The sequence below is a fragment of the Paenibacillus lentimorbus NRRL B-30488 genome (assembly GCF_000411595.1).
GTDB classification, from domain to species: domain Bacteria; phylum Bacillota; class Bacilli; order Bacillales; family Bacillaceae; genus Bacillus; species Bacillus velezensis.
In genome coordinates this window covers 1-57,671 of record NZ_ANAT01000032.1, presented here as the reverse complement: position 1 = coordinate 57,671, position 57,671 = coordinate 1, and the positions used below count along the sequence as shown (strand labels likewise).

General features: G+C 46.0%; 44 protein-coding genes, 20 pseudogenes and 1 riboswitch (1 of these 65 running past the window's edge). Of the genes and pseudogenes, 50 read left to right on the top strand and 14 right to left on the bottom strand.

Annotated elements, in window-relative coordinates; all coding sequences use genetic code 11:
- Both D368_RS16220 and D368_RS16215 read right to left on the bottom strand, forming a co-directional pair.
- A pseudogene (locus D368_RS16220) lies at positions 1 to 39 on the bottom strand (copper resistance CopC/CopD family protein); it reaches 1,589 nt to the left of the window's first position.
- Between the two features lie 32 nt (positions 40 to 71).
- Entirely contained in the window at positions 72 to 644 is a 573-nt protein-coding gene (locus tag D368_RS16215; RefSeq protein WP_128574978.1) for a DeoR family transcriptional regulator, read from the bottom strand.
- Positions 645 to 820: 176 nt separating this feature from the next.
- Here D368_RS16215 and D368_RS16210 point away from each other — a divergent pair, with 176 nt between their 5' ends.
- The 5 genes from D368_RS16210 (at position 821) to D368_RS16190 (ending at position 4,822) form a co-directional block, all read left to right on the top strand.
- The gene (locus tag D368_RS16210) at positions 821 to 1,162 is read left to right on the top strand and encodes a hypothetical protein (protein ID WP_003156306.1); all 342 of its coding nucleotides are present in this window, start codon (positions 821 to 823) and stop codon (positions 1,160 to 1,162) included.
- Between the two features lie 175 nt (positions 1,163 to 1,337).
- Positions 1,338 to 2,777 (top strand): PTS mannitol transporter subunit IIBC, encoded by a 1,440-nt coding sequence (locus tag D368_RS16205; RefSeq protein ID WP_014720723.1) that lies wholly within the window; start codon positions 1,338 to 1,340, stop codon positions 2,775 to 2,777.
- Between the two features lie 25 nt (positions 2,778 to 2,802).
- A complete protein-coding gene (locus tag D368_RS16200) occupies positions 2,803 to 3,234 on the top strand; it encodes a PTS mannitol transporter subunit IIA (RefSeq protein ID WP_012116817.1) in 432 nt (143 codons plus the stop codon).
- A 1-nt stretch (position 3,235) separates the two neighbouring features.
- The gene (locus D368_RS16195; protein WP_101562710.1) at positions 3,236 to 4,357 is read left to right on the top strand and encodes a mannitol-1-phosphate 5-dehydrogenase; all 1,122 of its coding nucleotides are present in this window, start codon (positions 3,236 to 3,238) and stop codon (positions 4,355 to 4,357) included.
- Positions 4,358 to 4,426: 69 nt separating this feature from the next.
- Positions 4,427 to 4,822, top strand: coding sequence for a 3-hydroxyacyl-ACP dehydratase FabZ family protein (locus tag D368_RS16190; RefSeq protein ID WP_063636984.1), 396 nt, complete (start codon positions 4,427 to 4,429; stop codon positions 4,820 to 4,822).
- A gap of 37 nt (positions 4,823 to 4,859) precedes the next feature.
- On the opposite strand, the gene D368_RS16185 is transcribed toward D368_RS16190, so the two are convergent.
- Entirely contained in the window at positions 4,860 to 5,024 is a 165-nt protein-coding gene (locus D368_RS16185) for a hypothetical protein (RefSeq protein ID WP_003156294.1), read from the bottom strand.
- Positions 5,025 to 5,151: 127 nt separating this feature from the next.
- On the opposite strand from D368_RS16185, the gene D368_RS16180 reads away from it, so the two are divergent.
- The 9 genes and pseudogenes from D368_RS16180 to D368_RS16140 all read left to right on the top strand — a co-directional run bounded on the left by D368_RS16180 (position 5,152) and on the right by D368_RS16140 (position 12,559).
- Positions 5,152 to 5,901, top strand: coding sequence for a Cof-type HAD-IIB family hydrolase (locus tag D368_RS16180; RefSeq protein ID WP_003156292.1), 750 nt, complete (start codon positions 5,152 to 5,154; stop codon positions 5,899 to 5,901).
- Between the two features lie 204 nt (positions 5,902 to 6,105).
- On the top strand, positions 6,106 to 6,870 hold the full coding sequence (locus D368_RS16175; RefSeq protein ID WP_128574977.1) for a 5-oxoprolinase subunit PxpA: 765 nt from the start codon (positions 6,106 to 6,108) through the stop codon (positions 6,868 to 6,870).
- A gap of 30 nt (positions 6,871 to 6,900) precedes the next feature.
- Positions 6,901 to 8,106: pseudogene (locus D368_RS16170) on the top strand (NRAMP family divalent metal transporter); the annotation flags it as partial.
- A gap of 4 nt (positions 8,107 to 8,110) precedes the next feature.
- Positions 8,111 to 8,905 (top strand): putative hydro-lyase, encoded by a 795-nt coding sequence (locus tag D368_RS16165; protein ID WP_101562712.1) that lies wholly within the window; start codon positions 8,111 to 8,113, stop codon positions 8,903 to 8,905.
- A 29-nt stretch (positions 8,906 to 8,934) separates the two neighbouring features.
- Positions 8,935 to 9,666: a 5-oxoprolinase subunit PxpB gene (gene pxpB, locus D368_RS16160; RefSeq protein WP_012116821.1), complete on the top strand. Its 732-nt coding sequence runs from the start codon at positions 8,935 to 8,937 to the stop codon at positions 9,664 to 9,666.
- A gap of 2 nt (positions 9,667 to 9,668) precedes the next feature.
- Positions 9,669 to 10,675: pseudogene (locus tag D368_RS16155) on the top strand (5-oxoprolinase subunit C family protein).
- A gap of 17 nt (positions 10,676 to 10,692) precedes the next feature.
- Entirely contained in the window at positions 10,693 to 11,442 is a 750-nt protein-coding gene (locus tag D368_RS16150) for an IclR family transcriptional regulator (protein WP_003156285.1), read from the top strand.
- A 64-nt stretch (positions 11,443 to 11,506) separates the two neighbouring features.
- The gene (lipC, locus tag D368_RS16145) at positions 11,507 to 12,148 is read left to right on the top strand and encodes a spore germination lipase LipC (RefSeq protein WP_063174372.1); all 642 of its coding nucleotides are present in this window, start codon (positions 11,507 to 11,509) and stop codon (positions 12,146 to 12,148) included.
- Between the two features lie 196 nt (positions 12,149 to 12,344).
- Positions 12,345 to 12,559: pseudogene (locus D368_RS16140) on the top strand (YczI family protein).
- Here the strand turns inward: D368_RS16140 and D368_RS16135 are convergent.
- Positions 12,530 to 12,850: an antibiotic biosynthesis monooxygenase family protein gene (locus D368_RS16135; RefSeq protein WP_071392124.1), complete on the bottom strand. Its 321-nt coding sequence runs from the start codon at positions 12,848 to 12,850 to the stop codon at positions 12,530 to 12,532. The pseudogene D368_RS16140 and the gene D368_RS16135 overlap by 30 nt on opposite strands.
- Before the next feature lie 242 nt (positions 12,851 to 13,092).
- Here D368_RS16135 and D368_RS16130 point away from each other — a divergent pair.
- The 9 genes and pseudogenes from D368_RS16130 to amj all read left to right on the top strand — a co-directional run bounded on the left by D368_RS16130 (position 13,093) and on the right by amj (position 24,119).
- Positions 13,093 to 15,007, top strand: a pseudogene (locus D368_RS16130) (penicillin-binding transpeptidase domain-containing protein).
- A 113-nt stretch (positions 15,008 to 15,120) separates the two neighbouring features.
- Positions 15,121 to 16,023: an aldo/keto reductase gene (locus D368_RS16125; RefSeq protein ID WP_031378668.1), complete on the top strand. Its 903-nt coding sequence runs from the start codon at positions 15,121 to 15,123 to the stop codon at positions 16,021 to 16,023.
- Positions 16,024 to 16,318: 295 nt separating this feature from the next.
- Positions 16,319 to 18,401 (top strand): annotated as a pseudogene (locus D368_RS16120) (BglG family transcription antiterminator).
- A gap of 220 nt (positions 18,402 to 18,621) precedes the next feature.
- The gene (locus tag D368_RS16115) at positions 18,622 to 20,136 is read left to right on the top strand and encodes a class I adenylate-forming enzyme family protein (RefSeq protein ID WP_128574976.1); all 1,515 of its coding nucleotides are present in this window, start codon (positions 18,622 to 18,624) and stop codon (positions 20,134 to 20,136) included.
- Between the two features lie 158 nt (positions 20,137 to 20,294).
- A complete protein-coding gene (locus tag D368_RS16110; protein WP_015388697.1) occupies positions 20,295 to 21,155 on the top strand; it encodes an SDR family oxidoreductase in 861 nt (286 codons plus the stop codon).
- 12 nt (positions 21,156 to 21,167) lie between these two features.
- Positions 21,168 to 21,671: a D-lyxose/D-mannose family sugar isomerase gene (locus D368_RS16105; protein WP_071392121.1), complete on the top strand. Its 504-nt coding sequence runs from the start codon at positions 21,168 to 21,170 to the stop codon at positions 21,669 to 21,671.
- Between the two features lie 87 nt (positions 21,672 to 21,758).
- Positions 21,759 to 22,382, top strand: coding sequence for a GNAT family N-acetyltransferase (locus tag D368_RS16100; RefSeq protein ID WP_101562716.1), 624 nt, complete (start codon positions 21,759 to 21,761; stop codon positions 22,380 to 22,382).
- A 6-nt stretch (positions 22,383 to 22,388) separates the two neighbouring features.
- On the top strand, positions 22,389 to 22,811 hold the full coding sequence (locus D368_RS16095) for a pyridoxamine 5'-phosphate oxidase family protein (protein WP_003156270.1): 423 nt from the start codon (positions 22,389 to 22,391) through the stop codon (positions 22,809 to 22,811).
- Between the two features lie 498 nt (positions 22,812 to 23,309).
- Positions 23,310 to 24,119, top strand: coding sequence for a lipid II flippase Amj (amj, locus tag D368_RS16090; RefSeq protein ID WP_063174376.1), 810 nt, complete (start codon positions 23,310 to 23,312; stop codon positions 24,117 to 24,119).
- A gap of 37 nt (positions 24,120 to 24,156) precedes the next feature.
- Here amj and D368_RS16085 read toward each other — a convergent pair whose 3' ends face one another.
- Positions 24,157 to 24,447, bottom strand: coding sequence for a DUF3817 domain-containing protein (locus tag D368_RS16085; RefSeq protein ID WP_003156265.1), 291 nt, complete (start codon positions 24,445 to 24,447; stop codon positions 24,157 to 24,159).
- Between the two features lie 176 nt (positions 24,448 to 24,623).
- Here D368_RS16085 and lrpC point away from each other — a divergent pair, with 176 nt between their 5' ends.
- The 10 genes and pseudogenes from lrpC (at position 24,624) to D368_RS16035 (ending at position 39,065) form a co-directional block, all read left to right on the top strand.
- Positions 24,624 to 25,058: a transcriptional regulator LrpC gene (gene lrpC, locus D368_RS16080; RefSeq protein ID WP_003156263.1), complete on the top strand. Its 435-nt coding sequence runs from the start codon at positions 24,624 to 24,626 to the stop codon at positions 25,056 to 25,058.
- Between the two features lie 63 nt (positions 25,059 to 25,121).
- Positions 25,122 to 27,306, top strand: a pseudogene (locus tag D368_RS16075) (DNA topoisomerase III).
- A 231-nt stretch (positions 27,307 to 27,537) separates the two neighbouring features.
- Positions 27,538 to 28,623, top strand: coding sequence for a hypothetical protein (locus D368_RS16070; protein WP_031378662.1), 1,086 nt, complete (start codon positions 27,538 to 27,540; stop codon positions 28,621 to 28,623).
- Positions 28,604 to 29,452 carry a diguanylate cyclase domain-containing protein gene (locus D368_RS16065; protein ID WP_031378661.1) on the top strand — a complete coding sequence of 283 codons (849 nt, stop codon included), beginning with the start codon at positions 28,604 to 28,606 and terminating at the stop codon, positions 29,450 to 29,452. Before D368_RS16070 ends, D368_RS16065 begins: the two co-directional genes overlap by 20 nt.
- Positions 29,442 to 31,167 (top strand): annotated as a pseudogene (locus tag D368_RS16060) (DUF2334 domain-containing protein). Before D368_RS16065 ends, D368_RS16060 begins: the two are co-directional and overlap by 11 nt.
- Positions 31,160 to 32,423, top strand: a pseudogene (locus tag D368_RS16055) (glycosyltransferase family 2 protein). The pseudogenes D368_RS16060 and D368_RS16055 overlap by 8 nt, the downstream one beginning before the upstream one ends.
- A 5-nt stretch (positions 32,424 to 32,428) precedes the next feature.
- Positions 32,429 to 34,522, top strand: a pseudogene (locus D368_RS16050) (cellulose biosynthesis cyclic di-GMP-binding regulatory protein BcsB); the annotation flags it as partial.
- 142 nt (positions 34,523 to 34,664) lie between these two features.
- Positions 34,665 to 34,811: riboswitch (cyclic di-AMP (ydaO/yuaA leader) on the top strand.
- Between the two features lie 156 nt (positions 34,812 to 34,967).
- Positions 34,968 to 36,787, top strand: a pseudogene (locus tag D368_RS16045) (APC family permease).
- Positions 36,788 to 36,840: 53 nt separating this feature from the next.
- Complete coding sequence (locus tag D368_RS16040; RefSeq protein ID WP_039252716.1) at positions 36,841 to 37,287, top strand: NUDIX hydrolase; 447 nt, start codon at positions 36,841 to 36,843, stop codon at positions 37,285 to 37,287.
- A gap of 57 nt (positions 37,288 to 37,344) precedes the next feature.
- A pseudogene (locus D368_RS16035) lies at positions 37,345 to 39,065 on the top strand (pyruvate oxidase).
- Between the two features lie 124 nt (positions 39,066 to 39,189).
- Here the strand turns inward: D368_RS16035 and D368_RS16030 are convergent.
- On the bottom strand, positions 39,190 to 39,627 hold the full coding sequence (locus D368_RS16030; protein ID WP_039252709.1) for a GNAT family N-acetyltransferase: 438 nt from the start codon (positions 39,625 to 39,627) through the stop codon (positions 39,190 to 39,192).
- Between the two features lie 466 nt (positions 39,628 to 40,093).
- Between D368_RS16030 and D368_RS16025 the strand changes: the two genes are divergently transcribed.
- The 14 genes and pseudogenes from D368_RS16025 (at position 40,094) to D368_RS20275 (ending at position 50,230) form a co-directional block, all read left to right on the top strand.
- On the top strand, positions 40,094 to 40,255 hold the full coding sequence (locus tag D368_RS16025; RefSeq protein WP_014304372.1) for a hypothetical protein: 162 nt from the start codon (positions 40,094 to 40,096) through the stop codon (positions 40,253 to 40,255).
- A gap of 263 nt (positions 40,256 to 40,518) precedes the next feature.
- A complete protein-coding gene (locus D368_RS16020; RefSeq protein WP_039252705.1) occupies positions 40,519 to 41,091 on the top strand; it encodes a hypothetical protein in 573 nt (190 codons plus the stop codon).
- A 539-nt stretch (positions 41,092 to 41,630) separates the two neighbouring features.
- Positions 41,631 to 42,458 (top strand): hypothetical protein, encoded by an 828-nt coding sequence (locus D368_RS16010; RefSeq protein ID WP_052250230.1) that lies wholly within the window; start codon positions 41,631 to 41,633, stop codon positions 42,456 to 42,458.
- A 54-nt stretch (positions 42,459 to 42,512) separates the two neighbouring features.
- A pseudogene (locus D368_RS20290) lies at positions 42,513 to 43,034 on the top strand (ParB N-terminal domain-containing protein).
- Positions 43,035 to 43,139: 105 nt separating this feature from the next.
- Positions 43,140 to 44,064 (top strand): annotated as a pseudogene (locus D368_RS15995) (DNA cytosine methyltransferase).
- A gap of 145 nt (positions 44,065 to 44,209) precedes the next feature.
- Positions 44,210 to 44,911 (top strand): DUF4145 domain-containing protein, encoded by a 702-nt coding sequence (locus D368_RS15990; RefSeq protein WP_101562718.1) that lies wholly within the window; start codon positions 44,210 to 44,212, stop codon positions 44,909 to 44,911.
- Positions 44,912 to 45,052: 141 nt separating this feature from the next.
- Positions 45,053 to 45,301 (top strand): hypothetical protein, encoded by a 249-nt coding sequence (locus tag D368_RS15985; protein ID WP_039252702.1) that lies wholly within the window; start codon positions 45,053 to 45,055, stop codon positions 45,299 to 45,301.
- A gap of 60 nt (positions 45,302 to 45,361) precedes the next feature.
- Positions 45,362 to 45,604 (top strand): annotated as a pseudogene (locus D368_RS15980) (phage terminase small subunit-related protein); the annotation flags it as partial.
- Between the two features lie 111 nt (positions 45,605 to 45,715).
- Positions 45,716 to 46,175 (top strand): annotated as a pseudogene (locus D368_RS15975) (peptidoglycan-binding protein); the annotation flags it as partial.
- Positions 46,176 to 46,591: 416 nt separating this feature from the next.
- Entirely contained in the window at positions 46,592 to 47,359 is a 768-nt protein-coding gene (locus D368_RS15970; protein ID WP_082020266.1) for a hypothetical protein, read from the top strand.
- 5 nt (positions 47,360 to 47,364) lie between these two features.
- Positions 47,365 to 47,760, top strand: a complete 396-nt coding sequence (locus D368_RS20285) for a hypothetical protein (RefSeq protein WP_486129276.1) — start codon at positions 47,365 to 47,367, stop codon at positions 47,758 to 47,760.
- 20 nt (positions 47,761 to 47,780) lie between these two features.
- Positions 47,781 to 48,506, top strand: a complete 726-nt coding sequence (locus tag D368_RS20280) for a hypothetical protein (protein ID WP_486129275.1) — start codon at positions 47,781 to 47,783, stop codon at positions 48,504 to 48,506.
- 460 nt (positions 48,507 to 48,966) lie between these two features.
- A pseudogene (locus D368_RS15955) lies at positions 48,967 to 50,096 on the top strand (response regulator aspartate phosphatase).
- A complete protein-coding gene (locus D368_RS20275; RefSeq protein WP_261977438.1) occupies positions 50,096 to 50,230 on the top strand; it encodes a hypothetical protein in 135 nt (44 codons plus the stop codon). The pseudogene D368_RS15955 and the gene D368_RS20275 overlap by 1 nt, the downstream one beginning before the upstream one ends.
- A gap of 360 nt (positions 50,231 to 50,590) precedes the next feature.
- Here D368_RS20275 and D368_RS15950 read toward each other — a convergent pair whose 3' ends face one another.
- The 5 genes from D368_RS15950 to D368_RS15925 all read right to left on the bottom strand — a co-directional run bounded on the left by D368_RS15950 (position 50,591) and on the right by D368_RS15925 (position 54,300).
- Positions 50,591 to 50,821, bottom strand: a complete 231-nt coding sequence (locus tag D368_RS15950) for a hypothetical protein (RefSeq protein ID WP_101562719.1) — start codon at positions 50,819 to 50,821, stop codon at positions 50,591 to 50,593.
- 382 nt (positions 50,822 to 51,203) lie between these two features.
- Complete coding sequence (locus tag D368_RS15940) at positions 51,204 to 51,767, bottom strand: hypothetical protein (protein ID WP_486129278.1); 564 nt, start codon at positions 51,765 to 51,767, stop codon at positions 51,204 to 51,206.
- Between the two features lie 88 nt (positions 51,768 to 51,855).
- Entirely contained in the window at positions 51,856 to 52,563 is a 708-nt protein-coding gene (locus tag D368_RS20270) for a hypothetical protein (protein ID WP_486129274.1), read from the bottom strand.
- Between the two features lie 88 nt (positions 52,564 to 52,651).
- Positions 52,652 to 52,918, bottom strand: coding sequence for a hypothetical protein (locus tag D368_RS15930; protein ID WP_128574975.1), 267 nt, complete (start codon positions 52,916 to 52,918; stop codon positions 52,652 to 52,654).
- Between the two features lie 104 nt (positions 52,919 to 53,022).
- Positions 53,023 to 54,300, bottom strand: coding sequence for an Nramp family divalent metal transporter (locus tag D368_RS15925; protein WP_088005335.1), 1,278 nt, complete (start codon positions 54,298 to 54,300; stop codon positions 53,023 to 53,025).
- A 657-nt stretch (positions 54,301 to 54,957) separates the two neighbouring features.
- Here D368_RS15925 and D368_RS15915 point away from each other — a divergent pair.
- Entirely contained in the window at positions 54,958 to 55,311 is a 354-nt protein-coding gene (locus tag D368_RS15915) for a hypothetical protein (RefSeq protein WP_039252679.1), read from the top strand.
- Positions 55,312 to 55,369: 58 nt separating this feature from the next.
- Here the strand turns inward: D368_RS15915 and D368_RS15910 are convergent.
- From D368_RS15910 to D368_RS15900, 3 genes and pseudogenes are all read right to left on the bottom strand, one after another.
- A pseudogene (locus tag D368_RS15910) lies at positions 55,370 to 55,585 on the bottom strand (DUF2188 domain-containing protein); the annotation flags it as partial.
- 13 nt (positions 55,586 to 55,598) lie between these two features.
- Positions 55,599 to 56,051 carry a DUF5360 family protein gene (locus D368_RS15905; RefSeq protein WP_128574974.1) on the bottom strand — a complete coding sequence of 151 codons (453 nt, stop codon included), beginning with the start codon at positions 56,049 to 56,051 and terminating at the stop codon, positions 55,599 to 55,601.
- A pseudogene (locus D368_RS15900) lies at positions 56,048 to 56,412 on the bottom strand (DMT family transporter). The gene D368_RS15905 and the pseudogene D368_RS15900 overlap by 4 nt, the downstream one beginning before the upstream one ends.
- Positions 56,413 to 56,578: 166 nt before the next feature.
- Here D368_RS15900 and D368_RS15895 point away from each other — a divergent pair.
- On the top strand, positions 56,579 to 57,385 hold the full coding sequence (locus tag D368_RS15895; protein WP_128574973.1) for an EcsC family protein: 807 nt from the start codon (positions 56,579 to 56,581) through the stop codon (positions 57,383 to 57,385).
- Between the two features lie 100 nt (positions 57,386 to 57,485).
- Positions 57,486 to 57,671 (top strand): annotated as a pseudogene (gene gsiB, locus D368_RS15890) (glucose starvation-inducible protein GsiB); the annotation flags it as partial.

Genomic DNA, 57,671 nt, shown 5'->3' with positions numbered 1-57,671 from the left:
GAACAGCAAAAAGATGAGCCAGCGTTTGTTCTGTCTCATGGATGATGACACCGCCTTCCGGTTGGTTGTTGTTATGTCTTGCTGCAGGTGCATCCCTTCTGCCTGTCGTGTAAGATGATGTCCGCCGCCTCGTCAAAGGTGCAAATGACCCCGCCGAATCCTTTTTGAAACCGTTCTGCGTAATCAAGCGTTGAGAAGGGAATCGCCTGAGGCCGGCAGCAGTGAAGGTCAATATCGGCATGGACTAAAAAGTATGCGGAAGCGGCCGTCAGTGTCGTCTGGAGAAGAAAATCCTTACAAATGACGTGGGACACTTCTTCCTTTTTATCCTCATACCGCAAAATCGCGCAATGAATGCAGCACATCTGCTCAACGGCTTGTGAAACGGTAATAAGCTGAACAGAATACGAATGCTGAATCGGCCGCAGGCAATAGCCGCATTGATTGGCGATTTGTTCTGAAGCGGGAGGGAGCGTAATGCCGCCGGGTGTCCGGATAATCCGGTTTGCATCCGCCAGCTGATTGACGTCTCTGTACACGGTCATCTCGGAGACGCCGAATCTCTCGCTTATGTCAGAGATTTTCAGCGCGCCCTCTTCTTTCAGCCATTCAAGCAAGGTTTGCTGTCTGTGAATCGGAAGCAATTCTGCATCCTCCTTTTTATGCGAATGAGTGATGAACCTCCCTCTAAGAGTAGATGTTTTCACAAATGCACACAAGAGCCTGATGATAAAATATGTGAAAAAATGTTGAACAATCACAAATGTAAAACACGCAGTCAGACTCTGTTATAATAGAAGAGTTGAATGGAGGAATAAACATGAAAGAAACGACCTGCCCGAACTGCGGCAAGCCGATTACAGGCGACATGGTCAGATCATCCATGATCCCGTGCCAGTTTCAGTGCGGGCATTGCCATGTGAAATTGCGTGAATATAAAGTATCAGCTCCGATTATGGCTGCGGCCATTGCGATCACGGTGCTTTTGATTTATCTTGTGCAGATGGCCAGAACCGCCGTCATGCCGATGTTTCCGGCAGCGCGGTATGTGCCGGCCGCCATTTTCGCGCTCGTATGTGCGTATCCGGTGTTTATTGTCAGTGAGCGGCTCATTGCCAAGCTCGTCGTCACAAAAGGACACATTATATACAGAAAGCGGTAAGACACCTTTGATGAGGTGTCTTTTTTTTGTTCAGGATTTGTCACAGTCTCTGTGCCAAACTCCTCTTTACTTTTCATTGAATGGGGATTGTAAGCGTTTTATGATGAAGACACAGGGGAGAGAGAAACCCCGTGTCTTATTTATTTTCATCTGAAGGCAGGCAAACAGGGAGGGAATGAACATGCAGCAAGAACAGCAAGCTGGCATGAAAGTGAAGATACAGCGGTTCGGCAGTTATTTAAGCGGTATGATCATGCCGAATATCGGCGCATTTATCGCATGGGGAATTATCACCGCGCTGTTTATTCCGGCGGGATGGTTTCCCAATCCGCAGCTGAATACATTGGTAAGCCCGATGATTACGTATCTTCTGCCGCTTTTAATCGCATATACGGGCGGAAAAATGATCTATGATCACCGCGGGGGAGTCGTCGGAGCGACGGCCGCCATCGGAGTCATTGTCGGAGCGGACATTCCGATGTTCTTAGGGGCAATGATTATGGGGCCTTTGGGCGGTTATCTCATTAAACAATTAGACCGTGTGTTTAAAGATAAAGTCAGACAGGGTTTTGAAATGCTGATCAACAACTTCACGGCGGGAATTATCGGCGCGGTGCTGACGATTATCGCGTTTTATGCGATCGGCCCGGTCGTCCTGTCTCTTAACAAATTGCTGGCGGCGGGTGTGGAAGTCATTGTCCACGCGAATTTGCTGCCGATTGCAAGCGTTTTCGTAGAACCGGCGAAAGTCCTGTTCCTGAATAACGCGATCAACCACGGCATTTTAAGTCCGATCGGAATCGAGCAGGCCGCCAAAGCGGGTAAATCCATTCTGTTCTTAGTGGAAGCGAACCCCGGGCCGGGACTCGGTATTTTACTGGCCTATATGTTCTTTGGGAAAGGTTCTTCAAGATCGACAGCTCCGGGAGCGGCGATCATTCATTTCTTCGGGGGGATTCATGAAATCTATTTCCCTTACATTTTAATGAAACCGATGCTGATCCTCGCGGCGATCGCCGGGGGAGCGAGCGGACTGCTTACATTCTCGATCTTTAACGCGGGTCTTGTCGCCGCATCATCTCCGGGAAGCATCATCGCCATTTTGGCGCTGACACCGAAAGGAAGCTATCTCGGCGTGCTGGCGGGCGTCATCGTTGCCGCGGCCGTATCGTTTATCGTCTCGGCGCTTATTCTGAAATCGTCTAAAGCGGGCGAAGAAGATTTGACAGCCGCGGCGGAAAAAATGCAGGAAATGAAAGGCAGGAAAAGTGAAGCGGCGGCCGCATTGGCAGACAAAGAGGAAGAGCCGGAAAACAGCGCCGCTGATATTTCCGCTGACCAAGTCAGCCGCATTATCTTCGCATGTGACGCGGGTATGGGATCGAGCGCAATGGGCGCCTCCATTTTAAGAAACAAAGTGAAAAAAGCAGACCTGGATATTGATGTGACAAATACGTCGATCAATAATCTTCCGAATGACGCGGATATCGTCATTACGCATAAGGACCTGACTGACCGCGCGAAAGCGAAGCTGCCGCAGGCGGTGCACATTTCGGTTGATAATTTCTTAAACAGCCCGAAATACGATGAACTGATTGAAAAGCTTAAAAACTAATCAAACAGAAAGAGGGATCTTCATCATGGAAGTATTGGCTAAAGCGAACATCAAACTGAACCAGACAGTGAACTCAAAAGAGGATGCCATCCGCCTGGCGGGACAGACGTTGATTGATAACGGTTACGTGAAGAACGGCTATGTGGAAAAAATGTTCGAACGTGAAGAAACATCATCCACGTTTATGGGGAATTTCATTGCGATCCCGCACGGAACGGAAGATGCGAAGGATGAGGTGCTTCATTCAGGCATTTCCGTCATCCAGATTCCGGACGGTGTGGAATACGGTGAAGGCAATACGGCAAAGGTCGTTTTCGGTATCGCCGGAAAAAACAATGAACACTTAGACATCCTGTCAAACATCGCCATCATCTGCTCAGAGGAAGAAAACATCGAACGGCTGATCAGTGCAAAGACGGAAGAAGAACTGGCCGCTATTTTCAGCGAGGTGAACTGACATGATTGCCCTTCATTTCGGAGCGGGAAACATCGGGCGGGGCTTTATCGGCGCCCTGCTCCATCATTCCGGCTATGACGTAGTTTTCGCTGATGTGAATGAAACGATGGTCAGCCTTCTCAATGAAAAGAAGGAATATACCGTGGAGCTTGCCGACGGCGGCAGGCAGACAGAAATCATCGGCCCCGTTTCAGCCATCAACAGCGCGGTGCAAGAACAAGAGCTGTACGGGCTGATTAATGAAGCGGCGATCATTACGACGGCGGTGGGCCCGAACGTTCTCAGACTCATCGCCCCGTCCATCGCGGAAGGTCTGAAGCGCAGAACGTCCTCTGAGCCTCTCAATATCATTGCCTGTGAAAATATGATCGGCGGCAGCAGTTTTCTGAAAAAAGAAGTTTTCGGACATTTGACGGAAGCGGAGCGGGAACTCGTGAACCGGACAGTCGGCTTCCCGGATTCTGCGGTAGATCGGATCGTGCCGATTCAGCACCATGAAGATCCGCTGAAAGTATCCGTAGAACCGTTTTTTGAATGGGTCATAGACAGAACCGGCTTTGCCGGCGATCAGCCGGTATTGGAAGGCGCGTTGTTTACGGATGATCTTACGCCTTTCATTGAGAGAAAGCTGTTTACCGTCAATACCGGGCATGCCGTCACGGCGTATGTCGGCTATCAGCGCGGATTAAAAACCGTCAAAGAGGCCATCGGCCATCCTGAAATCCGGCGTGTCGTGTACGATGCACTTTCAGAAACGGGCGAGTACTTGGTGAAAGCGTACGGCTTTAAGCAATCCGAACATGAGCAGTACATGAAAAAAATCATCGGCCGCTTTGAAAATGAATACATCACGGATGATGTGACAAGAGTCGCCAGATCACCGCTCAGAAAACTCGGCGCGAATGACAGATTAGTAGGGCCGGCCAAAAAAATAAAAGAACCGAACGCGCTGGCAGAAGGTATCGCCGCCGCCCTGCGCTTTGACTATCAGGATGATCCGGAAGCGGTTGAGCTGCAAAAGCTTATCGCGGAAAAAGGCACGAGCGGCGTTCTTCAAGACATTTGCGGTATTCAGCCGCATGAACCGCTGCATGGCATCGTGCTCAAAAAGCTCAATCAATAAAAATGAACCCGCGTCGGGGGGACGCGGGTTTTTTCTTGCGTTATAATGAGAGAGAAGGGAGGCTGCGTGATGAATCAGAAGCTATTGCCCCATCGTTTTCCGTTTCTTTTGATTGACGGCACGACGAACAGTGAAGCCGGAAAATGGGCGGGTGCTTACAAAAACATCAGTGAAAATGACTGGTTTATAACTGAATCCCAAAAAGAGATGCCATTTTCGCTCGTCGTTGAAGCAATGGCCCAAACGGCGGCTTGCGCGGGAATTACCGGCGGTGACGGCCTCGGTCTCTTATCCGCGGTGAAGAAAGCGGAAAGGTTAGGTGCCGCTTTGCCGGGAGACCGTCTGGATCTTTTTTTTGAGGTCACGCGAATCAGACGCGGTTTTGTGTTCGGCCGGGCGAAAGCGTCCGTTGCCGGGAAGCCTGTGGCGGAAGCTGAACTCAGCATATTTATCCAGCCATCGTAAAAAAGCCGCCTCCAGCGGCGGCTTTCGGACAAGCGTGTTATTTTGTATCATAATCTCTTTCACTCTGTGAATTGTCTCTTTGGTCGTGTTTGTGTTTTTCGTCATTGGCGTTTTCCTTCAGTTCTTCCAGCGGAATCGGATCGGTTAAATCATGATGTTCAGGATTTTCATTCGGTTTGTTTTTCTGTTTTCTTTCTTTCATCCTCCATCACCTCAATATTTCTTTTCCTCAACGTTCTCCCCGCCAAACGTCAGGAGCGGTTTTTTGTTCCTGTGGGTCATATGTATTAAAATAGAGACGACTACAATATAAAAAGTGAGGTACATATATGCCGATACAAAGAGAAGACGCAGATATTAAACTGATCGCGATTGATATGGACGGAACCCTGCTCAATGACGAGCAGCTCATCCCGGAGGAAAACCGTCGGGCGATCAAGGAAGCGGAGGCGAAAGGAATTCACGTCGTCATCAGCACCGGACGCACGCTGATGACCTGCCGCGAACTGGCTGAGTCTCTCGAGCTGTCATCCTTTTTAATCACGGCAAACGGCAGCGAAATCTGGGATTCCAACTTTGAGCTGGTTGAGCGCAAGCTTCTTCATACCGATCATATTCAAAAATTATGGGATCTGAGGAATAAGCACAACACGAATTTCTGGGCTTCCACCGTCGATAGAGTGTGGAGAGGGGAATTCCCGGAAACGATTACGGATCATCAGTGGCTCAAGTTCGGGTTCGAAATTGAGGATGATGAAGTGCGGAATGAGGTGCTGAAAGAGCTCAAGGAATACAAGGAGCTCGAAATCACAAACTCAAGTCCGATCAACATCGAAGTCAATGCCCTCGGTATCAACAAAGCGGCTGCGCTGGCGAAGGTATCGGAAAAACTCGGCTTCACGATGGAAAATGTGATGGCCATGGGTGACAGTCTGAATGACATTGCCATGATTGAAAAAGCGGGTGTCGGCGTCGCCATGGGGAACGCGCAGGACATCGTGAAAGAAACAGCTGACTGGGTGACTGATGTCAACACGGAAAACGGGGTCGCCAAAGCGATCCGCCACTGGGTGTTATAATAGAAAAAAGAGAGAGTCTCAGCATGAGGCTCTCTTTTTTGTTTTGTCAGATTTGTGACTAGGTCTATGGTAGGTTTTCTGACAAAAGGATGTTCAAACCTGTCAGAATTAAATATAATGAAGAGAAATTCAACAATTCGGAATAATCGTTCCGAATATCGGAATGATAATAAAATAAAACGTTTACAATACAGGAGGGAGCTTATGTTTCAGATTGACATCAATTGTGATTTAGGAGAGAGTTTCGGTGCTTATAAAATCGGACTGGATGAAGAGATTTTGGATTATGTGACATCTGCAAACATCGCCTGCGGCTTTCATGCGGGTGATCCCAGCGTGATGCGCAAAACGGTTGCGCTTGCGGCCGAAAAAGGCGTGAAAATCGGCGCTCATCCCGGGCTGTTCGATCTGCAGGGATTCGGGCGGCGGCAGATCGCGATTACGCCCGAGGAAGCGTATGATCTGACGCTGTATCAAATCGGCGCGCTGTCAGGGTTTTTAAAAGCGGAAGGTGTCGAGATGCAGCATGTGAAGCCGCACGGCGCTTTATATAATATGGCCGCCGTCAATCCCGGCCTGTCAGAAGCCATCGCTCAGGCGGTCTTTCATTTTGATCCCGGACTCGTTCTTTTCGGGCTTTCCGGAAGCGAGCTGATTAAAGCGGGAGATCGAATCGGACTGAGGACGGCAAGCGAAGTGTTTGCGGACCGCACCTATCAGGAAGACGGCACGCTGACGCCGCGTTCAGAGCCGGATGCGCTGATTCAGGATGACAAAAAAGCGGTCGGTCAAGTGATTCAAATGGTGAAAAACAGCACGGTGACATCACTTAAGGGACAAGCTGTAAACCTGAAAGCGGACACGGTCTGCATTCACGGAGACGGCGCCCACGCGCTGACATTCGCAAAAACAATCAAAAAAGAATTAAAAGCGGCAGACATTCAAATCAGCGCGCTTGCAAAAGACTGAGCAGCAGAGGGAGGAAGACAGCATGGAGCAAAAGAAAAAACAGCCGGAAAGGCTTCCGGCAAATGGTCGCTTCTTTTAGGCGCGACATTTTTGATGGCGACATCATCAATCGGGCCCGGCTTTCTGACGCAAACGGCCACGTTTACCAATACATTGGCGGCAAGCTTCGGCTTTATCATTTTAATCTCTATTATTTTGGACATCTTCGCGCAAACCAATGTATGGCGGATTATCGCGGTTTCCGGAAAGCGCGGCCAAGAGATTGCCAATATGGTGCTTCCGGGCGCCGGTTATGCCATTGCTTTTCTGGTCGTGCTCGGCGGACTTGCGTTTAATATCGGAAACATCGGCGGCGCGGGTCTCGGTCTTCAAGTATTATTCGGAATCAAACCGGAGATCGGCGCTTTAATCAGCGCTGCGATTGCGGTTCTGATTTTCGTCATAAAGGAAGCCGGAAAAGTCATGGACCGTTTTATGCAGATCGCCGGAATCGTCATGATCGTATTGACGGTGTATGTTGCCGTAACGACGGCTCCGCCGGTCGGACACGCCGTTGTGAAAACTTTTATGCCTGATCATATCAGTGTGCTGGCGATCGTGACGCTTGTCGGCGGCACGGTCGGCGGATACATTACATTTGCCGGCGGCCACCGCTTGCTTGATTCAGGCATCCAAGGGAAAGAAGTCATTCCTCAGGTCACGAAAAGCTCCATCACGGGCGTCTTGATTACATCTATTATGCGGATTGCCCTGTTTCTCGCCGTGCTCGGCGTCGTCTCAAAGGGCCTGCGCATCGATCCTGATAATCCCGCGGCTTCTGTGTTCAAGCTTGCGGCGGGAAATGTCGGCTATAAAATTTTCGGCGTCATCATGTGGTCTGCCGCTATCACGTCTGTCATCGGCGCCGCCTATACATCGGTATCATTTTTCAAATCGTTTTCGGCAAAAATCGAAAAGCACTCACATGGCGTAATTATCGGTTTTATCATTGTATCCACTCTTATTTTTGTCACGATCGGCCAGCCTGCCAAAATTCTGGTCGCGGTCGGTTCGCTTAACGGCTTAATTCTGCCGCTTGCATTAGCGATGATTCTGTTGGGCGCTTATAAGAAAAAAATCGTCGGCGATTACAAGCATCCGATCTGGCTCACGATTGCAGGGGCGATCGTAGTGGTTGTCATGGCGGTTATGGGCATCTATACATTATTCTCGCAAATGCCGCAGCTATGGAGCTGATGATATGAAAAACCATATGAGAGATACGAGTCCCGAAGAAGTCAGACAGCTTATCAGGAAAGGGCAGATGACCGGGCCGACGGCGGGGTTGGCCGCTTCTTACGCACAAGCTAATCTCGTCGTTTTGCAAAAGGATCTTGCCTTTGATTTTCTTTTATTCTGCCAGCGTAATCAAAAGCCTTGTCCGGTGCTTGATGTGACGGATGCGGGTTCGCCTGTTCCGGCAATAGCGGCGCCGGGAGCTGATATCCGGACGGACTTTCCGAAATACAGGATTTATCGGCATGGCGTGCTTACTGAAGAGGTAACGGATATTACGCCGTATTGGAAGGATGATTGTATCGGGTTTTTGATCGGCTGCAGTTTTTCATTCGAGCAGGCCCTTATCAATCAGCACATTCCAATCAGGCACATCGATGAAGGCGTGAACGTTCCCATGTATAAAACAAATATTGACTGTGTTCCGGCGGGCCCGTTTTCAGGAAAGATGGTCGTCAGCATGAGACCGATTCCGGAAAGGCTTGCAGTCCGCGCGGCGCAGGTCACGTCACGTTTTCCCGCCGTGCACGGCGCCCCCGTCCGCATCGGAAATCCGCAAAGCATCGGCATCAGCGATTTGCATCAGCCGGATTTCGGAGATGCCGTAACGGTGCGGGAAGGTGAAGTTCCCGTATTCTGGGCCTGCGGCGTTACACCCCAGGCGGTGATCATGGAAGCAAAGCCTGATATCGTAATAACACATTCACCGGGGCATATGCTGATCACCGATATACGAAATGAATCGCTTGCTGTCCTGTAAGTGAGAAAGAATACAACGAGGTGATGACAATGATGCAGTATAGCGGAAATACAGCGCTTGATATACAGCCGTACGGTGATTCCGCCGTTATCATCCGCTTTGGCGGGCACATCAGCGAAGAGGTCAACAGCCGGGTGCATGCGGCGGCAGCCTGTATGGAAGAACGGCCGTTTCCGGGCTTCGTTGAATGTATTCCGGCATTCACAAGCTTAACGATCTTTTATGACGTGTATGCCGTCTCAAACATAAAAAAAGGCGTCTCTCCTTTTGCCCTGGTCAAGAAAGAAGTGACAGAACGTCTCAGTCATATAATGACCGGCCGCAAAGAAGAGCGCCGGGTGATGGAAATCCCCGTTTGCTACGGCGGTGATTTCGGTCCCGATTTAGAAGAGGTCGCTGAGATGAACGATCTGACCCCGGAAGACGTCATCCGCATTCATACTGAAGGCGAATATCTCGTTTATATGCTCGGATTTGCGCCGGGGTTTCCGTTTTTAGGAGGAATGTCTGAGCGGATCAGAGCGCCGAGAAAGGCGTCGCCAAGGCCGTCCATCCCGGCCGGTTCAGTAGGAATCGCGGGAATGCAGACCGGTGTCTATCCGATATCCACTCCCGGCGGCTGGCAGCTGATCGGCAGCACCCCGCTCCGGCTTTTCAGGCCGGAAGAACATCCGCCGAGTCTTTTGAGAGCGGGCGATACGGTGAAATTCGTCCGGATCACAGCAGAGGAGTACAGCCGCATCAAGGAGGGAGCCGAATGAGTATGAAAGTGGTAAAACCCGGTCTCTTGACGACGGTTCAGGACACGGGACGGACGGGATATCAGAAATACGGTGTATTGGGAAGCGGCGCAATGGATACGATCTCTCTGCGCATCGCCAATCTTCTTGCCGGAAATCAAGAAAAAGAGGCGGGGCTTGAAGTTACGCTTATGGGGCCCGGGCCTTCCTTTGAGTTCTCAGAACCCGCGGTTATTGCCGTCACGGGGGCGGATTTCGCCTTTCATATTAATGGGGAGCCCGCCCCTCTGTGGAAACCGGTTTTGATAAAGGAAAACAGCGTCGTCTCATTCGGGCCGTGCAAGATGGGGAGCCGCGCATATCTCGCCGTCGCGGGGGGATTTGACGTGCCCGCCGTCATGGAAAGCAAAAGCACGTATGTCAGAGCGGGGATCGGCGGCTTTTGCGGAAGAGCGCTGCAAAAAGATGATGAGCTGCCGCTCGGCCGTATGACGCCATGTTCGGAATCAATCGCGTACCGTCTGAGCGATTCTTTCGGACAGCATGGTTTCTCAGCGCCTGATTGGTCTGTCAGCAGCAGAGGGTTTCTGCCGCTGAAAAAAATCCGGTCATACGAGTGCTTGAAGGCGCTCAATTTCACGCTTTTACAGAAGAAGCAAAATTACGTTTTTATCAAGAGTCATATACGGTCACGCCTCAATCCGACCGAATGGGCTACCGGCTGAAGGGCGCTCCGCTTGAATTGCGGGAGCCGCTGGAAATGGTATCTGAGGCCGTGACGTTCGGAACGGTGCAGGTGCCGCCGGACGGCAATCCGATTATTCTGCTGGCTGACAGACAGACGACGGGGGGCTATCCGCGGATGGCGCATATCATATCCGCCGATCTTCCTCTCGTCGCCCAAACGATGCCGGGGGAACATATTACGTTCCGGGCCGTTTCGCTGGAGGAAGCGGAAATGCTGCTTCTGGAGAAGGAACAGCAGCTGAAGGAGCTGAAAGCAAGGCTCAAAATGGAATGGGTGATCTGACAAAGGGGCTAAAGACCATGGAAAACAAAAACAAAACCGTCATCAAATCAATGGAACTGCTTCATTTGTTTCTGACTGAACCGAGCCTGAGCTTAAATGAGCTGGTTTCTCTATCGGAAATGCCGAAGACTTCGGTTCACCGGATGGCAAGCTCACTGGAAGAAACGGGATTTCTCACCCGGGCAGCGGACGGCCGTTATCAGCTTGGCCTGATCTTTTTACAATTCGGCCAGCTCGTCTCTGAACGTCTGGATATCAGGAAAATAGCCAAACCGATTATGGAAGAGCTGTGCAGCGAAGTGGATGAGGCCGTTCAGCTGATCATGAGGGACGGGGATGAAGCCATTTACGTCGAAAAAATTGAAGGCACCCAAACCGTCCGCCTGTATACGGCAATCGGCCGCCGGTCGCCGCTGTACGCGGGAGCGTGCGCCAGAAGCATTTTATCGTTTCTGCCGGAAGAGGAGATTGACACATACATTCAGAAGACAAAGCTTGCCGCAATCGCCTCAGGCACGATGACGGATCGGGCTGAACTGCTTCACTCCATTGAAAGATCCTTGCAATCAGGTTATACGATCAGCTATTCGGAATTAGAAGATTATACGGCGGCGATCGGGGCGCCGATTTTCAATCACGAAGGTAAGGTGGCTGCCGGAATCAGCATCGCCGGCTTCGAAGCCCGGTTTTCAGAGGACAGGCTGCCGTATTTAACCGAAAAGGTCAAAAACGCCGCACAGCATATTTCTGAGAAATTGGGTTATTGACCGAGCCAATTTTTCTTCACTCGCGTACATTACAATATCGATAGTAACGAGTGGAGGAAAGTAAATGGGACTTGTTTATACGGCGCTGGGGGATTCTTTGACGACAGGGAGGGGATCCGGGCCGTTTTCCGCCGGTTTTGTCCAGCGGTTCGGGCGCATGATGGCAGAAGATTTACAGACAAAAACCGACGTATCCATCTTTGCCAAATCAGGCCTTGAGACGGGAGAAATTCTCGGGCTTATGTCCTTGCCGTACATTCAGAGGCGGATTCAGGCTGCTGATATGATTACGATTACAGGCTGCGGAAACGATTTGATTGATTCGGTTCAGGCATATCAGCAAACATCGGATGCTTCGGTATTCACCAGCGTGTCCAGTCACTGCCATGAGAACTTTGAAAAGATGATAGCCAAGATCGCTGCCTTAAAAGGGCCGCACCCGTCTCCTTATGAGATCCGCGTCTTCAATTTATACAATCCTTTCCCGGGCATCTCCATTGCAGAGAAATGGATATCCTCTTATAATGCGCACCTCAGCACGCTCGCATCGGCGCCGCACGTCAAAATTGCCGACGTCCACAGCGCTTTCAAAGGAAAAATGAATGAATATCTTTCTCATGACCGCGTACACCCCAACAGCAAGGGGTATGAAGTCATGGCATGCGTCCTGCGGGGGCTCGGATACGGAAGCCTCGCCCGCTCATAAACCGCGCGCTCCTTTTCATGGGGAGCGCGCTTTTCGTGCTCCTTAAAACAAACTTAAAATTGTCCGACTTTCGTTCTATCCGCGCAAAAAGTACGCTAGAATAATGGGGGATAAAGACAGAAATAGAATTGTGTTCAAAAAATGATAATAGAAAGGATGGATTGCTTTGCTGCGCGCCTTAAAACTGTCACTCGCGATGCTGATTATTATACTTGCGGCCGCCGCATTTACGTATGCGGAACATACCTCTGTCATACAGCCGGTTATGCTCGTGTTTCTCGGTGCGGTCATGTTCATTCAGGGGCTGGAGGAAAACGGAAAGAAAACGACGGCTCCGGGAAATTCAATATCTATACCGCCGTTTTTGTATGGTCAATCTCCTTAATCGGCTTTACGCTTCACGCGATCTGAGTCTGATAGATCCTGAAAATGCTCCACAACAGGAAATGGTGAATAAAAACGGTGCAGTAAGGCTTTCCACTCCTGATATTCCGGCGATCCGCGAAAGCCTTTTGTATGATCTTCTAATGTCTCCCATTCCACAAGCAGCAAATATTTATGCGTCTTTTCCATACATTTGGACAAGGAATGGGACAGATAACCTTTCATGCCCGCGATAATCGGCTCCGCCCGGCGGAATGCCTCTTCGAATTCCCCCTCAAGGCCTTCTTTTACATACAGCATGGCTGCTTCTCTGATCATCTGAAATTCCTCCTTTTTTTAATAGATACATTGTATAAGAATATGGGCCGTGACGGCCGGAAAAACAAAAAATTTTAAACGCTCTGAGAAAAAAATCCTTGCCAGCCTGATTTGGTTTAGGAGAAAATAACAGTTGGAAGGCAGGGGAATAGACAGTGAAAAAAGGGTTATACCTATTACTTTTACTCGCAGGAATCATAGGTTTGATCGGCTGCTCGAAAACGGAATCGGCCGAAGACAGAATGAAAGATTTCGTAAAAGACTGGAATGGCGGTCACTACGATAAGATGTACCAAAGCCTCACCCAAGATGAAAAGAAAAAACGATCCAAAAAGGATTTTGTAAAACGATATGAAACCATTTATGAACAAGCAGGGGTCAAAAATCTGAAAGTCACTGCCGAAAAACAGGACGAAGACGATAAGAAAAAAGATGACCTCCAGCACATCGATTATAAAGTCAGCATGGATACAAAAGCAGGGAAGGTCGCTTTTGAAAACACGGCCGTCCTGAAAAAAGAGAAAACAGACGATGGAGAATCATGGAACATTGACTGGAATCCTTCTTTTATTTTCAAACAGCTTTCCGATGACAAAACCGTGCAGATCGCAAATGAGGAACCGAAGCGCGGACAAATTTACGACAAAGACGGAAAAGGTCTCGCCGTGAATACCGAGGTGCCGGAAATCGGCATTATCCCTGGAAAACTCGGCAAGGATAAAGACAGCGTGATCAAAAAACTGTCTGAAAAACTGGACCTTTCTGAAGACGATATCAAAAGCAAACTGAACCAGGGCTGGGTAAAAGACGACTCCTATGTCCCGATTCAAAAAATCAGACCGGATGATGAAAGCAAGGTCAAAAGCCTGCTCGCACTAGACGGCGTGACGAAAACGAAAGTCAGCTCCCGCTACTATCCGTACGGCGAAAAAGCGGCCCATCTGACCGGCTATATTAAAACCATCACAGCGGAGCAGCTGAAAAAAGCGAAAGACGGCCAATACAGCGATACTTCCAAAATCGGCATCGCCGGCCTTGAGAATGTATATGAAGACAAGCTGCGCGGCACGACCGGCTGGAAAATTTACGTCCCGCAAACAGGTGAGGTCATTGCTGAAAAGAAAGCCGAAAGCGGGCAGGATATTCATGTAACGATTGACATGAAAACGCAGACGAAGCTGTATGATTCTATGAAAGACGACAGCGGAGCGGCAGTCGCCCTCGAACCGCAAACGGGAGAGACCCTCGCGCTCGTCAGCGCACCGTCTTATGACCCGAACGGCTTTCTTTTCGGCTGGAGCGGAAAAGAGTGGAAAAAGCTGAATGAAGATAAAAACAATCCTTTTTCAGCGAAATTCAACAAACTTTATGCGCCGGGATCAACGATTAAACCGATTGCCGCGGCAGTCGGCCTGACAAACGGCACATTGAAAGCGTCGGAAAAGAAAAAATCACCGGTAAAGAGTGGCAGAAAGATTCGAGCTGGGGCGGTTACCATGTCACACGTGTATCAGAGCGCCTGAATGAAGTGGATCTCGAAAACGCGCTGATCACATCGGACAACATCTACTTTGCGCAAAATGCCATAGATGCCGGAGCGGACGAGTTTACAAAAGGATTAAAAACATTTGGCTTTGATGAAGAGATTCCGTACCAATTTCCGATTGAAAAGTCCTCAATCGCTAACGGCAAGCTTGATTCCGAGATCCTTCTCGGAGATACGGGCTACGGCCAGGGGCAGATGCTGATGTCTCCTCTGCACTTAGCGGCTGACTATACCGCATTTGTAACAGACGGAAATCTCGTCAAACCGACATTGATCAAAGACGGAGAAAAACACCGCAAATCTGGCATAAGCAAGTGGTGTCGAAAGCCAATGCCGAAGAAATCACAAAAGGGCTGAGAGGCGTCGTTGAAGATCCGCGCGGCTCTGCATATCAGCCGGCCGTAAGCGGCATTACCGTAGCCGGAAAAACCGGCACAGCCGAGCTGAAAACGTCTAAAGAAGATAAAGACGGCAAAGAAAACGGCTGGTTTGTCGGTTACGATTATAAAAAGAAAGACCTCTTGATCGCGATGATGATTCAAGACGTCAAAAAACGCGGCGGAAGCCATTACGTCGTTGAAAAAGCGAAAAAGCAGTTTCAGAATCATTAAATGACGATTTTTGCGGGCTGAAAGGAAAATCGGCCGCCGAAGCAGAATGAAACAGCATGGGCAATTCCTGAAAACAGAGATACAAGAGGCTCTAAGAAAAAGGGGGATTTCACATGCAGCGCATTCAATTGGCTGAAGACCTGGAATTTTCAAGAGTGATACACGGGCTTTGGCGTCTGAACGAATGGAATTATTCAGACGGAGAGCTGCTGAATCTGATTGAATGGTGTATCAGCCAAGGCATCACCACCTTCGACCATGCCGATATATACGGCGGTTATACGTGTGAAAAGCTGTTCGGCGGCGCTTTGTCCCTTTCGCCTTCAATAAGGGAGCGAATCGAAATCGTCACAAAATGCGGGATTGTCATTGAATCACCGGAGCGGCCCGGAAACAAGTCGCATCATTATAATACGTCGAAGTCTCACATCTTAGCGTCGGCGGAGCAGTCGCTTTTGAATCTGAATACGGATTATCTGGATGTGCTGCTCATTCACAGACCGGACCCGCTTATGGACCCGGAGGCTGTGGCTGAAGCGTTTCACGCGCTGAAAAGCTCGGGCAAGGTCAGATATTTCGGGGTATCGAACTTTAAAGCGCACCAGTACAGAATGCTCGAATCCTATTTGGATGATCCGCTCATCACAAACCAAATTGAAATCTCGGCGTACAAGCTGGAAAATATTCATGATGGCACGCTGGATTTCTGTCTGGAAAAACGCATTCCGCCGATGGCGTGGTCACCGCTTGCGGGCGGGAGCGTCTTTACAGGACAATCAGATAAGGACCTCCGAATCCGTGCCGCGCTTCGTTCCGTACAGGAAGAAATCGGCGCCGCTTCCATTGACGAAGTCATGTACGCATGGCTGTTCACCCACCCGGCAGACATCATGCCGATTGTCGGCAGCGGAAAAGAGAACCGCATTTCCGCCGCGGTGCGTGCATCCGCATACAAACTCAGCCATGATCAGTGGTTCCGGATTTATACCGGTGTCCAAGGCTGCGATATTCCATAAACAGAACAAACGCCGGAAGGTATCTCGGCGTTTGTTTATGTGGTGTGCAATGTCTAAAAACAAGTAAGGTCACTTTGAAGTATAGCCGTGCGGATCAAGAGTAACAAGCGTCATGGCATATTATCTGACACATTTTTCTTTTTCAATACTGTCACACGGCCCAGTGCCAAATTGCCATTTGAAAATGGTTGAATAATCATTGAAAGCGTTTTATATTATAATTTACACCACTTTCCCCGGCAGCATTCCCCATATGCCATACTTCTCACAACTAGAAAATCTGGAGGCGCGTTTCATGTATATGACAGCGAGAGAACAAAAATTAATGAAACATCTATTACTGCAGAACCGTTACGAGACAGTGCATGAACTGGCAGAAGCTTTACAAGTCAGCACAAGAACCGTTCACCGCGAGTTAAAAACAATCAAACCGATGATGGAATCATTCGGTCTGGCACTTGATAAACAGCCCGGCAAAGGACTGAAAGCGGTAGGAAACCCGGAGGACAAACAAAAACTCCTGTCAGACCTGTCCTATGAACAGCATGAATACAGCGCTGAGGAGCGGAAACTTTTAATTCTATGTTCACTATTAGAGTCGCAAGAGCCGATCAAGCTCTACAGTCTGGCGAACGAACTGCAAGTGACAAACGCGACGATCAGCTATGACCTGGATGAGCTGGAGACTTGGATTGCGCCCTTCGGCTTGACGCTGATCCGAAAAAGGGGCTTCGGCATTCAGCTGACGGGGCCGGAAAATGCGAAACGGAAAATCGTCGGCAATCTCATCGTCAACCGGCTTGATATTCAGAGCTTTTTGGAAGCGGTTGAATTCAATATTAAAGGAAAACCTGACGATGCTGAAAAAATGTTCGGCGTCGTAAATAAAGCGGAACTTTTGAAAATGGACCGGCTCTTGATTCAGCTCAAGGAAAAAATCGCGATCGCCTTATCTGACAGCTCATACATGGCGCTTGCGGTTCATTTAACCTTTGCGATGGACCGGATCAGACTCGGAGAAACCATCACGATGGAGGCCTCGGAACTAAAAGCGCTGCAGCAGACGAAGGAGTACGGCTCTGCGCTGGAAATGGCAAAAGAGCTTGAAAAAGCGTTCGGCGTTTCAATTCCGGAAGCTGAGATCGGTTATATCACCATTCATTTGCGGAGCGCCAACCGCCAATACAAAACGGAATTCAAACCGGAAAACATTGAAGTTGAAACGGCCTTGCAAACGAAGCAGCTGATCGGCTTCATTTCTGAAAAAATCAAAATTGATCTGACGGAAAACGGTTCTTTATACGACGGTTTAATCGCCCATCTGGAGCCTGCGATCAACCGGGTAAAAGAAAATATCGACATGTACAACCCGATGACCGAGCAAATTAAACGCGACTACTTTCTGCTGTACATGGCCGTAGAAGAAGGAATGGAAAAATTCTTTCCGGGGCTGCTTTTCTCTGATGATGAGATCGCTTTCATCGTTCTTCACTTCGGCTCCGCTCTGGAAATCAAACGGGAAGAAGCGAAGATCAAGGCGCTGATCGTCTGTTCCAGCGGCATCGGGTCGTCCAAAATGCTCGCATCCAGACTGAAAAAGGAGCTTCCGGAAATCCGTTCCTTTGATATGTCTTCCCTCATCGAACTGAAGGACCGAGACATCACCGCGTATGACATGATCGTATCCACCGTTCCGATCCCGTATGGAAACATTGATTACGTCATGGTCAGTCCGCTTTTAAACGAAGAAGACGCTGATCAGGTGAAGCAGTACATCAAAAGAAAATTCCGCTGATTCTTGACAAAAAAGAAACGGTAAAAGAGAAGAGAAGCAGCCGGAGACGCCTGATATGCTGGAAGCGGCCGGCCGTATGGCACATTATGCGGCGGTTATCCAAAGCGTGCTGCGGAACTTTTCGGTCAAATCCATTGAGTCAAACACGGCGTACGAACTGTTTTTGAATCGTTTGTTTGCCATGCTTGAGCAAGAAGGATTTGTCCGTAATGCCAAACAAACCGCACAGCGCCTTGCAGAGCGTGAACGACAGGGCGGACTCGGCATTCCGGGAACGGCGATGGCGCTGTACCATCTCAAAAATGAAGAAATTGTCACGCCTTTTTTCAAAATTTATGATTTGACGGCTCCATGCAGTGTCAAAGGCATGGACGGAAATTCCCTGACCGTCGGCCGCGCTTTGGTGATGATGGCGCCGGCTGATATGCCCGCTGAAGGGTCGGAAATACTAAGTGCGGTCAGCTCCGCCATCATCGAGTCCGAAGACAGTATAAAAGCCTTCCAGACGGAGGATGAAGCCGATTTATACAAACGTTTAAACAAGCTGTTTTATCATTTCATTCAGGAGAAAGGACAGCGGTAAACAGAAAGCGCACACCTCATATGGGGTGTGTTTTTTTCTGCATGTATGAGGGTAAGGGGAAGGGAAGAAACTAAAAACATGGGACTATTGTATCATTCATGAATGGAATAGTTCTAAAACAAAATTGTTTTACAAGTTATATTTTTGGTTTAAAATGGGTTGCGTGAGGAAGAAAATCTGACAGAGTTTTTTGTGATTTATGATTATGGGAGATGAAAATATGGAGACATTACAGCATCTGATTCTGCATGACATTTCAAATAGCGAAGAGATCGAAGCTGTAAAAAGCGGTGCGCATACCCTGACCTACGCGGAATATCGAAAACGAATCAACCAGCTTGCACAAGCGCTTCTTGATAAAGGAATAAAAAAAGGCGACAGAGTGGCGATGCTTTGCAAAAACGGCCACGCGTCATCCATTGTCGTGTTTGCGGCACTCGAAATCGGCGCGGTTGTTGTGCCGGTCAGCTGGCAATTAACACCTTACGAAATGAAAGGCATTTTAGCAGCCTGTGAACCGAAAGCTGTCTTTTTCGGCACTGAATTTAAAGAGATTATGGAAGAAGTTCTTCCTGCGCTGGTATCTTCTCTTAAACTGAAGGTCGAGACAGGAACAGCTGCGGAGACAACGCCTGAGTTTGACGCTTTATTGACAGGCTCCGGTGATACACCGGATGTCGAAACGGTGTCTGAAAACGATACGGCATTGCTGATGTTTACCTCAGGTACAACCGGCAATCCGAAACGCTGCATGATCACTCACGGCGGCATATACAACTACGTAAACGCGACATTGGCTTACACGGGGAGAATGCAGCATGTCCGCTTCTTAGCATGCCATCCGAATTACCATACGAGCGCGATTATCTGCCAGATGGTCGGTACGATGAGCGGAACGACATTCATTATGACAGACAATCAGGACCCTGTGGAAAACTTGAAGCTCATCGAAAAAGAAAAAATTCAAACCATCATGGCGCTGCCAGTCTATTTCACATACCTGCTGAAAGCATGGGAAACGCACCAGACTGACATGTCTTCTATCGTTTATATGATGACGGGAGGCACAAAGGTGCCAAGCAGCCTGATCCAGCAGTATCTCGACATCGGCATCCCGCTCATGCACGGATACGGAAGCACGGAAGCGTGGGGTATCAGCTCTTGGAATCCGCAAATGGGAATGGATAAAGCCGCTTCCGCGGGTAAACCGATGGAAGAAGTGGACGTCCGCGTTGTAGATCCGGAAACAGGTGAAGTCCTTCCGCAAGGCTCAATCGGAGAAGTCGTTGTGACAAGTCCGTTTTTATTCAAAGGCTACGAAGGTAATGAAGAAGCGACACGAAAAGTGCTGAAAGACGGCTGGTTCCATACCGGCGATTCCGGCTATGTGGATGAAGACGGATTTATTTTTATCACCGGACGTTATAAAGATGTCATCATCTACGGCGGCGATAATATTTATCCCGACCAGATTGAAGAAGTCATTCAGCAAGTGCCGGGCATTCTCGAAACGGCGGTTGTCGGTATCCCTGATCCGCTTTACGGCGAAAAGCCGAAAGCGTTCATCGTGACAAACGGCAGAGAAGACCTGACAGAAGAAGAAGTGACCCGATTCCTGCAAGAACGTCTTGCTGCCTTTAAAATTCCGGACATTGAGTTCGTCAGCGAACTTCCGAAAAACAACCTTGGAAAAGTGAGAAAAGACGTGCTCCGCAAACAAGCGGTACGTTCATAATAGAGAACAAAAACCCGGCTGCCAGCCGGGTTTTTTTCTTGCGTTCCATGTGAAACATTTTTCTCCGAAAACGTTTTGAACTGTCTCAATCATGTTTATCCGGAAGACAGCAGAGGTAGACAAGAAATATGACAACGAACCAGAAGGAGGAACTTGACATGGAAAACTATCCGAAGGAATTCCCGGCGGAATCACAAAACCGCCAGCCGGGCATTGAAAGCGAAATGAATCCGGCGCCTGTTTACGAATACAAAGAATATAAAGGCGCTGACAAATTAAAAGGGAAAACCGCGCTCATCACAGGGGGCGACAGCGGTATCGGACGCGCCGTTGCGGTTGCTTACGCGAAGGAAGGCGCAAATGTCGCGATCGTCTATTTTGATGAACACGATGATGCGGAAGATACAAAAAAAAGAGTGGAAGAAGAAGGCGTAAAATGTCTGTTAATCCCCGGCGATGTCGGTGAGGAAGACTTTTGCAATGAAGCCGTTGAAAAAACGGTTGAAGAATTCGGGCGTCTTGATATTCTCGTGAATAACGCCGCGGAACAGCATCCGAAAGAAAGCATTAAAGACATCACAAGCGAGCAGCTTCACAGAACCTTTAAGACAAACTTTTATTCACAATTTTATTTGACTAAAAAAGCGATTGATTACATGAAGCCGGGCAGCGCGATCATCAATACGACATCCATTAATCCTTACACAGGCAATCCGCAGCTGATTGACTACACGGCTACGAAAGGCGCGATTAACGGTTTTACGAGATCCATGGCGCAAGCGCTCGTCAACGATGGTATCCGTGTCAACGCCGTGGCGCCGGGGCCGATCTGGACACCGCTTATTCCGGCGACATTCTCAGAAGAAACAGTCGCTTCCTTCGGTCAGGATACGCCGATGGGCCGGGCAGGCCAGCCTGTTGAGCATGTTGGCTGCTATGTGCTCTTGGCCTCAGACGAATCCTCTTATATGACCGGACAGACGCTGCATGTCAACGGCGGCAGATTTGTGACCACATAAGGAGGCTGACCCATGACGATATCGAAGCATGACGTGAATGCATACTATCAAAAAGCGGGAATCGTTCTGACTGATGATGAAGTCGAAGACATTCAAATCATGGATTACGGCTTAGGCAAGCTTAAGGAAACCGGGCTTCAGCTGTTTATTTACGTAAATACCGACCGCTACTGTTCGAAAGAATTGGTGCTCTTCCCGCGCCAGACGTGTCCGGAACACCGCCATCCGCCGGTCGGCGGAGAGAAGGGAAAACAAGAGACATTCCGCTGCCGCTGGGGGAAGGTGTATCTCTACGTGGAAGGCGAAAAGGCAGAGAACCCAAGCGTCCTCCCGCCGGAAGAAGACAAGGAATACTACACCGTCTGGCATGAGATTGTGCTTGAGCCGGGCGGACAATACACCATTCCGCCGGATACGAAGCATTGGTTTCAAGCGGGAGAAGAAGGTGCGGTCGTTACGGAAATGTCATCGACAAGCACGGATGATCACGATGTTTTCACCGACCCGCGCATTTAAGGATGAGGCTGCACGCCTCATCCTTTTTTGTATGGAAAAAAATGAATTTACCTGTATAATGGATAATAAAGGAAAGAAGGTGCGGTCGTGTTTTCCTGTCAAATCCGGGAACATCTGACGATCAGATTGCTTGCCAAAGAAGATACGGACGAATTGTATTCTGTTATGAAACGAAATCAAAACCATCTCAGCGAATGGCTCAGCTGGGCGGAAGAACTGGCTGACATTGATACGTACCGCGATGTGATCATCCCCGAATGGCGCTATAAATACGCGGAAGAGAATGGGTTTGACGCCGGAATTTTTGTGAAGGGCCGGTTTTGCGGCATGATCAGCATCCATAATTTTGACACAGTCAATCATCAAGCGGAAATCGGCTACTGGCTGGATCGAGAGCATGAAGGATTCGGCATCATCACCGCAAGCTGCCGGGCGGTCATCACCCATGCATTTCAGGACCTCGGGCTGAACCGCATCATGATCAGCGCGGCTGAAAAAAACACGAAAAGCAGAGCGGTGGCGGAACGGCTCGGATTTCAGAAAGAAGGACTGACGAGAGAAGGCATTTTCGTACAGGGCGCCTATCATGACGCGGTGAAATACAGCATGCTGAAGCGGGAATGGAGCGAAGATCGGCAGAAGAGCACATTTCTTGGTTTAAATGTCTCCCCAATGTGGAAAAGTAACAGCGGAGACGTTAAAAAGGAGTGATTCTTCATGAATCAAAATGAAATCAAAGAAAAAGTGCTTGAAGTACTGGATCATCATAAAGTCGGTTCGCTTGCGACGGTAGAGCAAGGCAAACCGCATTCACGCTACATGACATTTTTCCATGACGGCTTAACGATTTACACGCCGACGAGCAAAGACACTCATAAAGCGGAAGAAATTGAAAACAATCCGAATGTTCATATTCTGTTAGGGTATGACTGTGAAGGATTCGGTGACGCTTATGTGGAAGTGGCCGGAACCGCCAAACTGAACAACTCAGCAGATTTAAAAGAAAAGCTGTGGGATCCGAAACTGGAACGCTGGTTTGACGGAAAAGACGATCCGAACCTGGTGATTCTCGAAATTGAACCGAAGCAGATCAAGCTCATGAACGCGGGTGAAAAAACGCCGGCCGAGCTGGAACTTTAATAAATCATTTGATTATTCAGGGGCAATCTGTTATACTTAACTGCTAAGTGACAACATGCAAATAAAAAAGAAAGTAAACTTCTTTTTTCTGTTTTGATATAGAAGCTTCAGGCTTCAACGGACAGCTTGAAAAAAAAGCTGAGCTTATTCTTTTCCTTCTGATATTCGCCCCTAACGAAGAGATGGAAAAAAGACTTTTTGTTTTACAATTCACACCGGCGCGGCTTCGGAGCCGCAGTGACGATTGAGAGGTAGGGCTTTCGTTGTCTTGTGTTCAAGAACTTCCATGGTGTTTACTTTCGAAGAATGATTCTGTCGGAACTGTTAATACGAATCACCCGCGGGCTAAGGCGGGCAACCATATATTATTTATTTGCGTAAGAAAAGAATAAGACAAAACCGCGCCGGACATCCGGGCGGTTTTTTATGTAAACGGCCGAAACCTCGCCGCAGTCTGCAGAGTCTAATCAGTATGAAAAGATTTGGAGGAATCATACATTGCACGTTATTACTTCACAAGTACTGTTTATCTTCTGTTTTCTGCTGCTGATACATTCGATTGAAACGCTTGCCTATGCAACACGGCTTTCCGGCGCGAGAGTCGGATTTATCGCGTCCGCGCTGTCATTATTTAATGTCATGGTTATTGTGTCGCGCATGTCAAACATGGTTCAGCAGCCGTTTACCGGACATCTGATTGATGCCGCCGGATCAAACGCTCTGTCTGTTGTGGGCGCCCAGTTTCGATTTTTAATATTCGGCTCCACGGTCGGAACGATGCTCGGCATCTGTCTTTTGCCGACATTCGTCGCGTTATTCTCCAGGGCGATTATACACTTGGCGGACGGAGGAGGCTCCGTCATGCAGGTATTTAAAAAAGGATTTTCACTGAACGGGCTGAAGCATGCGCGTTCTTATATCAGACTGCCGTCAGTCTCCTATTTAAAGGGGCTTCAATTCCGAATGATCCCGAAACGCTTGTTTGTCATTAATATGGTCATTACGTCTATTTACACGATCGGCGTTCTGTCCGCTCTGTACGCCGGCCTTCTGGCGCCTGAGCACAGCACAACGGCCGTGATGGCATCAGGCTTAATCAACGGAGTTGCGACTATGCTGCTGGCCGTGTTTGTTGACCCGAAAGTCTCCGTACTGGCAGACGATGTGGCGAAGGGCAAGCGCAGCTACGTCTCCTTAAAATGGACCTCATTGACGATGGTCACATCAAGGGTCGCGGGCACGCTTCTCGCCCAGCTCGTATTCCTCCCCGGCGCTTATTATATCGCCTGGGTGACGAAATGGATGTAACGCATGAAAAAAGCTCCTCTGCAGAAGAGGAGCTTTTTTATTGATAATTTCTCAGGCCGCGATCATAAATAAAATTACCGAACGGAATAAAGGCCGCGATAAAACCGGCGGCTGACCATTTCACATGCCATTTGACAGTAAATGCCGCATACGCCAGCACCGCCAGATAAATGATAAACAAACCGCCGTGAATGGAACCGGCAATGGTGACGGCGAGCGGATGATGAGCCCAATACTTCAGCGGCATCGCGATAAACAGCAGCACCAAAAGTGACATTCCTTCAATAAACCCCATCGTGCGAAGTCTGCCGATCGGCGTGTGTAACATACAGCTCCCTCCTGTCGGACATCTTTTTTCCTCTATACTATAAGCAAAGGGCAGTCCTAATATGACCATTTCGCGTCAGTTCCTGAAAAAACCTTCATGATTTCAGCCTGTTGTTCTTGTCATTTTTCGGATTTCTCTTGATAATATAGCCAAAAGGGTAAGGAAGGACTACAGTCATGAAACTAGATAATGTGGATCTGAGCATCATTAAAGAGCTGCAGCGGGACAGCCGCCTGTCCATGCGGGAGCTGGGCAGAAAAATCAAATTGTCAGCCCCGTCCGTCACAGAGCGTGTCAGACAGCTTGAATCCTTCGGCGTTATTAAGCGCTATACATTGGACATTGATCAAAAAAAGATCGGGCTCCCCGTCTCCTGCATTGTCGAAGCGACGGTGAAAAACGGAAAATACGATCAATTCAAAACCTACATTCAATCCATTCCCAACATTGAATTTTGTTTTCGGGTCGCCGGGGCGGCGTGTTATATGCTGAAGATTAACGCGGACAGTCTGGAAACGATCGAACATTTCATCAATCGCACCTCTCCGTATGCCCAAACCGTGACCCACGTCATTTTCTCAGAAATTGACACAAAAAACGTCCTCGATTAGAGAGAGCGTGAGGAAGTCTGTTATAATAACAGGATGAGTGTGAAAGAAAGAGAAGTGAAAAGCATGTCAAAAACAGTTGTATTAGCTGAAAAACCTTCAGTCGGCCGGGACTTGGCCCGCGTTCTGAAGTGTCATAAAAAAGGAAACGGATATCTTGAAGGCGACCGCTACATCGTCACATGGGCGCTCGGGCATCTGGTAACGCTCGCTGACCCTGAAGGATACGGCAAAGAATTTCAATCATGGCGGCTTGAGGATCTGCCGATTATTCCGGAGCCTTTAAAGCTCGTCGTCATTAAAAAAACAGGAAAACAGTTCAATGCGGTCAAAGCTCAGCTTGCCCGAAAAGACGTCAGCCAGATCGTAATCGCTACAGACGCAGGACGGGAAGGGGAACTTGTGGCCCGCTGGATTATCGAAAAGGCAAACGTCCGCAAACCGATTAAGCGGCTGTGGATTTCCTCTGTGACGGATAAGGCGATTAAAGAAGGATTTCAAAAGCTCCGCAGCGGCAAAGAGTACGAAAACCTGTATCATTCCGCCGTTGCCAGAGCGGAAGCGGATTGGATCGTCGGCATCAACGCGACCCGCGCCCTGACCACGAAATTTAACGCGCAGCTGTCATGCGGACGCGTCCAGACTCCGACACTGGCGATGATCGCCAAACGCGAAGCGGATATTCAGGCGTTCAAACCCGTTCCTTATTACGGTCTCCGCGCGGCGTCTGATCAGATGACGCTGACATGGCAGGATAAAAAACAAAACAGACAAGAACGTTCGATCAGACGGTGACCGGCCGTTTGGCAAAAGACCTGCAAGGAAAGCCGGCAGTCATTTCAGAATTGAAAAAAACGGCGAAGAAAAGCTTCGCTCCCGGTCTTTACGACTTGACGGAATTGCAGCGGGACGCTCATAAGCGCTTCGGTTTCTCCGCAAAAGAGACGCTGTCCGTGCTTCAAAAGCTGTATGAACAGCATAAGCTTGTCACTTACCCGCGGACGGATTCCAGATTCCTTTCCGCAGACATCGTGCCGACTTTAAAAGACCGTTTAAACGGCATGGAAGTTAAGCCGTACGCCCAGTACGTCAATCAAATACTGAAGCGGGGCGTCAAAGCGCATAAAGGATTCGTCAATGATGCGAAAGTATCGGATCACCATGCCATCATTCCGACAGAGGAGCCGCTGATCCTTTCAAGCCTCAGCGACAAAGAACGAAAGCTTTACGATCTGATTGCCAAACGTTTTCTCGCCGTGTTAATGCCGGCGTTCGAATACGAAGAAACAAAGGTCACAGCCGATATCGGCGGCGAAACATTTACCGCAAAAGGGAAAACGGTTCAATCGCCTGGCTGGAAAGCCGTGTATGATATGTACGAGGATGACGACGATCATGAGGAAGACAAAGACCAGACGCTCCCGGATCTTCATCAGGGTCAGCGCCTTACTGTCTCATCATTGAAAGAAACGAGCGGACAGACGAAACCGCCGGCGCGCTTTAATGAAGGCACGCTGTTATCCGCGATGGAGAACCCAAGCGCCTTTATGCAGGGAGAAGAGAAGAACCTTGTGAAAACATTGGGTGAAACCGGCGGACTCGGAACAGTCGCCACCCGCGCTGATATTATTGAAAAACTGTTCAACAGTTTCTTGATCGAGAAAAAAGAAAAAGATATTTTCATTACGTCAAAAGGGAAGCAGCTCTTACAGCTCGTCCCGGAAGATTTAAAATCGCCGGCCTTAACCGCTGAGTGGGAGCAAAAGCTCTCCGCCATCGCAGCGGGCAAACTGAAATCCGCCGTGTTCATTAAAGACATGAAAACATATGCGGGCAAAACGGTGAAGGAAATCAAAAACAGCAGCCAGACTTTCAGACATGACAACATTTCAGGCACCGCCTGCCCTGATTGCGGCAAAATGATGCTTAAAGTCAACGGCAAACGCGGCACGATGCTCGTATGTCAGGATCGTGAGTGCGGCAGCCGGAAAACGCTGGCAAGAAAACAAACGCCCGCTGTCCGAACTGTCATAAGAAAATGGAACTTCGCGGCCAGGGCGAAGGCCAAACCTTCGCATGTGTATGCGGCCACCGGGAGAAACTGTCCGTCTTTGAAAAGCGCAAGGCGAAAGATAAATCCGGACGCGCATCCAAGCGGGACATCAACTCTTATATGAAAAGCCAAAACAAAGAGGAGCCGATGAACAACGCGCTGGCAGAACAGCTGAAAAAACTCGGCCTGGATAAATAGATCAGAAAAAGGCAGCATTTGTAAAGAAATGCTGCCTTTTGTTGTGTTTTTACTGTAATGGGAATACGATCCATGTGAAGAGGGAAAAGGTGAGAGGCGGCGCTTTCATTTAAAATTTTCCAATGTGAAAAAATGCTAGTATTCTTTTATCGTTTCCTTTATAGTAAAAATACTTTGTGAAAAAATAAGATATGGGTCTAAAAAAGGATTTATAAAATAGGAGGATGGACTGTGAAGCAAATCGTTTTTCGTCTGATGCTCCTTTTGATTTCGATCGTTCTGACGGCGGGGTGCGCGGAGGCCGGCACTGAAAAACAGGCGGCAGCCGAACCGTCCGGACCGCTTCAGCCCGCAGAGCATTTTATTTATCATAAATTGATGAACGGGCGGGGGATGATCCGGACGAACATATCCGGTGAGCCGGAATATTTATCTGAGTCTCTCGGACTATGGATGGCATTTTTGCTGAACAGGAAAGATGAACGGCAGTTTCAAGCGCAATATCAGCTTCTCACCGATTCGTTTCTGACGAAAAACGGGCTCGTGTCGTGGAAGATTGACGGGAATAAAGCGAGCGGCACCAATGCCTTAATTGACGATTTCAGAATCATGAACTGTCTGAATAAGGCCGGAACCCTGTGGGGAAACAGTGAATACGGGAAAACAGCGGTGCAGATCGGGAAGGCGCTGAAAAAATACAATACGAATGACGGGTATTTTACGGATTATTATGATGCCGCTTCAAATGCCGCATCAAAGACCGTGACGTTGTCCTATGTTGACCCCGGCGCCTTACAGATGCTCAGAGAAAAGGGGATTATCGATGAGAAAACGGAAAACCGGAACCTTGATGTTCTCAATCTTGCGCCCCTGAAAAATGGTTTTCTGCCGAAATCATTCAATACCGAAACAAAGGAATACAAATATGACAGCGAAGTGAATGTCATCGACCAGCTGTACGCCGCCGTGAATCTGAAGCGGGGCGATGACAAGGCCGCCGCGCTGTCAAAATGGATCACAGAAGAATGGAAGTCGCGCGGACAGCTGTACGGACGATACAGCGCAGACACGAAGGAGCCGGCGGTTCAGTACGAATCACCGTCCGTTTACGCCCTGGCCGTTCTTTTTTTAGCAGAACAAAAAGCTGATCCGGCTGTCATCAAGCCGCTTTATGAAAGAATGACTTCATTTGAAACACTGGACACGCTGAAATCTGATTACGGCGGCTATATGAGCGGGGGCGATACACATTCTTTCGATAACCTGCTGCCGCTTCTGGCTGAAAGGAAATTGTTTAATGAAAATATCATTCAATGAATCACAAAAACTGTGCAGCTACACAGCAGTTATGCTGGTGCTGCTGTCTTTTTTTATTTACTATGCGTCTCAGCAATCCGCAGGGCTTCTGATAACCTGCATCACATTGCTTGTTGCGGGAGCCGGCATATGGTTTGGGGCAATCTACGCGCTCGTCATCACCTTACTCGTCTTATTTGTTCTCGGCAGCCTGATCCTGTGGTTTCAGACCGGGAGCTTTATGGCGTCTGCCGGTGCCGAAAGTCTGCAGGTGCTGGTCATTTGGGGGATTGCGCTGCTGCTCTTTTCTTACATAGCGGGAAGGATTCACGAGTTGGCGAAGGGGCTTGAGCGCTCAGTGAAACAGCTGCGTGAAGAGATTACGAGCTTTGTCGCCGTCGACAGGGTGACAGGCTTTGACAACCATCTGCGGATGAAGCTGGAGCTTTCTGAGGAAATCAAGCGGGCGGAACGCTACGGCAATTCCTTCGTCTTTTTGCTGCTGCACATGCATTATTTCAAGGAATTCAAATCCCTGTACGGAGAAAAAGAGACCGAGCGGCTGCTGGCGTTTATCAGCCGCCAAATCCGGTCAAGCGTTCGGGAAACAGACAAAAAATTCAGGCCGTCCGCCGAACGGTTCGGCATCGTGCTGACCCATACGCCTGAAGAAAACATGCCGGCCGTTCTGGCGAAGCTGAAAAAGGAATTGGATACGTACCGGCTGCAAAACGGTAAATACGTCTCCATCACCTTCCGTGTATGTTACTTGGCGTACCGAAAAGATTTACAAACGGCCGAGCAATTTTTAAACGAACTGGAAAACGAGATGATGATGAATGAACTCTAAATGGATACGTCTCTTACTCTCGGCGCTCTTCATGATTTCGGCGGTTTATGTTCCCCGTCCGGCGGAAGCAAAAGACAAAAAGGACGGCATTCTCATTATTTATACAAGCACGGACGGCAAAGAAACCGCTGAGGTCAAAATGCTTGATCTGACCGCGGGCCATTTCTCATCCGCCGTGACCGTGAAAAGCGACGGAGACATCACAGCCGCGGACCTCAAAAAGAATCAGCGCGTCATCTATTACGGCGTCACGAAAAAAAAGCTCAGCACATCATTTATATCTCTGATCAGCAGCATGCCGCAGCAGCTTATCAGCATCGGCTATAACGCCGGACAGTTCCGCCAATTTGCGGGGTTGTCCCTGACAGAAAAAGAAACGGTATACCGCATTTACAGCAAGAAAGAAAAAAGACATGCCGCTTGAAAAAGGGGTGTCTGTGCTCGGCGTATCGGGAGTAAAAGGAAAGTCCCTTTATACATACCGGTCCGGTGACGGCAGCACCCGCCCTTTTATGTGGAAAACGGCGCGCTCTGACTATTATTTCGGTGTGACGAGCCTGTTAAATGATTCGTTTCTGACGGCGAAAGCGCTGCGCAACGCATTCGGAGAATCAGAGGGCGGCACCCTCCTTTATTTGCGGCTTGAAGACATCAGTCCGATGTCAGATGAAACATTGCTTTACGAAGCGGGCGCTTACCTGCATAAAAGACACATTCCGTTTATTCTGGCGGTCATTCCGGTCTATCTCAATCCGGAAAACGGAGAAAAAGTATACCTGGCGGACAAGCCGAAAATGGTCAGCGTCCTGAAAAAACTTCAGCAAATGGGCGGCAGCATCATTATTCACGGCTACACGCACGCATACCGATACAGCGAAACGGGAGAAGGCTTTGAATTTTGGGATGCCAAAGCGGATCAGCCGATTACGTCAGAAAATGCGGATGATACTCCGGTCAAGCTTGAAAAGGAACAGGATTTTCCGAATGAAAAAGCGTACCGGGCGTATGTGAAGCCTTTTCGTGAAAAAGAAAACATCTACACGAGAACGAAGCTGGAGCAGGCGATTGACGATCTGACAGAGCTCGGGCTTTACCCGCTGTCATTCGAAGCGCCGCACTATACGATGTCTGAAGAAGGCTACAAAATCGCATCTTCTTATTTCTCAAGCATTTTCGGACAAGTGCAGCTCAGCGGCACGACGTGGAAAACCTCGGGCGCCCCTCCGTTCGTCTCAAAGCCGGCTATGCTGGACGGGATGACGCTGTACCCTGAAACAATCGGTTATGCCGATAACTCAAAGGAAAATCCGCTCGGAGATATGGAGAATCATATCTCGCAGATGATTGATTTCGGCGGCGGAACGGCGGGCGGTTTCTACCATCCGTATCTCGGCATGAAATACCTTCCCGAGCTCGTCAATCAGATGGAGCGGATTCCCGGCGGCGAGTGGCTCGATCTGAAGAAAACGAAGCAAACGGTAACGTCGGACAGCGTCAGGATCAAAACGGACGGAGACGGAACCATTCATGTGGAAAACAAGATTCATCCGGTAACGGCCTTTTTCAATCATCATCAGCAGACGCCTCTGGAAAAAGCGCTTTGGATTCTCTCCGGCGTGGTGTTATTGTTCATCATCATGTTCGCCTGTTACGTCCTTTATTTGCGCGCCACATTAAAAAAACGAATCTTTAAGGAGAGAAGAAGCCTTGAGTAACATTCTGTTTTTTATCTCATTAAGTTTAATATGGGTGATGCTTCTCTATCACATGTTTCTGATGCAGGGCGGATTCAGGCATTATATGACCTTCGAACGGAACATTCCGAAATGGCGCGCAAAGATGGGGGAGCTCCCGAAGGTCAGCGTGCTCATTCCCGCGCACAACGAGGAGGTCGTCATCAGGCAGACGCTGAAGGCGATGGTGAATCTGTATTATCCGAAAGACAGGCTTGAGATCATTGTCGTTAATGATAATTCCTCCGACCGGACGGGAGATATCGTCAATGAATTTTCCCGTCAGTATGACTTCATTAAAATGGTTATCACAAAGCCCCCTAACGCCGGAAAAGGAAAATCTTCGGCGCTGAACTCAGGGTTCGCGGAATCGAACGGAGACGTGATCTGCGTGTATGATGCGGACAATACGCCGGAAAAAAATGGCGGTGTATTACCTGGTTCTCGGTCTGATGAATGATGAGAAAGCGGGAGCGGTTGTCGGGAAATTCCGTGTTATCAATGCGGCCAAAACGATCCTGACGAAGTTTATCAATATTGAAACCATCTGTTTTCAGTGGATGGCGCAGGGCGGCAGATGGAAATGGTTCAAAATCGCCACCATCCCGGGAACGAACTTCTCGATCAGGCGGAGCATTATCGAACAGCTCGGCGGCTGGGATGATAAGGCGCTGGCGGAGGATACCGAGCTGACCATCCGCGTGTATAATCTCGGCTATCATATCCGCTTTTTCCCGGCGGCTGTGACATGGGAGCAGGAGCCTGAGACATGGAAGGTCTGGTGGCGTCAGCGGACAAGATGGGCGCGCGGCAACCAATACGTCGTTCTCAAGTTTTTATCCCAATTTTTCAAGCTGAAACGCAAGCGGATCATCTTCGATCTGTTTTATTTCTTTTTTACGTATTTTTTGTTTTTCTTCGGTGTGATCATGTCAAACACGATTTTTATCATCAATCTTTTTTACGACCTGCATCTGGCAGTCGGGTTTTTGGCGATGATTTTGTGGATACTGGCCTTTTTCCTGTTTATGACTGAGGTCATGATTACTTTGAGCATTGAAAAAACAGAAATGAACAAACAAAACTTCTTTATCGTATTTCTGATGTACTTTACATACTCCCAAGCTTGGATCGTGCTCGTCATCTGGTCATTATTCACAGAGATCAAGCACCGCTTGTTCAAGCAGGAAGTCAAGTGGTACAAAACGGAGCGATACAATCAAAATAAAAGCGGGTGACCTTTTTGAAAAAAGCGATCATATTGATAACCGGCCTTTTGCTATTGATGTATAACGGGCAGGCGGCCGCGGCCCGGGAGCTGAAAACGGACCGTTCCGCCCTCGGAACAAGCGCCGGCGCAAAAGAGCAGCAGGCGCTGACTGGCGATCTGATGACACTGTACGGGGCGAAAGACAGCTCAGAGCTGACCTATCAGATTCCTGCGGGAGCTTCGAATGCCGATCAGTCGCTTCTGATTGATTACGAGGCGTCAAACTTATTAATTGCCCCGTCTTCTTTAACCATCGCCATTGATGATGAACCCGTCAAATCCATAAAGCTTGACGGCAGCTCCAAGCGGAAAACGGTGAAGCTCAATCTCAGCAAAAGCCAATCCGCCCAAGGCTATCACAATGTATCATTACGGTTTTACGGCGTATTAAAAGAGGGCGTCTGCGTCAGGCAGGATACGTCAGGCAACTGGATAAAAATTTATCCGGACAGCCGCCTTGTGCTTTCAGAAGCAAGCAAGTCAAAGGGAGCGGATCTCGGCCATTTCCCGTATCCGTTTGCCCAATCAGGCAATACGGGTGAAGAAACCGATATTATCCTTCCTGACAAACCGACCTCTGCTGAAGCTGAAGCCGCAGTCAAAACAGAAGGATTTCTGAAAACGGCTGACAGCAGGCTGAAGGTATCCTATGTAAAAGAATCCGGCGCCGGCAAAATCAGCAATCCGTCAATTGTCATCGGCGCTGATCAGCATTGGAACGGGAAAATAAAAGAGCTTTTCGATCGCGGGAACCTCAAAGCGGAAGACAACAAACTCCTTCTCGCTGAACGGGTTCTGACATCAGGGGACAAACGGCAGCCCGTCCTGTTTGTCACGGCGCACTCAGACAAAGCGCTGGCGGATAAAATCCGCGTCATCACAGACAGCGCTTATTCAAGCCAGCTGGGCGGAGATACTTTGACAATCGGCCGCCTTCAGCCCGCTGCGGAAAAAACAGGCAATAAACTGACATTAGAGGACTTCGGCGCGGGAAATGTAACGGTCGGATCAAACAAAACGGCGTCAGAGCACTTCTTTTACCCTGCGGCGGCCGCTGTTGATAAAAACGGTAAGGTCAAGCTTTCACTTACATTAAAGACGTCGGAATCGATCCGGACGAAGGCGGATTCAGCTAATGACGCCGAGAGAGCGGAGCTGAACGTCATGATCAACGGACAGCCGAATGCGGTGCGCCTTGATGATCTCGGCAATCAAGATAAAGATGGCTTTTACCACGTCTCAATCCCGATTGATCCGAAGCTTTTGCGAAGCAGCAGGTACATTGATCTGCAATTTGTCACGTCAGGTTTGAAACATAACAACCCGTGTATCGACCGTGACGAAAATAAATGGGTCTATATTGATAAAAGCAGCATGCTGACGTATCCGGTAAGTGATGCGGCGCAGAAAGCGGATTTCGGGCAATGGCCGCTCCCGTTTGCGGGCGGCGTGAAAGAGAAAACAGTGATCGTCATCCCGGATAATGTAAACATACAGACACTGAAAGAACTTTCTCTGGTGGCGGATTCATTCGGAAACGGCTTTACCGTAAAGACGGCATCAGACATGAAGGAAGCAGATGCCAAAGGCCGGAATGTTGTGTTTATCGGAGGCCTGCCGCAAATTCCGCTTTTGAAATCAAACGCCTCTAAGCTTCTCGTGCCGTCAGACCGCAGCGGCGCGTACGATGTTTCTTCGTTTCAGATGCTGAATGAGACAACGAAACAAGTCGCGTTTACACAGGAATCACCTTGGGACTCCGGCCGGAGCATCGCTGTTTTTGCTCCGTTATCAGGCAGCGGCGCGTCTGTCACAAAAGAGCTGATCCGCTTTTTAGACAGCACAAGCGATGCCGCAACCGTCATTAACGAAACAGCCGGCCGGCAGCTGTTTTCGAACCATCAGCAAATCAAATCCGATGAAAGCAGTCCGGCGGCTGATACGAAGAGCCGGTCCGCAGCACTGAATGTTACGTATATCGCTGTTTTCGCTGCGCTTATAATTATTGCGGCCGGTCTGATCTGGCTGACGGCAAGAAGGAAAAAAGAAAAGCGGACAATGAAAAAACGAAGAGTAATGAAGGAAAAGAGGCCGTTAACAGGCCTCTTTTTTGTATTTTTATTTCCATTTTTGGCGGTGATTTTTTTATTTTTGAAACAGCATAAAAGCCCCTTTACAACTGAACGGGACGGGAGTATGATCTCTTTTATAATCTATATCGCTTAATCTGTAATCAGAGCGGGGGAACCAATTTGCGGCGCGTCATGCCGCTTGGGGTGAATCCTTTTTCAGGTAGGGCCAACTCTCATCAGCCCGAATCCGACAGCTAACCTCGTAAGCGTTCATGAGAGGAGATGAATGAAACCTGTGCACGATTATGGCGCAGGGGCATCCGTTTGCCTCTGTGTCTTTTTGCTGTGCTGAAATATGGCATGCAATCGTTATTCGGAGACATCATAGCAGTAAGGGTTTGTAAATCAAACGGAAAATGAAAAAAAGGGGAAGACAACAAATGTACCATTCAATCAAAAGATTTTTGATTGGGAAACCGCTGAAATCACAGGCGGCCGGAGAGCAGAAACTCACGAAACTCAAGGCGCTCGCCATGCTTTCTTCAGACGCGCTGTCATCAGTTGCTTACGGAACGGAACAGATTCTGATCATTTTGGCTGCGGTAAGCGCGGCCGCGTTTTGGTATTCCATTCCGATCGCAGCAGGTGTTCTCATTTTGCTGCTTGCTTTGATTCTGTCCTACAGACAGATTATTTACGCTTATCCGCAAGGCGGGGGCGCTTATATGGTGTCAAAAGAAAACCTTGGTGAGAAGCCGGGCCTGATTGCGGGCGGCTCATTGCTTGTTGATTATATTCTGACGGTGGCGGTAAGCATTTCTGCCGGAACTGATGCGATTACATCGGCATTTCCGGCTTTGCACCCGTATCATTTGCTCATTGCTGTTTTGCTTGTGATTCTGATTATGATTTTAAATTTGAGAGGACTGTCAGAGTCGGCGTCCATTTTGGCGTATCCCGTCTATCTGTTTGTGGCGGCGCTTGTCCTTTTGATCGTCGTCGGACTGTTTAAGCTCATGACGGGGCAGGTTCATCCGGCCGAGCATACACCAATCGGCACACCCGTGGCGGGCATCACGCTGTTTTTGCTGCTGAAGGCCTTTTCATCCGGCTGCTCGGCACTGACTGGTGTTGAAGCCATTTCAAACGCGATCCCGGCCTTTAAAAATCCTCCGGCGAAAAACGCGGCCCGCACTTTGGCCATGATGGGGATTCTGCTGGCGATCTTATTTACGGGGATTACGGTGCTGGCGTACGGCTACGGCACGGGTCCGAAGCCTAACGAGACCGTTATTTCACAAATCGCCGCGGAAACCTTCGGACGGCATACGGTGTACTATTTCATTCAAGGCGTGACATCCCTGATTCTCGTGCTTGCGGCAAATACGGGCTTTTCCGCTTTTCCGCAGCTGGCGTTTAATTTAGCGCGCGATCAGTATATGCCGAGAATGTTTACGGTACGAGGCGACCGATTAGGATTTTCAAACGGTATCATCTTTCTCGGTATCGCGTCCATCTTGCTCATTCTTTTATTCGGCGGCCGCACGGAACATTTAATTCCGCTTTATGCCGTCGGCGTGTTCATTCCGTTTACGCTGTCGCAGACGGGAATGTGCATCAAGTGGATCAGGCAGAAGCCGAAGGGCTGGGCGGTAAAAATGCTGATCAACTCATGCGGCGCCGCCATTTCATTTATGGTGCTGTGTATTTTATTCGCGACGAAGTTCAATCTTGTCTGGCCGGTGCTGTTATTCATGCCTGCTGTCGTCATGCTGTTTTTCGTCATTAAAAATCACTACACCGCGGTCGGCGAACAGCTGCGGGTCGTTGAACAGCAGCCTGAGGAAATCAAGGGAACCGTCGTCATCGTGCCTGTCGCCGGTGTCACCACCGTCGTCCAAAAATCGATTCAGTATGCGAAATCATTATCGGATCAGGTCATTGCGGTTCATGTTTCCTTTGACAGAGAACACGAAAAAAGGTGGAAAAGCGCTGGGAAGAGCTTCATAACGGCGTCCGCCTCGTCACCCTGCATTCCTCATACCGCAGTCTGGTTCACCCGTTTGATAAGTTTTTAGAAACGGTCGAACAAAAAGCGAAAAAAGAACAGTTCTCCGTGATGGTGCTGTTTCCGCAATTTATTACGAAAAAACGCTGGCAGACCATCCTTCACAACCAATCAGCCTTCTTGCTCCGCGTCCGGCTGTTTTGGAAGAAGGACATCATTGTCGCCACCCTGCCGTATCATTTTAAAAAGTAACGGTAAAGACCGCAGGCTAAAATGCTGCGGTCTTTTTTGTAAAGGAGGACGACATGGCACAAGGCGCGTTTGTCATCATACAAAATGAGGAGCGGGACATATTGCTCGTAAAACGAAAAGACATTCCCTTATGGGATTTGCCCGGGGGCAGGATCGCAGAAGGTGAAACACCTGAAGCCGCAGCCGTCAGAGAGGCCTTCGAAGAAACCGGTTATAACGTGACCATCCTGCATAAAGCCGGTGAGTATGAAAGGCCGGCATTTGAAGATACACAGCACGTATTCATCGGAGCCATTACCGGAGGAACACCGCTGATGAACGGGCCGGAAACCGCCGCATTACGCTGGTTTTCCCCAAACCGGCTGCCGCTGTTCATGGTGCCGAACAGAAAACGGCAAGTAAAAGACGGACTCAATGGGGCGGCAAATCGTAAGGCAGTCCTTAAAGACCGAAATTTGTTATCCATCCTTGATCGGCTGAGAAAAAAGCTGAGAGTATAGCCCGTGTTTCAACCCGTATAAAAAAGGGGATGAATACAGGTAAAAGGAGGATGCAGTATGCCAAGTAAAACAGCAGGACACGTAATGACGGAGCTGCTTGAACAATGGGGAGTCGGTCATATATACGGCATTCCCGGAGACAGCATTAATGAATTTATCGAAGAACTGAGACATGAACGAAATAATCTGACATTCATCCAAACCCGGCACGAGGAAGTCGCCGCCCTGGCTGCCGCGACTGAGGCAAAACTGACCGGACAGATTGGTGTCTGCCTTTCAATCGCAGGACCGGGGGCCGTTCATCTGCTGAACGGTTTATACGACGCCAAAGCGGACGGCGTTCCGGTGCTGGCGATTGCGGGACAGGTGGCTTCCGATGAAATCGGCCGTGACAGCTTTCAGGAAATCAAATTAGAGCAAATGTTTGAGGACGTGGCGGTATTCAACCAGCAAGTACATACGGCAGAAGCGCTGCCCGATCTTCTGAATCAGGCGATCCGCACGGCTTACAGCAAAAAAGGCGTTGCCGTTTTAACCGTTTCTGATGATTTATTCGCGCAAAAAATCAAACGGGAGCCGGTTTACACATCGCCGATATACCTCAAAGCCGATATAGAGCCGAAAAAAGAACATCTCGTCACATGCGCGCAATATATTAACAACGCAAAAAACCGGTCATTCTCGCCGGCCAAGGGTTAAAATCGGCAAAAGAGGAGCTGCTCGCATTCGCCGATAAAGCGGCCGCCCCGATTGTCATTACCCTTCCGGCAAAAGGCGTCGTGCCTGACAGCCATCCCCACTTTCTCGGGAATCTCGGGCAAATCGGCACAAAGCCCGCCTACGAAGCCATGGAGGAATGCGATCTGCTGATCATGCTCGGCACATCGTTCCCATACAGGGATTATCTCCCGGATGATACGCCTGCCATTCAGCTTGATTCGGATCCGGCGAAAATCGGCAAGCGCTATCCCGTCAATGCGGGAATCGTCAGTGATGCGGCTCTGGGGCTGAAAGAGCTGACGGAATACATTGAATATAAAGAAGACAGAAGATTTTTGGACGCCTGCACCGAGCACATGAAGCATTGGTGGAAGGAAATCGAGAAGGATGAAACCGAAGCGACTCATCCGCTCAAGCCGCAGCAGGTCATTGCCCGGCTTCAGGATGCCGCCGCAGAGGACGCCGTCCTGTCAGTGGATGTCGGAACGGTTACGGTGTGGATGGCCCGCCATTTTAAAATGAAGAAGCAGGACTTTATCGTCTCAAGCTGGCTCGCCACAATGGGATGCGGGCTTCCGGGAGCGATTGCCGCAAGCCTTGCCGAACCTGAGCGGCAGTCCATCGCCATTTGCGGAGACGGCGGATTTTCAATGGTGATGCAGGATCTGCCGACGGCTGTTAAATATAAACTGCCGATTACGGTTGTCATATTAAACAACGAAAATTTAGGCATGATTGAATATGAACAGCGGGTCAAAGGCAACATTGACTACGTCACCCAGCTGCAAAATATGGATTACGCCGCTTTTGCAAAAAGCTGCGGAGCAAAAGGCATCAAAGTGACGAAACACGAGGAATTGGCTCCCGCTTTTCATGAAGCGCTCAACTCAAATGAGCCGGTCGTCATCGACGCCGTTATCGGCGACGAGCCGCCGCTTCCGGGAAAAATCACTTACGGCCAAGCGAAGGGCTTCAGCAAATACATGCTGAAAAACTTCTTTGAAAACCAAAAAATCGAAATGCCGTCACTCAAGAAAAGCTTAAAACGGCTGTTTTAAAAAGCCGGCGCTTATAAAAAATAAACAGGCAGCATGCCTGTTTATTTTTATTTATTTACCCAGATAAGCCATAGTAAAAGCCCGGCTTTTTATTTTAGTTTTTCTTCAATAAGGTCATGTCGGGTTATATGGAATAGGTCAGCCAATCTCCCAGAGAACCGCCCATCTTTTCATAGAACTTTTGTGCACGGTAATTATCAGATGCAGTTATCCATGACATATGCACATACCCGTTTTCTTTTGTAAATGCCTCACAACTTTTAAACAGTTCTTGGGCTGCTCCTGTGCCTCTTGCTTTTTCTGCCACGAATAAATCATTCATTATTGTTATTTTATCTGCTTTCGTCGTACTAAAACTAAAATATAATGTTGCAAAGCCAATAAGTTCCCCATCTTGTTCAGCAACGAATTGAATACCCCTGTTCTTCTCAAATAACATTTCAATCAAATGATGTATCTTTTCAATCGGTGGCTTAGGTCTTTTATAAAAATCCACGATATATAAATACATTAAATCGGTCAATTGTTTTACATCATAGTGTTCTGCGCTTCTGATTATCAAATGTTTCCCTCCTCACTCTTTTTTTAATTTTTGTTATACAAAACTTACACGGTTATTCCAAAAAATTCAATATTTTAAATTGGTTTTGAATCGGTTTGTTGCCTAAGAAAAAATAAGAAGGCGGAATCATGCTCATGAAGCGCTCAACTCAAATGAGCCGGTCGTCATCGACGACGAGCCGCCGCTTCTGGCATTCAGCATGAGGATATGTATTTAATGCCCGCTCTATTACTTTAAGGAGGGAACAGAGTGCAAGCAGTCAAACAATTGTCATTCATTCCGGAAGTATCGGGCTGTTTTTTATCCGTTAAATTAAATTCATCTTTTAAAGTCTCAGCTGTGCGAGAAGGCTTTATAGTCAAGGCTTTTTTCACTGGTGTACTTATTTGTCGCACGATAAAATTGCAATAACTGAAAGGAGGGGTGCAAGTGATAAAGAGAAAAAGGACTCAGAGGAGTTTAGATAATGGATGATAAAAAGAAAGAGGTTCAAAGAAAATACAGAGAAGAGATTAAGAGAAAGAAACAGCAAAAAGAAGATGATAAAAACTTCACAAGAGAGGCCTTTATTGTTGTGACGATAATCGTGCTGTTTATTTTTTTGAATTTCATGTTCAAAAGTTTTTAACAAAAAACCCCTGATCCCCCACTTGTACTTATTACCTATTAAGTTTATTATTGGAATAGGTAGAATATTACCAATAAGAAAAGAGGGAGAGATGATGAAAGACTTAAAAGTGTGGAAAATACTCTTACTAACGTTGGTTTGTTCAGTGATTTTTTCTGTCGTGTTTGTGACTGTTCAAAGGATTGACCTGTATTTTAATCCGTCAGAAGTACCTGTTAAATCGATTGAAAAAATAAAATAACTTGTGTGGGGGATCAGGAAAAGTGAAAAAAGTATTTTTTGTAAGTGCTATTGTTGCAGGGTTTTTCATGTCCGGTGTCGGTGTTAGCGCGGTAAAAGCGGAAGAGTACAAAATTGATCCTATTGGAGATGAAATTGGGTCGGAAGATGGACGATCTGACGTGATTGATCCAGTTGTAGCAAAAGATGGTCCAGAAGATGGGGTTAACGATGAATCCAGCGTGCAGCCTAAGATCAGAAAAATATCAGATGATATAAGCTTATTTTCTCTTCTAGGCGCCGGTGAGTGGGATTACTTAGGATCTTCAACATTTAAGGCCCGTTCAAAAACATTCTACTCTGGTGGAGGAGACCTTGGAATTCAGATTTCTCAGCCATATATTGGCCCTGGATTCACATGGCAGTATAAACTTGTAGAAGAAGATCCGGTTATCAATGATACAGTTTCCCGCTTTACTTTGGCTAATCAAAAAGGAACATATGAAGTAGTATTCAATGTACGTAGTTTTGTTGATGGAGATAATAAAAAAGCAGAATTACATCTGGAGAAACTAACAAACCCTGCAACAAGTGTCTCTACAAAATGGTGGGATTGATGTAACAGAGCAAGCCTAAGTGGTTTGCTCTTTTTGTATGTCCAAAAAACACCGATAAAAAGCCGAGAAAATGCCGACAAAACGGGGGATAAAATGGGTACTTTTTTTAGATGCGGTTTGTCATACGATAGAGACAAGAAGAAAACGAACGTGAATATCTGTCCCAAAAGGAGAAACCTGCGGACGCTGATCTTTTGCATGAGTCTATTTGTGCATCTGATTAGTGGCCGCTTTTTTTATGGCAGATTGGGAGACGTACCTTTCCTGTATTTAAGTGTGCACTCGGATGTATCGAATGACAATGAAGGTCGTTAGCTTCACAGGAGGAGCTGCTGGAGTCTATGCAGTATTGCGCGCGATAGTCACGAGGAACGCAAGAGGTGAGATCCCGATTGCAAGGAAAGTCTTTTAAACCGGCTCTCCATTTTCTTTGCTTACCTCCTGGGGAAAATCGACGGGCCACAAATAAATAAAAGCGAATAGCGTAAGGCGGTGCTTATTCTTTGCATTTATTGTAAACTCTACTAGAGGTGAAGAGTATGAGCTATAGAGAACAAAAATTAAATCCTGATGTGAAAATATGGAGATATTTAGATCTATCTAAGTTTATTAAATTGTTAACTGATGAGGACCTGTATTTTCCGCGCGCTGATAAATTTCAAGATCCATTTGAAGGCTCTAGCACAATAATAGGTGTTAAACAAAGGAGCTTAATGCTCGAAAGAGCAATAAGTGATAAAAGTAAAGATTATCCGGCACGTATTTTTTATGATGGTGAGTGGGTTGAACTCGGAAAAGTGAAAAATGGATCTGAGGATGCAGAGGTACATAAAAAAATTAGAGAAATTCACTTTGTATCTTGTTGGCATGAAAATGAAACTGAATCAGAAGCAATGTGGAAACTGTATCTAAAAAGTGGTGATGGAATTGCAATTCAAACTACAGTAGGCCGCTTACAAAAAAGCATTGAAGGTTTTCATACACCTATCATAATAGACAGAGTTAATTATATAGATTATGAAACTGAACCCTTTGACCAGAAACATGGTATATCTACACCACTCTTTCATAAGCGAAATCATTTTAGTCATGAAAGAGAAATAAGGGCTGTGTTCCCTTTTTTGTATTCACGGGATGACGGAAAATATAAAGTCTTAGATGATTATCATCAAGATAATATTAATGCTATTCATGTACCTGTTAATGATTTAGGTACCCTTATTCAGAATGTTTATATAAGTCCTGTTTCAGCTGATTGGTTCCATGAGGTAGTAGACTCTGTATTAGAGAAATTCAATGTAATGAAAGAAGACGGCACCATAATGAAGGTAAAGCACTCTAAAATGAAGGGAATACCGATTTTTTAGCATCCAATCAGGATGCTTTTTCTATAGGTTTTATTAGATATGGAGGTTAGCCGAATGAATATTAGAACTATACCGGTAGCAAAGATTAACCCCGCTCTTTACAATCCTCGGATAGATCTTCAGCCGGGCGATCCGGAATATGATTCCCTTAAAGCTTAAATAAATCGATTTGACAATGTTGAGCCGCTTGTCTGGAATGAAAGAACCGGTAATCTGGTTGGCGGACACCAACGATTTAAAATATATATGGAAAGCAACCCTGCTGAACTCACTGTCTCTGTAGTCAACCTGAATGAATCAGAAGAGAAAGCCTTAAATCTGGCTTTAAATAAGACGGGCGGAGATTGGGATGAGCACAAGCTTGAACAGGTATTGCGAGATCTACAGGAGAATAATTTTGATTTATTTGTTACTGGCTTTTCAGATTCTGAGTTAGACGAGATCCTGGATGAATTACCTGAACATGCGGGGAATGGCGGGAAGATTACTGATGGTCATGAACTGGACTTAGATGAATATGAAGACGATCATTTTGAGCATACATGCCCGAAATGCGGATTCTCGTTTAATGAGTAGGTGAAGCATATGGTCAGTTACAGATGGAGGCTTTCCGATCTAAAATCTGTAGAACGGAATGGTCTAAAGGTGTTCAGTACATTCTCCTGCGGCGGCGGTTCATCTATGGGCTGCAAACTTGCCGGATTTGAGCTTGTGGGGAATTGTGAAATCGATCCCCAAATGATGAAGATATACAGAAAAAATCATAATCCACAGCATTCTTTCTTAATGGATATACGAAAATTTAACAAAATCCCTTTGAACGAACTTCCGGCGGCTCTATTTGATCTTGATGTGTTCGACGGTTCTCCGCCGTGTAGTGTATTTTCAATATCTGGTGAACGGGAGGATGTCTGGGGAAAGAAAAAACGTTCAGGGAAGGTCAGGCTAAACAGTCATTGGACGATTTGTTTTTTGAATACCTGGATGCCGTAGAAAGATTGAAGCCTAAAACGTTTCTCGCTGAAAATGTAAAAGGAATGATAATCGGTAAGGCGAAAGGATATGTCAAGCTTGTCATTGAACGAGCAAGGAAATTGGGTATGACGTTCAGGTGTTTTTGTTGAATGCGGCTACAATGGGAGTCCCGCAGCGGAGAGAGCGGGTCTTTTTTATTGGCCGTCGGAAGGATCTGAACCTCCCGCCTTTGCATCTATCTTTTAATGAATCACCTATTTTGTATGGTGAGCTCAGGAGCGGCCGGGGATCAAAGCTGACAGAGACCTCTAAAACATATAGGCGATGGGTGAAGCGGCGCCCGTCAGATAACACTATAGGAGATATAACGAAGAGAACAGAGGGGAAAGAAAGTAATTTCAATACTGTCTTGGTCAAAAACAGCCTTGTGCCGCCTACTTTGGCTAGTAACTCTGTTTTCATACGTTATGATGAACCTTACTATATCTCTGAACGGGATATCATCTTAATGCAGTCGTTCCCGTTGGATTATGATTTCATGGGCGCTAACACCCAGTATGTTTGTGGAATGAGTGTCCCGCCTATCATGATGAAGAGGATTGCGGAACAGATTTACAAACAATGGTTATAACTATTTATCACCTTGTAGGAAATAAATGCTATCATTTCTCTAGGGGGATGATAAATGTGAATAAAATAGAAAAAAAGTTTACTGTATTAACTGTGATACAAAAACAAATCATCAAGTAGCTCAAAATAAACATGGCCACGAATTAATGCACTCAATTAATCACAATGATTTTGATGATGGCGATGAAGAATGTGATTTTATGTTCTCTCATGAATTTTATATTGTGCAATGTATGGGATGCGATACTTTTGCTTTTCTAGATATATATGAGGATGAGGATATGTTTGAAGTAACAGGTCCAGATTATCATACTGATAGGTTGTACTATAAAGAATATAGAGTCTATCCAAAAGAGCCAATGAAGGAGAATCCTTTTGGTCCTCCTCAGTTATCAGATTATGATGAGAAATTTGAGTTTGCAAATTTGCCAGACTTAATAAGTGAGATTAGAAATGAAGCAATATATGCATATCGACAACGTATGAATTTATTATGTAATACGGGTATTAGAATGTTAATTGAAACAATATGTAAAGTAAAAGGAATCGATGATAAGAGACAAAGAATAAAAAATGGAAAACCGATTTTCGACAAAAATAATGAGCCAGTCATGGTTCCCATAAGTTTAGAAGAGAAGATAAAAAAGCTTAAAGAAAAAGAAATAATTAATGATACACAACAAAGGATATTCCTTGAAATTAAAGATATAGGAAACCAAACAGTGCATCAATTCTTCAAGCCTAAAAGGTCAGATTTATTACAGTACTTGGAGACAATAGATTCAATTCTTTATAGTATTTTTGAATTGCCGCATATAAAATTCGAAAAACATACAAGTAGTAATTAATAAGTGCTTTTTTAAAAAGGAAGGTGCTACTAACACCCTCCAATCACAACAGAGATAGCTCCCTGCGAGAGCGTGATCATGACGCGGCCGCGTTTGTGGGAAATCACGCTCTGATTCATATTGTAATGGAGGATGGGGAGCATGACAAGAGAAAAAACAAACGTATGTTCCTATTCTGATGAAGAGAAGGAAAAGCTTCTGCTTTTACATAAAACCGATGTTCTTGAAAATATCAGTGAATCCAAAGAGAAGTATCGGAAAATCGTTAGTGCAGGCATTGCACAGTGGATCAGAGACTTTCAAAACGGTCGAATAGAGGTAAACACTGTGGACGACTTAAAAAAGCTCATAGAGCTCGATATACAGCTTCAGAAGGATGAAGAAATTTAAAAACAAACTCAAACTCAATTAGATGGCTCGGGGGTGGGTGATGATGTAATGCCAAGATAAAGAGATCCACGCAGAGACCAGGCTTTTCATTTGTGGAAAGAGAGCGGCGGAACCAAGAAATTAAAAGACATTGCCGATGAATTGGGCGTCACCAGCAGCACTGTCCGCAAATGGAAAGCTAATGATAAATGGGAAGAAAAAATCAATGGGAGCGCTCCTAAATCGAAAGGGAGCGCTCCTTTTCGTCCGGGCGCTCCAAAAGGTAACAAAAACGCCCGGGGGAATAGAGGAGGCAAGGCGCCGCGCATTCAAATTTGCTGACACGGTAACAGAGATCATAAAATCTGCAGCTAGCGAGCGATGGCTGATAAAAAAGCTATTGAAGGGCCAGGGCGTTTGCACATTAGCGCCGTGAGTCTCTATCAAAAAACAGGAAAAGGACCAGTGCTGACGTACACCGTCAAAAAAGGCGGAATATTATCGTCATTGCATAGAAGTCAGGCGTAAGCATGGCCGCCCTGCAAAGGTTGAACGGTATCAAGGACCCGAATTTTTCAAAGTCGGCCAAGTATTAAAGCTGGCGGATTCGGCCGGCTCACCAACAAAAGGAAAGAAATCATCTTACACGCTGCCGTCAGGCGTTTTTAAAGTGACAAGCCCCTTAACTAAGGGAACAGCTGTGAAACAGATCCAGACGGCTCTAGCGGCTCTTTATTACTACCCGGACAAAGGGGCTAAGAATAACGGAATAGACGGCTATTACGGACCGAAGACTGCAAATGCAGTCAAACGGTTCCAGTCCATGTATGGATTGACTGCGGACGGTATTTACGGGCCAAAAACGAAAGCAAAAATGTTGTCTCTTCTGAAATAAATGAAACAGCCCTTTAATAGGGCTGTACCACAATTCTATATATTTCATAAAAATAAAGAAGTATATAGAATTGTGGTTCGCATCAATGGTAGAATGTGTTTGTTGGAAGTCGTTTCAAATACTTGTAAATTTGTATAAAATTTGAAGGGTAACCTTACGAAGAAATAGTGAAACAACACATTGCCTGATAAACATCGTGCAAAACCCAAATCCTATAGTTCAGTTGGCACTGCATATCCCGATTTTGTGTCATTATGCACTAGATAGAAATGGTTAAAATATCCTAAATAATTCAAAAAAGGTGTTTACAACCTTATTTACATCCTATATATTAGAAAAGAAGGAAAAATATTCAATAGTGGGATACTGACGTGAAAAAGAGTAAATTTTTACTTACCACCATGTTCTCTACAACTATGTTGATTTCCGGTTTAGGCTTGGGATTTGGGAAAAGTGCACATGCTGAAGAATTTCCGCAACTTACTAATGAAAAAGTCCAAACGGAAATACAGGAAATGAAAGATGCCGGCATGACAAGTGGGGAAGTACAGAAATTCTATGAAATGAGTAAAGAAGAGTATGCGTATGTACAAGAACATGCAGAAGACTTATATAAGGATTCCCAAAAAGAAATCAAAGAATTGAAAGCCTCTGGTCAAATTGATGAAGTTCTTCCTAAATACAAGGAGCCTGAATATCAGCCCAAGAACCAAATTGCAGCAAAAGCGTTAGGTACAAAAGGTGATGTTCTTACAAGCTATGAAATTAATTCTGGAAGTTGGTCTATTGGTGTAGGACATGCTGCGGTTGTTTCAACTAACAAATCAAAAACAGTTGAAGCATGGGCGAAAAGCTGGAGCCCTATAAACCAAGATGGAGTTCGCAGATATAATAATAACTGGGGAAGTAAAAAGAAAGTTTATGGTCTATGGGTTAAAGGATCGAATAACAATAAGTATATAAACGCTGCAAAATATGCGGAAAAGCAAGCAGATAATAAAAAGAAATATAATTTCAACTTTTTAAATAAAAAGACAACTGCTAAATTTTATTGTTCTCAATTAGCTTGGCGTTCTTGGAAAAACCAAGGTATTGATATTGACAATGTCAAATGGGACAGCGTTGTAACACCAATGGAGCTTGTAAAATCCAATAACACAACAATCTTTTATCACAAGGGTTAAACAAATTGACAAAAACAATCGGTGCTGCACCGGTTGTTTTGTCATTTCAAAGGGAGGAAAATATGAATAGACTTAAGACCCTGTTTATTTTCATTTGCATACTGATAGTCACAACCTCTTGCGGTCTCATCCAAACTGGGAATGAAAAAGAGGAAAGAAGCAGCAATAAAAAGACTGTATTAAAGGATATTGACAATGCAAAATTTATTGTTGGTTTTTCTAACACTTTAGATAGGGGAAGTGAGATTGGGGTTTACGGTGAAGATGGTGCTAAAATGGATAGCTTGGAATTGAAAGATGGTATAAATTTCACGATGTCTTCATATAACAAAAACGATACGTTCTTCTCATCAAATAGAAGCAATAATCACTTGATGATAGACAATAAAACCGGAAAATAAACAAAATAAATGAAAAGAGTTTGTCAAAAACAACTGAGGATGAAGGTGCTTTCTTTATAAATAGTTCTGACGGTTATATCATCCATGACATTAACGTTGGATATACAGACAAAGGGCTGGAAAGTGAACTGGTATATTGGAAGGGAAACAGCCGAAAAAACAAGAAACAAATAAAGCTTGACGGAGAACTTGGATCAGCAATCGTCGCTAAAAATAAAATTTATGTCATTTCAAGTGATGAAGAAAGTATGTCCATCCTTTCAATTAACCCAGAGAGAAATAAGCAAGAGAACAAGGCATCCATACCGAATAAAGGGATATACTTCATGGATGAAAAGGATGCATTCCAAGCTCTAGATGAAAATACATTTGTACTGGCAGTTAATGATAACGTGAATGAGAAAGAGAATTCTAAGCTCATATTAATAGACAGAGAGACTCTTAAGGTAAAAAAAGAAGTCGAGATGGAGAAAGGGTTTCATCCTGCAAAATTGAAAATATTAAAAGATAGCATCTTAGCCGTTTCTTTTGAGGGGAAGCTGCAGGTGTTTGATAAAAAAATGGTTAAGAAAAAATCTTTTGATTTTTATGCTGGGGATGATAACAAATTAATGAATGATGTTCAATTCAATGACAGAGAGATGTATGTTTTACTCAAAAACTTTGATATCCAGCGTGATAACAAGCTTGGAGATATCACGTCTTATGATTTGAAATCAGGCAAAAAGGTAAAACAATCCCGCTAAAAGCAAAAAAGAGTGGGAAATTGCCCGGTTCGAAATTTTAAAATAAGAGGAGGTGTTTATATTAGCCCGTTTTTGAGCCCTGCATATATCATACTCATTATTCTTCCGGCAGCTTCTTTTATGCTGGGGATAATAGGGTATTTCATCTTTAAAATAGTATGGACTATGGTTGTCGTCGTATTGATCCTGTCATTGATATTTATGTTTGTTGTGATAGGGGCAGAGCCAACATTTTTAATTTGGGTGTTTATCATGACGGGAGCCTGCCTTATCTCCGGTTCAATCACTAAGACTATAATGAATTTTACAAAGCGAAAATATTAAATGGTATAATCAAGAGTGTACATCAAAACCATAATCCCAAAAATCCCGCGACGAAAATTGCGGGATTTTTTCGTTTGTGTTTATTGTAGGAAAAGTTATAATATTACAAAAATAGTGATTAGAGGGAGGGATAAGTGTGGACCAAGTTTTACCGTCGTCCCAAGTTGGTGTCAAGATCAATGAATGGTACAAAATGATTCGCCAGTTCAGTGTGCCTGATGCTGAGATTTTAAAGGCTGAAGTAGAACAGGAAATAGAGGAGATGGAAGAGGATCAGGATTTGCTTGTCTTTTATTCATTGATGTGCTTTCGTCACCAATTGATGTTAGATTCCTTGGAGCCGGAAGACAGATATAGAGATCGCCCTACAGTCGACGAACTGCTTGAAAAAATAGAAAAACCACAAAAAAGACTTACAGGCTTCTTGAAATATTACTCATTGTTTTTCGTGGAATGTATGAATTTGATCATAAAGAGTATGTTGAAGCGATAAGCTATTATCGCAAAGCAGAGAGAGAGTTGAATGCTGTATCAGATGAAATGGAGCAAGCTGAATTTCATTACAAAATAGCTGATGCCTATTATCAAATTGATCAGCACTTTGTTTCCCTCAATCATTTAAAAAAAGCCAAGCAATTGTTTGAAAAAAGTCAACTATACAAAGTGAAAGTGATTGGCTGTAATATGATGGTCGGTGCTAACATGTACGATATGTACAGGCTGACGGAGGCAGAATCATATTATCGGGAAGCATTAAGTATCGCCCGTGGCTTGGATGAGGAAAAAGTGAAAAGAATTATCGGAGTGATCTTTCATAACTTAGGCTTAGTTTATTTAAGAGAGAAAAATTTGATTGCTGCTGAAGAGAATTTCAAAAAGGCAATAGACGTGAAAGAACATATTGATACAGTGTATGGAGTGAGATCATTATATATGATGGCGAATGTCCTGTACCAATGTGATAAAGCCAAGGAAGCACGTTTCTTTTATGAAACGGCTTTAAATCGTGCTCGGACTTCTAATGAAGAGGAATATTTGGCTAAATTAAAAATCATTAATTCATTGTACGAAGAATATAATGAAACAGAAGTGAAACAAAGCTTAGGTTACTTGGAAGAGAAACGCCTTTGGTCTGATTTCGCAGAGCTAACCGAAAAATTAGGTGACTTTCATTTTGAGAAGAGAAACTATGCAGAGGGAAGAAACTTTTTAAAGAAAACCATACATGCCCAAACACAAATACTTAAGGTTACGGAGGCTATATAATGAAGAAACTTATAATCAGCTCCGCTTTAATCGGTATTCTTTTTACTGGATTATTAAGTGTGAAAAATGTTTATACTGCTGAAATGAGTGACTCTGGAACTTTTTATATCGCTGAAAAAGCTATAAATATTTAAGTGTTCTCCAATTTTTGACCTCCACCTTTTAAGACTGGGGGATTTCTTTTTCTTATCCAGTAATCAACATACGCTGCCTCATAAGGTTCTTAACCGTTACTTGTATTGCGTTCACCTTTCCGTTTTGCTGTGAAGTGTTTTCTTGAACGATGCATGCATGAGAAAGACGCCGTCCATTTTTAAGCCTATCTTCAATCATTCAAGGACAAACAAAAGAGCTATCGAGAAGATCTCGACAGCTCCTTTGTTTGTTGAGTGGCTTGCTTGCATATAGTCGTCCTAAACGAAAACGATGATTGTGAAAATCGGCAGCTGGCGATCGATGGCTGATCAAAAAACTCGTGGTGGATCAGCGCGGTTTCATCTCAAGAACAGCCAGAGAGCGGTCACAACAGCGATCATAAAGTAATCTCCATCATTCAGTGTAGTTCCATTTTTGACAAACACACGTGCCGTCCGGTTTGTCTTTGTCCCTTCCGGGGTTTTAAGCGCAATGTTCTTCCCTATATTGTAATAAACAACTTTAAACAAATAATATGCCAGCGAACAGAATAAAAAGAGCAACATGAACTTGCCAATAAACAATATCATGTTTCATTACTCCCTTTTGCCGTTTTTTCGTTTGAATATATGACGGAGAAGTCAGGATGTTATATAAAAGGAGAAGTATTTTACAGAGGCCGGTGTTAAACATTAATGAACGGTTCCCGCAACATCCCCAAATCCGGAGCAATTTCAAAATGAAAGAGAAGCCCGAGGATTATAAAAAAACAGTCCCTAATTTGTCCGCTTTTTTTTGAAAACTTGATCCAAGATGAACATAAAGAGAGTGAATAAAAAGGACACCGTAATCATATCTATCAGAGATAGATTAGAGGTTTCTTTTATGAGTAGCAGCCATACCACCTGCAAAACTAAAGAAATAGAAAAATAAGATATATATGTCATGATCCTCATATCCGTTTCCCCCTTATTAGCCTAATTTCTCTTTTGTGATCTTATCCAAATTAGTGAAAAGGATATCCAAGCCCGAAAATAAGAAAGTGATGAACAATGAAAGAAGCACTTCTCCGCCTTGAAATATAGATATGTTCTCAATGATATGATTGGAAACGTATTGAATTGAGAAGTAAACAGCAGCCCATGCAAAAATGAATTCAAGGATATAGGCTGACCAAGCAGGCAATGTCAAAACATGAGTCATTCCTTTAACAATTGCCGTAAGGATAAGCATATAAACTAAAGCTAAGATACTGACGACGACAGAAAATATGTATAAGTCTGAAAGTGAACCATAGATGATATATTCTCCCAAAAAATGATGTATTGTTACAGCTGCAAAACAAATAATCAGGCTGGGGACAGTTACAGCGAAGAACAGAGAGAATCCAATAAGCCCTATGAATGCTGCATGAGCTAAGCGGTTTGGCGGTGTATCCACGATCTCGAATTTTAATAGAATCATAAAAATAAGAGATGAAATCAGAAGGCAGCATAAGAAATTGAGCAAAACAATAAAAAGACAGTCATGTGAAATCTCCAATGAAAAAGTGCTATTAGAGTGAATCTAACAGCACTTTGCATTACTTCATACGTATTTTCCTGCTGATCATTGATGAATGAGTTTAAAATGCTTTCATTGCTAAAGTTGTCAAATGAGCGAGGTTTTTAGCCTGGCTGTCAGAAAGTCCGGACTTTTTAAGTGAGAGATAAAGATTCTTTTCCACATCAGTCCAACTTAAGGTGACATACTCGTTCAGCATTTTCTTTAAAACCGGTTCTATATGTTGATTGAAAACGGATTCAAGTTCATTTCTTATTTTCTTTCCTGCTAATTTTTCAACAAGATTGAATAATTTTGTTTTATTTTTCAGCACCTCTCTGATTGCATCTTTGACTGGTTTTGACACAGATGCATCGCTTTGTGCTTTAAGTCCGTAGGAAAATTGCGTATCAGTCTGATAAAAAAATGATTTTGTCGTTTCAGTGGCATTGGCAGTATTATTATGATTTTCTTTAGCTAAGGATGCGGGGACAAAAGTAGTAGTTACAAGGGCTAAAGATGCGGCAAACAGAATGCCTTTAGCTGCGTGTCTAATGGGAAATCCTCCTTTAGAAATGTAGTGTAGAGAGAAATGAAAGACTATGTATTTAGGCGGGACCTGTATGATCCGCTTTGAACATTTTTCCCTCTCAGATACCATTCTATCAATAGGTATTTTTTGGGTAAATAGGATTTTAATACGATATTTTTCTCGCAATTCAAAATCTTCTTTAGCAGGATTTATTTTAGCTGCAGTTTCGTGAAATAGAACATGGGCTGGAGCCTGCATGTACAGGCTGATTGAGGCGGAATCACATTATCGGAGCGATTTTTATAATGCAGGCTTAGGTAAAAAAATAAACAGGCGGCATGCCTGTTTATTTTCGTTTGTGTGAAAGAGCGAAGAAAAACGGGAAGGCGGAACCGGCCAATAACGTACCGAATAAAAACATGCCTCCGATGAACACATGATAGTTCACACCGCCGATCCAAAGCCCCGTGATTAAGGAAACGATACTTAATGCGATCATCACAAAGCCGGGAATCAGACGTTTCTTACCCGTTGTCCGATAAGCAAAAAGAGAACAGAAGATACCGATGACAATCGGCACAATCCACAGATAAAAAAGGATAAATACTGACATAAGCAAAACTCCGATTTTTCTTCTATCATACCAAAAACGCCCGGAAAAAGATACGAACGGCACCCGGTGCCAAAAGAAAAACCGGCCGCTATGGCCGGTTTTTTCTAACGGAATGAATCGTAGATCACAAACAGATTAAGCGCGATCACCAAAACCGCAATCAGCCAGGCGAGAGCCGTCACCCATTTTCGGTTCGTCAGGGCGCCCATCAGGCGTTTGTTGCTTGTAAACATAATCAGCGGCACGAGTGCAAAGGAGATGCCGAATGAAAGAACGACCTGGCTCCATACGAGCGCTTCTGTGGCGTTGACCCCCGAGATAATGATGATCATCGGCGGAATGATGGTAATGAAACGCCGCAAATAAAGCGGGATACGGTAACGGATGAAGCCCTGCATGATAATATCGCCTGACAATGTGCCGACAGAAGAGCTTGAAAGCCCTGCGGCCAGCAGCCCGATCCCGAAGAGAATGGCTGAAGCCGGTCCGATATAGTGGCCGAATTGCTGATAAGCCACGTCTAAATCTTCTACATACAGCCCGTTCTTGAAGAAAAGCGCGGCAGCGACGATGAGCATGCTTGCGTTAATCGCCCCGGCGATCACCATCGCGATGAGAATGTCAATCGTCTCAAATCTAAAAATCTTTTTCCGCTCACTATCCGTTTTTCCGACGACACGGCGCTGTGTCAGTGCGGAATGTAAGTAAATGGCATGCGGCATCACGGTTGCACCGAGTATACCGGTTGCCAAGAGCACACTGTCCATTCCGTCAATTTTCGGGATAAACAGCCCTTCGAGAACGGAGGCGGCGTCAGGTTTGGCAAAGAAGGTTTGCAGAGCGAAGGCGATCACCACGACAAACAGAAGTCCGGCGATGCCCGCTTCCAGCGCCCTGTAACCCCGGCGCTGCAGCTCTAAAATCGCGAATGATCCGATTGCCGCGATAATGGCCGCTTCAACCATCGGTATGCCGAACAGCAGGTTGAGCCCGAGCGCCGCCCCGATAAATTCTGCCAGATCAGTTGCCATAATCACCAGTTCACCCTGTATCCACAGCCCGGCGGATACCCATTTCGGATACCGGTCTCTGGCGATTTCCGGAAGGTTTTTACCCGTGGCAATGCCGAGCTTCGCGGAAAGAACTTGGATTAAAAAAGCCATCAAGTTTGAAAAGAGGATGACCCACAGCAGCATATACCCAAATTTCGAACCAGCTGAGATATTCGTAGCGAAGTTTCCCGGATCAATGTAGGCAATCGCCGCGATAAAGGCTGGGCCTAAGAAAGGCAGAAGCCGCTTGAATCCCTTGCTTTTGCCGTCAAGTGCATCCTGCACGGCTTTTGCTTGCAGTGATTGTGCTGAGATGTCTTTGCTCATTATGTCTCACCTAAATTCTGATAGATTTTTAGCTAAATAACAAAAAGTTTCCTAGATGCAAATTATTTTATCTACATCATAAATCCGCTATTATGAGATGTCAAGTTCTTTATGTTCAATAAACCGGTACATTGATGCCCTGTTTTATCTATGGTATGTATCCCGCCGAAGAAAGGTCCGAAAATGAAAACGGCATCGTTCCGGGAAAGAAGCGATGCCGTTCGCAAAGCGTGTTTCCGCGTCCGATCATGCGCGGATGCGTTGAGCGTTCTTTTAAAAAGGTGAAAAGAGGACACTTGCTCATATCACTTCACAACTTTCTGTCCGGTGCAACTGATCCTGAGAAAAAGACGCAGTATTTCCTCCGTTTTTCCGGGTAAATAGAATAATAATGTTTCTTTCCATTGGAAGATAAAACCTTTCTGTACCATTCAAATGACCTCCGGAAAAACTCCGGCCGCTCTGAATAAACGTTTGAATCAACGATATATCAGTGATTCCAGTCCAATAAACGGCTGTTATCTATCAAAAAAAGAATCGGCATGGTCACTTGCGAAGAAAAGAAGTTGGAGCATTAGACTTATTTCAGTCTCCCGGGCAAAAACGTATAATAACGTCAGGAAAGCTTTCCAGCCATATGATAAAAGAGGGGGAATTTTCTTGGTACGTCGTTTTTCGATCATTTCTTTAGCCATGATTTTTGCTGTTTCTTTATTCGCTTTTGGCGGCTCTGCATCAGCAGCAGCTTTCAAACCTAAAGCTGAACCGGACGTTTCCATTTTAGCCAGCGGGGGTACAGTCGGCATTTACGGTGCTAATATGCGCTCATGCTCTAAGGTCAGCTGTTCAACGATCACAACATTCTCAAGCGGTAAAAAAATTACAGGTTCTTGGGTCACCGGAGAATATGTTCAAGGCCACTACACCAATTCTAATAAATGGCTGAAAGTCACGTATGCAGGAGCGACAGGCTACGTTTCAGTCACCACACTATCTTATTATTACGGTTTATAAGCAGAAAAACCTCGTTCTCTTGAGAGCGGGGTTTTTCCTTTATTCCGATTCAATTTCCGCGTTTCGTTTCATCATCGTGTTTCATCAGCTGATCGATTTCTTCTTTAGAAGCGTTTTTTTTCCACTCTTTCGCCTGACTTGTCGCAATGGGAATGGCCCGTCCTTCTTCATATCCCTCATCTACCATCGCATTCGCGATTTCGATCGCTTTTTTCTTCACAGGTTCCTCGAGATTCTTCAATGATTGCGGATAATCCTTCATTGACCAAGGCATGTCTATCACTCCTTTATAAAAAGTGTTTCCCGCCTGAAGAAAAAGAAAACCGCCTCATCAAAAAAGAATGACAGCTATTTTTATGAGAGGCCAGCAATTTCCGAATAAAATATAAAGGATAAAGAAGCAAGTACAGATTGAATGCCCACCACATCAGATCAAAATCACCGATAAATACCCAAAAGGCAATCGCTTGCAGGCCTGAACAAAAGGTCAGCACAAGTGATATTAATGCGAAAGAGCGCCATAATGCATGTTTCCGTTTATAAAGAAACAAGCTGTACAGCCCGGTTATCGAAATGAAAATATCTAAGGGAAAGAATGACCAGTTCCAGGCCATTATCATGGCGTTATCATAATCTTTAAACGCCATGTTTTTTGGAATCCACTCAAAAAAAGTAACAATCCAATAAATGATAAATCCAATATCTGTAATGAGGAAGAGAACCTTTAACCCTTTCATCATCTGTTTCTGTCCGTATGAACGCTGATGCCGTTTGATGACGTTTCACTTTCAGAAATAAAGTTTAAGGAAACGACACCGATGATGATCAGAAGAACAGAGACGGCTTTTATGACAGAGAACTGTTCATGAAAGAAAAAATTCCGATCATGGAAATCAGCACGATCCCCATTCCCGACCAGACCGCATATGCGATGGAGACACTTATATATTTCAAAGTCAAAGTAAGAAAACAAAGGCTGCCGATATAAAACAATAACAATAAAATACTTGGGACAAGTTTTGTAAATCCATTTGATAATTTCATGCTGACCGTACCCAATACTTCAAAAATGATCGCTAAACTTAAATAAATCCATTGCATACAGCATTCTCTTTCAATCGTATTATTCAAAATTATACAATATATAGAATTTGAAGAAAATTAATCAATGGAATGTTTTCCGGATAAAAAGTCCGGCCGGGTGTAAAAAGAAAACGCCATAAAGGTATACTATGTAGAAAGAAATCAGAAAGGACGTGCAGGACGGGTGACAGAAGAGCGGACAGACCTGGAAAGACAACTGAGAGACATTCAAAAATGGGAAAAGGCGCAGCAGAGGGCGATGTTCTGGCAAACATTCACCCGCTTGCCGTTTCAGCTTTTGGACAAGCTGACACCGCAATTTATTAAGAGGAAAATCGGACTCATACTCGATGAAACGGGAACGTTTATTCAGTCAGGCGGACAGTACCTTACATCAGAAAAGCGCATCATGAAAAAGTTTCAAAAACGGCTGCCGCACGGTACATGTCAAACGCTTCACGACATCCGCAATGCGCCGCTTGCCGTCATGGACGAAATCGCAGAAGCCATAGCGCGTACAAGCGTAAAGGCCGCGACGGTGCAGGGAGCCGCAACGGGAGTCGGCGGCGTGTTTACGCTTGCGGCAGACATTCCGGCGATGCTCGGCCTGTCCTTAAAGACGCTGCAAGACATCGCGGTTGCTTACGGCTTTGATCCGAAAGACAAAAAAGAACGCGTGTTTATCGTCAAATTGCTTCAGCTTGCATCCAGTGACGTCATCGGAAAAAAAGCGATCCTGCAAGATTTACGGCAATATGATCAAAACGACCAAACCTATCAGCGCGTCGCCTCGCAAATCCAAGGCTGGCGGGAAGTCGTTTACAGCTACCGCGATACGTTCGCCGCGAAAAAACTGCTGCAAATGGTTCCGGCCGCAGGCATCATCTTCGGCGCGTCCGCCAACCGTTCAGCTTTAGAAAGCATCGCGGAAACAGGCATCATGCTTTATAAAAAACGCCGGATTCTAAAACGCATGAACGATACAGAATGATAAAAAACCACCCGCAAACACATTCAATGTGTTTTCTTTGTTTAGCAGTTCTGAAATCGGGAAACCAACAACCAACACCAATTAAAGGAGGAATTCAAAAATGGCACAAGATAATAACAAAATGAGCAGAGAAGAAGCAGGTAAAAAAGGCGGAGAAGCTACAAGCAATAACCATGACAAAGAATTCTATCAGGAAATTGGTCAAAAAGGCGGAGAAGCCACAAGCAAAAATCACGACAAAGAATTCTATCAGGAAATCGGTGAAAAAGGCGGAGAAGCCACAAGC

What these genes read in the sequence shown, in the direction of transcription:
- lrpC (WP_003156263.1), top strand. Translation starts at nt 24,624, where the DNA reads ATGAAACTAGATAATGTGGATCTGAGCATCATTAAAGAGCTGCAGCGG.
- D368_RS16085 (WP_003156265.1), bottom strand. Translation starts at nt 24,447, where the DNA reads ATGTTACACACGCCGATCGGCAGACTTCGCACGATGGGGTTTATTGAA.
- D368_RS16150 (WP_003156285.1), top strand. Translation starts at nt 10,693, where the DNA reads ATGGAAAACAAAAACAAAACCGTCATCAAATCAATGGAACTGCTTCAT.
- D368_RS16110 (WP_015388697.1), top strand. Translation starts at nt 20,295, where the DNA reads ATGGAAAACTATCCGAAGGAATTCCCGGCGGAATCACAAAACCGCCAG.
- D368_RS15985 (WP_039252702.1), top strand. Translation starts at nt 45,053, where the DNA reads ATGACAAGAGAAAAAACAAACGTATGTTCCTATTCTGATGAAGAGAAG.
- D368_RS15970 (WP_082020266.1), top strand. Translation starts at nt 46,592, where the DNA reads ATGTTGATTTCCGGTTTAGGCTTGGGATTTGGGAAAAGTGCACATGCT.
- D368_RS16105 (WP_071392121.1), top strand. Translation starts at nt 21,168, where the DNA reads ATGACGATATCGAAGCATGACGTGAATGCATACTATCAAAAAGCGGGA.
- D368_RS16135 (WP_071392124.1), bottom strand. Translation starts at nt 12,850, where the DNA reads ATGATCAGAGAAGCAGCCATGCTGTATGTAAAAGAAGGCCTTGAGGGG.
- D368_RS16165 (WP_101562712.1), top strand. Translation starts at nt 8,111, where the DNA reads ATGAAAAACCATATGAGAGATACGAGTCCCGAAGAAGTCAGACAGCTT.
- D368_RS16025 (WP_014304372.1), top strand. Translation starts at nt 40,094, where the DNA reads ATGGATGATAAAAAGAAAGAGGTTCAAAGAAAATACAGAGAAGAGATT.
- D368_RS16180 (WP_003156292.1), top strand. Translation starts at nt 5,152, where the DNA reads ATGCCGATACAAAGAGAAGACGCAGATATTAAACTGATCGCGATTGAT.
- D368_RS16200 (WP_012116817.1), top strand. Translation starts at nt 2,803, where the DNA reads ATGGAAGTATTGGCTAAAGCGAACATCAAACTGAACCAGACAGTGAAC.
- D368_RS15950 (WP_101562719.1), bottom strand. Translation starts at nt 50,821, where the DNA reads ATGATATTGTTTATTGGCAAGTTCATGTTGCTCTTTTTATTCTGTTCG.
- D368_RS16185 (WP_003156294.1), bottom strand. Translation starts at nt 5,024, where the DNA reads ATGAAAGAAAGAAAACAGAAAAACAAACCGAATGAAAATCCTGAACAT.
- D368_RS16095 (WP_003156270.1), top strand. Translation starts at nt 22,389, where the DNA reads ATGAATCAAAATGAAATCAAAGAAAAAGTGCTTGAAGTACTGGATCAT.
- D368_RS15990 (WP_101562718.1), top strand. Translation starts at nt 44,210, where the DNA reads ATGCACTCAATTAATCACAATGATTTTGATGATGGCGATGAAGAATGT.
- D368_RS16040 (WP_039252716.1), top strand. Translation starts at nt 36,841, where the DNA reads ATGGCACAAGGCGCGTTTGTCATCATACAAAATGAGGAGCGGGACATA.
- D368_RS16205 (WP_014720723.1), top strand. Translation starts at nt 1,338, where the DNA reads ATGAACATGCAGCAAGAACAGCAAGCTGGCATGAAAGTGAAGATACAG.
- D368_RS16175 (WP_128574977.1), top strand. Translation starts at nt 6,106, where the DNA reads ATGTTTCAGATTGACATCAATTGTGATTTAGGAGAGAGTTTCGGTGCT.
- D368_RS15930 (WP_128574975.1), bottom strand. Translation starts at nt 52,918, where the DNA reads ATGTCAGTATTTATCCTTTTTTATCTGTGGATTGTGCCGATTGTCATC.
- D368_RS16115 (WP_128574976.1), top strand. Translation starts at nt 18,622, where the DNA reads ATGGAGACATTACAGCATCTGATTCTGCATGACATTTCAAATAGCGAA.
- D368_RS16065 (WP_031378661.1), top strand. Translation starts at nt 28,604, where the DNA reads ATGAAAATATCATTCAATGAATCACAAAAACTGTGCAGCTACACAGCA.
- D368_RS20275 (WP_261977438.1), top strand. Translation starts at nt 50,096, where the DNA reads ATGAAGAAACTTATAATCAGCTCCGCTTTAATCGGTATTCTTTTTACT.
- D368_RS16125 (WP_031378668.1), top strand. Translation starts at nt 15,121, where the DNA reads ATGCAGCGCATTCAATTGGCTGAAGACCTGGAATTTTCAAGAGTGATA.
- pxpB (WP_012116821.1), top strand. Translation starts at nt 8,935, where the DNA reads ATGATGCAGTATAGCGGAAATACAGCGCTTGATATACAGCCGTACGGT.
- lipC (WP_063174372.1), top strand. Translation starts at nt 11,507, where the DNA reads ATGGGACTTGTTTATACGGCGCTGGGGGATTCTTTGACGACAGGGAGG.
- D368_RS15905 (WP_128574974.1), bottom strand. Translation starts at nt 56,051, where the DNA reads ATGATGAAAGGGTTAAAGGTTCTCTTCCTCATTACAGATATTGGATTT.
- D368_RS16190 (WP_063636984.1), top strand. Translation starts at nt 4,427, where the DNA reads ATGAATCAGAAGCTATTGCCCCATCGTTTTCCGTTTCTTTTGATTGAC.
- D368_RS16010 (WP_052250230.1), top strand. Translation starts at nt 41,631, where the DNA reads ATGAGCTATAGAGAACAAAAATTAAATCCTGATGTGAAAATATGGAGA.
- D368_RS16195 (WP_101562710.1), top strand. Translation starts at nt 3,236, where the DNA reads ATGATTGCCCTTCATTTCGGAGCGGGAAACATCGGGCGGGGCTTTATC.
- D368_RS20270 (WP_486129274.1), bottom strand. Translation starts at nt 52,563, where the DNA reads ATGCAGGCTCCAGCCCATGTTCTATTTCACGAAACTGCAGCTAAAATA.
- D368_RS16210 (WP_003156306.1), top strand. Translation starts at nt 821, where the DNA reads ATGAAAGAAACGACCTGCCCGAACTGCGGCAAGCCGATTACAGGCGAC.